Annotated in this window: 56 protein-coding genes and 1 pseudogene (1 of these 57 only partly in view); 36 read left to right on the top strand and 21 right to left on the bottom strand. The window is 71.7% G+C overall.

Annotated elements, in window-relative coordinates:
* The 3 genes from QRN23_RS00285 to QRN23_RS00275 all read left to right on the top strand — a co-directional run.
* Window positions 1-690, top strand: the 3' portion of a protein-coding gene (locus tag QRN23_RS00285; protein ID WP_285061923.1) for an MFS transporter. The gene continues 522 nt to the left of window position 1, outside the view; only the last 690 of its 1,212 coding nucleotides appear in the window; its start codon lies beyond the left edge, outside the window; it ends in the stop codon at window positions 688-690.
* 149 nt (window positions 691-839) lie between these two features.
* Window positions 840-1,604, top strand: coding sequence for a hypothetical protein (locus tag QRN23_RS00280; protein WP_157489809.1), 765 nt, complete (start codon window positions 840-842; stop codon window positions 1,602-1,604).
* A gap of 33 nt (window positions 1,605-1,637) precedes the next feature.
* On the top strand, window positions 1,638-1,859 hold the full coding sequence (locus tag QRN23_RS00275; protein WP_043594607.1) for a PLDc N-terminal domain-containing protein: 222 nt from the start codon (window positions 1,638-1,640) through the stop codon (window positions 1,857-1,859).
* Between the two features lie 191 nt (window positions 1,860-2,050).
* Here the strand turns inward: QRN23_RS00275 and QRN23_RS00270 are convergent, their stop codons facing one another.
* The 4 genes from QRN23_RS00270 to QRN23_RS00255 all read right to left on the bottom strand — a co-directional run bounded on the left by QRN23_RS00270 (window position 2,051) and on the right by QRN23_RS00255 (window position 5,051).
* Window positions 2,051-2,422 (bottom strand): DUF2255 family protein, encoded by a 372-nt coding sequence (locus QRN23_RS00270; RefSeq protein ID WP_056228190.1) that lies wholly within the window; start codon window positions 2,420-2,422, stop codon window positions 2,051-2,053.
* 107 nt (window positions 2,423-2,529) lie between these two features.
* Window positions 2,530-3,564 (bottom strand): zinc-binding dehydrogenase, encoded by a 1,035-nt coding sequence (locus tag QRN23_RS00265; protein WP_285061921.1) that lies wholly within the window; start codon window positions 3,562-3,564, stop codon window positions 2,530-2,532.
* A 144-nt stretch (window positions 3,565-3,708) separates the two neighbouring features.
* A complete protein-coding gene (locus QRN23_RS00260) occupies window positions 3,709-4,047 on the bottom strand; it encodes a MoaF-related domain-containing protein (RefSeq protein ID WP_056228196.1) in 339 nt (112 codons plus the stop codon).
* A 56-nt stretch (window positions 4,048-4,103) separates the two neighbouring features.
* The gene (locus QRN23_RS00255; RefSeq protein ID WP_285061917.1) at window positions 4,104-5,051 is read right to left on the bottom strand and encodes a quinone oxidoreductase family protein; all 948 of its coding nucleotides are present in this window, start codon (window positions 5,049-5,051) and stop codon (window positions 4,104-4,106) included.
* 89 nt (window positions 5,052-5,140) lie between these two features.
* On the opposite strand from QRN23_RS00255, the gene QRN23_RS00250 reads away from it, so the two are divergent.
* Complete coding sequence (locus QRN23_RS00250) at window positions 5,141-6,061, top strand: helix-turn-helix domain-containing protein (RefSeq protein ID WP_285061916.1); 921 nt, start codon at window positions 5,141-5,143, stop codon at window positions 6,059-6,061.
* A 276-nt stretch (window positions 6,062-6,337) separates the two neighbouring features.
* Here the strand turns inward: QRN23_RS00250 and QRN23_RS00245 are convergent, their stop codons facing one another.
* The 3 genes from QRN23_RS00245 to QRN23_RS00235 form a co-directional block, all read right to left on the bottom strand.
* Window positions 6,338-7,633 carry a HipA domain-containing protein gene (locus tag QRN23_RS00245; RefSeq protein ID WP_277959895.1) on the bottom strand — a complete coding sequence of 432 codons (1,296 nt, stop codon included), beginning with the start codon at window positions 7,631-7,633 and terminating at the stop codon, window positions 6,338-6,340.
* Window positions 7,630-8,244: a helix-turn-helix transcriptional regulator gene (locus QRN23_RS00240; protein ID WP_285061915.1), complete on the bottom strand. Its 615-nt coding sequence runs from the start codon at window positions 8,242-8,244 to the stop codon at window positions 7,630-7,632. Before QRN23_RS00240 ends, QRN23_RS00245 begins: the two co-directional genes overlap by 4 nt.
* Before the next feature lie 99 nt (window positions 8,245-8,343).
* The gene (locus QRN23_RS00235; RefSeq protein ID WP_285061913.1) at window positions 8,344-8,985 is read right to left on the bottom strand and encodes an SHOCT domain-containing protein; all 642 of its coding nucleotides are present in this window, start codon (window positions 8,983-8,985) and stop codon (window positions 8,344-8,346) included.
* 221 nt (window positions 8,986-9,206) lie between these two features.
* On the opposite strand from QRN23_RS00235, the gene QRN23_RS00230 reads away from it, so the two are divergent.
* Window positions 9,207-9,434, top strand: coding sequence for a hypothetical protein (locus tag QRN23_RS00230; RefSeq protein WP_277959898.1), 228 nt, complete (start codon window positions 9,207-9,209; stop codon window positions 9,432-9,434).
* A gap of 64 nt (window positions 9,435-9,498) precedes the next feature.
* Entirely contained in the window at window positions 9,499-10,698 is a 1,200-nt protein-coding gene (locus QRN23_RS00225) for a hypothetical protein (RefSeq protein ID WP_277959899.1), read from the top strand.
* 50 nt (window positions 10,699-10,748) lie between these two features.
* On the opposite strand, the gene QRN23_RS00220 is transcribed toward QRN23_RS00225, so the two are convergent.
* Window positions 10,749-11,093: a DUF2200 domain-containing protein gene (locus QRN23_RS00220; protein ID WP_285061911.1), complete on the bottom strand. Its 345-nt coding sequence runs from the start codon at window positions 11,091-11,093 to the stop codon at window positions 10,749-10,751.
* Window positions 11,094-11,157: 64 nt separating this feature from the next.
* Here QRN23_RS00220 and QRN23_RS00215 point away from each other — a divergent pair, with 64 nt between their 5' ends.
* Window positions 11,158-11,676, top strand: a complete 519-nt coding sequence (locus QRN23_RS00215; protein ID WP_285061909.1) for a MaoC family dehydratase — start codon at window positions 11,158-11,160, stop codon at window positions 11,674-11,676.
* 107 nt (window positions 11,677-11,783) lie between these two features.
* Here QRN23_RS00215 and QRN23_RS00210 read toward each other — a convergent pair whose 3' ends face one another.
* Window positions 11,784-12,173, bottom strand: coding sequence for a MerR family transcriptional regulator (locus QRN23_RS00210; protein WP_123571417.1), 390 nt, complete (start codon window positions 12,171-12,173; stop codon window positions 11,784-11,786).
* A gap of 47 nt (window positions 12,174-12,220) precedes the next feature.
* Here QRN23_RS00210 and QRN23_RS00205 point away from each other — a divergent pair.
* Window positions 12,221-13,003: pseudogene (locus QRN23_RS00205) on the top strand (NADPH-dependent F420 reductase); the annotation flags it as partial.
* A 64-nt stretch (window positions 13,004-13,067) separates the two neighbouring features.
* Here the strand turns inward: QRN23_RS00205 and QRN23_RS00200 are convergent.
* The gene (locus tag QRN23_RS00200) at window positions 13,068-13,778 is read right to left on the bottom strand and encodes an SDR family oxidoreductase (RefSeq protein WP_173153806.1); all 711 of its coding nucleotides are present in this window, start codon (window positions 13,776-13,778) and stop codon (window positions 13,068-13,070) included.
* 108 nt (window positions 13,779-13,886) lie between these two features.
* Here QRN23_RS00200 and QRN23_RS00195 point away from each other — a divergent pair, with 108 nt between their 5' ends.
* Complete coding sequence (locus tag QRN23_RS00195; protein ID WP_285061906.1) at window positions 13,887-14,489, top strand: TetR/AcrR family transcriptional regulator; 603 nt, start codon at window positions 13,887-13,889, stop codon at window positions 14,487-14,489.
* Window positions 14,490-14,538: 49 nt separating this feature from the next.
* On the opposite strand, the gene QRN23_RS00190 is transcribed toward QRN23_RS00195, so the two are convergent.
* Entirely contained in the window at window positions 14,539-15,534 is a 996-nt protein-coding gene (locus QRN23_RS00190; protein WP_285061905.1) for an NADP-dependent oxidoreductase, read from the bottom strand.
* Window positions 15,535-15,765: 231 nt separating this feature from the next.
* Window positions 15,766-16,281, bottom strand: a complete 516-nt coding sequence (locus tag QRN23_RS00185) for an ASCH domain-containing protein (protein ID WP_285061904.1) — start codon at window positions 16,279-16,281, stop codon at window positions 15,766-15,768.
* Window positions 16,282-16,446: 165 nt separating this feature from the next.
* Here QRN23_RS00185 and QRN23_RS00180 point away from each other — a divergent pair, with 165 nt between their 5' ends.
* The 7 genes from QRN23_RS00180 to deoC are packed head-to-tail and all read left to right on the top strand — an operon-like array spanning window position 16,447 to window position 24,509.
* On the top strand, window positions 16,447-17,436 hold the full coding sequence (locus QRN23_RS00180) for a substrate-binding domain-containing protein (RefSeq protein ID WP_192123068.1): 990 nt from the start codon (window positions 16,447-16,449) through the stop codon (window positions 17,434-17,436).
* Window positions 17,433-18,545: a galactitol-1-phosphate 5-dehydrogenase gene (locus QRN23_RS00175; protein ID WP_285061902.1), complete on the top strand. Its 1,113-nt coding sequence runs from the start codon at window positions 17,433-17,435 to the stop codon at window positions 18,543-18,545. Before QRN23_RS00180 ends, QRN23_RS00175 begins: the two co-directional genes overlap by 4 nt.
* 1 nt (window position 18,546) lies before the next feature.
* The gene (locus QRN23_RS00170) at window positions 18,547-20,148 is read left to right on the top strand and encodes an FGGY-family carbohydrate kinase (protein ID WP_285061901.1); all 1,602 of its coding nucleotides are present in this window, start codon (window positions 18,547-18,549) and stop codon (window positions 20,146-20,148) included.
* Entirely contained in the window at window positions 20,145-21,095 is a 951-nt protein-coding gene (locus tag QRN23_RS00165; RefSeq protein WP_285061899.1) for a sugar-binding transcriptional regulator, read from the top strand. The genes QRN23_RS00170 and QRN23_RS00165 overlap by 4 nt, the downstream gene beginning before the upstream one ends.
* Window position 21,096: 1 nt before the next feature.
* Window positions 21,097-22,695: a sugar ABC transporter ATP-binding protein gene (locus tag QRN23_RS00160; RefSeq protein ID WP_285061897.1), complete on the top strand. Its 1,599-nt coding sequence runs from the start codon at window positions 21,097-21,099 to the stop codon at window positions 22,693-22,695.
* Window positions 22,688-23,749 carry an ABC transporter permease gene (locus tag QRN23_RS00155; protein ID WP_192123064.1) on the top strand — a complete coding sequence of 354 codons (1,062 nt, stop codon included), beginning with the start codon at window positions 22,688-22,690 and terminating at the stop codon, window positions 23,747-23,749. Before QRN23_RS00160 ends, QRN23_RS00155 begins: the two co-directional genes overlap by 8 nt.
* Window positions 23,750-23,798: 49 nt before the next feature.
* A complete protein-coding gene (gene deoC, locus QRN23_RS00150) occupies window positions 23,799-24,509 on the top strand; it encodes a deoxyribose-phosphate aldolase (RefSeq protein WP_285061892.1) in 711 nt (236 codons plus the stop codon).
* 133 nt (window positions 24,510-24,642) lie between these two features.
* Here the strand turns inward: deoC and QRN23_RS00145 are convergent, their stop codons facing one another.
* The 4 genes from QRN23_RS00145 to QRN23_RS00130 all read right to left on the bottom strand — a co-directional run bounded on the left by QRN23_RS00145 (window position 24,643) and on the right by QRN23_RS00130 (window position 26,427).
* The gene (locus tag QRN23_RS00145; RefSeq protein ID WP_285061890.1) at window positions 24,643-25,227 is read right to left on the bottom strand and encodes a DUF1349 domain-containing protein; all 585 of its coding nucleotides are present in this window, start codon (window positions 25,225-25,227) and stop codon (window positions 24,643-24,645) included.
* A gap of 83 nt (window positions 25,228-25,310) precedes the next feature.
* A complete protein-coding gene (locus QRN23_RS00140) occupies window positions 25,311-25,532 on the bottom strand; it encodes a hypothetical protein (protein WP_285061888.1) in 222 nt (73 codons plus the stop codon).
* Between the two features lie 123 nt (window positions 25,533-25,655).
* Window positions 25,656-26,066: a (R)-mandelonitrile lyase gene (locus tag QRN23_RS00135; RefSeq protein WP_285061887.1), complete on the bottom strand. Its 411-nt coding sequence runs from the start codon at window positions 26,064-26,066 to the stop codon at window positions 25,656-25,658.
* A gap of 7 nt (window positions 26,067-26,073) precedes the next feature.
* The gene (locus QRN23_RS00130) at window positions 26,074-26,427 is read right to left on the bottom strand and encodes a carboxymuconolactone decarboxylase family protein (protein WP_285061885.1); all 354 of its coding nucleotides are present in this window, start codon (window positions 26,425-26,427) and stop codon (window positions 26,074-26,076) included.
* A 428-nt stretch (window positions 26,428-26,855) separates the two neighbouring features.
* Between QRN23_RS00130 and QRN23_RS00125 the strand changes: the two genes are divergently transcribed.
* On the top strand, window positions 26,856-27,686 hold the full coding sequence (locus QRN23_RS00125; protein ID WP_285061883.1) for an oxidoreductase: 831 nt from the start codon (window positions 26,856-26,858) through the stop codon (window positions 27,684-27,686).
* Window positions 27,687-27,971: 285 nt separating this feature from the next.
* Here the strand turns inward: QRN23_RS00125 and QRN23_RS00120 are convergent, their stop codons facing one another.
* On the bottom strand, window positions 27,972-28,511 hold the full coding sequence (locus tag QRN23_RS00120) for a PadR family transcriptional regulator (protein WP_285061881.1): 540 nt from the start codon (window positions 28,509-28,511) through the stop codon (window positions 27,972-27,974).
* Window positions 28,512-28,639: 128 nt separating this feature from the next.
* Window positions 28,640-28,996 (bottom strand): VOC family protein, encoded by a 357-nt coding sequence (locus tag QRN23_RS00115; RefSeq protein ID WP_173153774.1) that lies wholly within the window; start codon window positions 28,994-28,996, stop codon window positions 28,640-28,642.
* 328 nt (window positions 28,997-29,324) lie between these two features.
* Between QRN23_RS00115 and QRN23_RS00110 the strand changes: the two genes are divergently transcribed.
* Window positions 29,325-30,371, top strand: coding sequence for an NAD(P)-dependent alcohol dehydrogenase (locus tag QRN23_RS00110; protein ID WP_285061878.1), 1,047 nt, complete (start codon window positions 29,325-29,327; stop codon window positions 30,369-30,371).
* A gap of 306 nt (window positions 30,372-30,677) precedes the next feature.
* Here the strand turns inward: QRN23_RS00110 and QRN23_RS00105 are convergent, their stop codons facing one another.
* Window positions 30,678-31,544: an AraC family transcriptional regulator gene (locus QRN23_RS00105; protein ID WP_043594638.1), complete on the bottom strand. Its 867-nt coding sequence runs from the start codon at window positions 31,542-31,544 to the stop codon at window positions 30,678-30,680.
* Window positions 31,545-31,636: 92 nt separating this feature from the next.
* On the opposite strand from QRN23_RS00105, the gene QRN23_RS00100 reads away from it, so the two are divergent.
* From QRN23_RS00100 to QRN23_RS00070, 7 genes are all read left to right on the top strand, one after another.
* Window positions 31,637-35,059: a tetratricopeptide repeat protein gene (locus QRN23_RS00100; protein WP_285061876.1), complete on the top strand. Its 3,423-nt coding sequence runs from the start codon at window positions 31,637-31,639 to the stop codon at window positions 35,057-35,059.
* Window positions 35,060-35,075: 16 nt separating this feature from the next.
* A complete protein-coding gene (locus QRN23_RS00095; RefSeq protein ID WP_123571405.1) occupies window positions 35,076-36,083 on the top strand; it encodes a substrate-binding domain-containing protein in 1,008 nt (335 codons plus the stop codon).
* Between the two features lie 77 nt (window positions 36,084-36,160).
* Window positions 36,161-37,705, top strand: a complete 1,545-nt coding sequence (locus QRN23_RS00090) for a sugar ABC transporter ATP-binding protein (protein ID WP_285061873.1) — start codon at window positions 36,161-36,163, stop codon at window positions 37,703-37,705.
* Window positions 37,706-37,719: 14 nt separating this feature from the next.
* Window positions 37,720-38,769, top strand: coding sequence for an ABC transporter permease (locus tag QRN23_RS00085; RefSeq protein WP_043594640.1), 1,050 nt, complete (start codon window positions 37,720-37,722; stop codon window positions 38,767-38,769).
* Between the two features lie 3 nt (window positions 38,770-38,772).
* Complete coding sequence (locus QRN23_RS00080; RefSeq protein ID WP_201298890.1) at window positions 38,773-39,954, top strand: zinc-dependent alcohol dehydrogenase family protein; 1,182 nt, start codon at window positions 38,773-38,775, stop codon at window positions 39,952-39,954.
* A complete protein-coding gene (locus QRN23_RS00075) occupies window positions 39,951-40,919 on the top strand; it encodes a hypothetical protein (RefSeq protein ID WP_159824731.1) in 969 nt (322 codons plus the stop codon). Before QRN23_RS00080 ends, QRN23_RS00075 begins: the two co-directional genes overlap by 4 nt.
* A 288-nt stretch (window positions 40,920-41,207) precedes the next feature.
* Window positions 41,208-42,131: an EamA family transporter gene (locus QRN23_RS00070; RefSeq protein WP_056043961.1), complete on the top strand. Its 924-nt coding sequence runs from the start codon at window positions 41,208-41,210 to the stop codon at window positions 42,129-42,131.
* Window positions 42,132-42,166: 35 nt separating this feature from the next.
* On the opposite strand, the gene QRN23_RS00065 is transcribed toward QRN23_RS00070, so the two are convergent.
* Complete coding sequence (locus QRN23_RS00065) at window positions 42,167-42,505, bottom strand: hypothetical protein (RefSeq protein WP_200413440.1); 339 nt, start codon at window positions 42,503-42,505, stop codon at window positions 42,167-42,169.
* 226 nt (window positions 42,506-42,731) lie between these two features.
* Between QRN23_RS00065 and QRN23_RS00060 the strand changes: the two genes are divergently transcribed.
* The 6 genes from QRN23_RS00060 (at window position 42,732) to QRN23_RS00035 (ending at window position 49,577) form a co-directional block, all read left to right on the top strand.
* On the top strand, window positions 42,732-43,658 hold the full coding sequence (locus tag QRN23_RS00060; protein ID WP_285061868.1) for a phosphate/phosphite/phosphonate ABC transporter substrate-binding protein: 927 nt from the start codon (window positions 42,732-42,734) through the stop codon (window positions 43,656-43,658).
* Between the two features lie 109 nt (window positions 43,659-43,767).
* Window positions 43,768-44,592, top strand: a complete 825-nt coding sequence (gene phnC, locus QRN23_RS00055) for a phosphonate ABC transporter ATP-binding protein (RefSeq protein ID WP_285061866.1) — start codon at window positions 43,768-43,770, stop codon at window positions 44,590-44,592.
* Complete coding sequence (gene phnE, locus QRN23_RS00050; protein WP_285061865.1) at window positions 44,589-46,319, top strand: phosphonate ABC transporter, permease protein PhnE; 1,731 nt, start codon at window positions 44,589-44,591, stop codon at window positions 46,317-46,319. Before phnC ends, phnE begins: the two co-directional genes overlap by 4 nt.
* Entirely contained in the window at window positions 46,316-47,617 is a 1,302-nt protein-coding gene (locus tag QRN23_RS00045) for a TIGR03364 family FAD-dependent oxidoreductase (protein ID WP_285061864.1), read from the top strand. The genes phnE and QRN23_RS00045 overlap by 4 nt, the downstream gene beginning before the upstream one ends.
* On the top strand, window positions 47,614-48,381 hold the full coding sequence (locus QRN23_RS00040; RefSeq protein ID WP_159824743.1) for a phosphonatase-like hydrolase: 768 nt from the start codon (window positions 47,614-47,616) through the stop codon (window positions 48,379-48,381). Before QRN23_RS00045 ends, QRN23_RS00040 begins: the two co-directional genes overlap by 4 nt.
* Window positions 48,378-49,577, top strand: coding sequence for an alcohol dehydrogenase catalytic domain-containing protein (locus QRN23_RS00035; protein WP_285061861.1), 1,200 nt, complete (start codon window positions 48,378-48,380; stop codon window positions 49,575-49,577). The genes QRN23_RS00040 and QRN23_RS00035 overlap by 4 nt, the downstream gene beginning before the upstream one ends.
* Before the next feature lie 94 nt (window positions 49,578-49,671).
* Here QRN23_RS00035 and QRN23_RS00030 read toward each other — a convergent pair whose 3' ends face one another.
* A complete protein-coding gene (locus tag QRN23_RS00030; RefSeq protein WP_043594651.1) occupies window positions 49,672-50,421 on the bottom strand; it encodes a GntR family transcriptional regulator in 750 nt (249 codons plus the stop codon).
* 191 nt (window positions 50,422-50,612) lie between these two features.
* Between QRN23_RS00030 and QRN23_RS00025 the strand changes: the two genes are divergently transcribed.
* From QRN23_RS00025 to QRN23_RS00005, 5 genes are all read left to right on the top strand, one after another.
* Window positions 50,613-51,542: a helix-turn-helix transcriptional regulator gene (locus tag QRN23_RS00025; RefSeq protein ID WP_082460081.1), complete on the top strand. Its 930-nt coding sequence runs from the start codon at window positions 50,613-50,615 to the stop codon at window positions 51,540-51,542.
* A complete protein-coding gene (locus tag QRN23_RS00020) occupies window positions 51,539-51,769 on the top strand; it encodes a hypothetical protein (RefSeq protein WP_123571394.1) in 231 nt (76 codons plus the stop codon). Before QRN23_RS00025 ends, QRN23_RS00020 begins: the two co-directional genes overlap by 4 nt.
* Window positions 51,766-52,734 (top strand): aldo/keto reductase, encoded by a 969-nt coding sequence (locus tag QRN23_RS00015; protein ID WP_200413148.1) that lies wholly within the window; start codon window positions 51,766-51,768, stop codon window positions 52,732-52,734. Before QRN23_RS00020 ends, QRN23_RS00015 begins: the two co-directional genes overlap by 4 nt.
* A 119-nt stretch (window positions 52,735-52,853) precedes the next feature.
* Complete coding sequence (locus QRN23_RS00010) at window positions 52,854-53,084, top strand: helix-turn-helix domain-containing protein (RefSeq protein ID WP_056043935.1); 231 nt, start codon at window positions 52,854-52,856, stop codon at window positions 53,082-53,084.
* On the top strand, window positions 53,077-54,339 hold the full coding sequence (locus QRN23_RS00005; protein WP_285061852.1) for a HipA domain-containing protein: 1,263 nt from the start codon (window positions 53,077-53,079) through the stop codon (window positions 54,337-54,339). The genes QRN23_RS00010 and QRN23_RS00005 overlap by 8 nt, the downstream gene beginning before the upstream one ends.
* Window positions 54,340-54,420: the final 81 nt, after the last annotated feature.

The raw sequence follows: 54,420 nt of genomic DNA, 5'->3' as shown, positions 1-54,420 counted from the left end.
ACGGCCTTCGACTGGCGGTGGTCGTTCGGCGGGCTGAGCCTGCTCGGGGTCGTCGTCTTCGTGCTCGTGGCGACCATCGTCCCGGACGCGGCACCGGCACCGGCGGGGGCGCGGCTCTCGCTCGGGCGGGTGTTCCGCATCCCGGGGATCGCCGTGATCCTGGCCGTCATCGCCGCGTGGATGCTCGCCCACAACACGATCTACACCTACGTCTCGCCGTACCTGCGGGCCGGCGGGTCGGGGCTCGGCGTCGACGTCACGCTGCTGATCTACGGCATCGCCTCGATCGGCGGGATCGTCGTCACCGGCGCGCTGCTCGACCGGCACCCGCGGGCGCTGCTGCACGGCAGCGTCGCCGTGTTCGTCGTCGCCGGGGTCGTCCTGCTCGTCGGCCACGCGTCGGTGCCGGCCATGGTCGTCGCCGCGGTGCTCTGGGGCGTCACGTTCGGCGGGGCCTCGGCCCAGCTGCAGGCGGCGCTCACCACCGTCGGCGGCGACAACGCCGACGTCGCGAACGCCTTCCTGCCGGTGGCGTTCAACGTGGCGATCTTCTTCGCGGGGATCGTCGGGGCGGCCCTGCTGGCCGTGGCGGACGGGCTCGTGCTGCCGGTGCTGATGATCGGGTTCGGGGTCGTGGCGTTGGCGCTGACGGTGTACGGGCGGCGGAACGCGTTCCCTGCGGCGCTCTGACCGGCTCGGCCCTGGGCATCCTCGATGCTCACCTCCTCAACGGCAAGGGGAAGAAAGTGCAGCAGATGCAACATCTCGAGCGGGGTTGAAAAAAAAGCAGACCCTTTTGTATGTTTGGGGCTTCAACGCACAGTTCAAGGGGGAATTGCATGAAGAAGCAGATGGTAGGCCTCAGTGTTGCGGCAGCAGTTTGCGTTTTGGGGACCACGTTGATGGGAGCGCCGGCGATCGCCGCCCCGGCGGGTGTGAGCCAGGTCGAACTCGAGAAGACGAAGTCGTCTCTCGCAGCTTCCGACATCGCTCCGGCGCAGCAGGCCGAGTTGTTGCAGAAAGTCACAGACGGCGAGCTGTGGGACGCCGCGTCTGGCAAGGCTGCGGTGTCGTCGACCACGAAGCAGCAGGGCGACTACAAGGTGACGAAGGACGTCTACGCAGACGGTTCCTACACCGAGATGGGCATTGAGCAGGGGCGCCAAGCTAGTCCCGCCGAACTGCAGGCCATGATCGCTCAGGCGAAGCCGTTCTTGGACGGAACCGCCAAGAGCAATGTCGTGCTGCCACCCAAGACGGGTGGAGTCTCCACTCAAGCCCAGGGCGTCAGCAACTGTGTCTTCGGTAACAATGGAGGCGTTCGCTACGCGCAGAGCTGCCACGTCTACTACCACGGTGTCACGTGGAGTAACAGTTTCAACGCGAATTACCAGATCACCCCGACGTCGTCCAAGTCGCAGCTCATCGCGAATTCCAACAAGGTCGTCACCGTGCTGGCCGTCTCGAATGAGATCGCGTTCTCACGAAACAACGGCCGCGACATCCGTCACCAGTTCAACCTGTCTGCCGGGGGATGGGGCAACACCCCGTTCTGGCTCGACCTGCGGACGACCACCGGTGGGGCATCCGTCGCCCGCGCCTAAAATAGAACGTAAGTTAGGAAGAAGGAGAACTTCATGTTCGGACTCGCGCCACTCGACCTTTTCTGGTCCGTAGTCCTCTTGGCTGGCTTGGTTCTCCTCGTCAGTGCCATCGTCTCCATCGTTCGCGACAAGGCGATGTCGGCACAGATGATGACCATCTGGCTCATCGTGGTCGTCGTGGCCCCCGTTGTCGGGCCACTGGTGTGGTTCGCCCTTCGGGGATCGCTTCACAAGAATGCGGCGAGGACCAGCTAACCCGCAGATGCGACCGGGGAGACCGCCATCCGTGCCCGGATGGCGGTCTCTCCTGTCTGCGGCACGGCATGCGACGCGACGCCCTGCTCTGTTGAACGGGCGCGCGTCGTGCCGACGTGACCACCGACGGCGGCGAAGGGGCTCCGCAGATCGTGCGGAGCCCCTTCGTCGAACCGGTGTCGTAGCGACGCTCAGCGCGGACTGATCTTCACCGTCGCCGCGACGGTCTTCGCGGTGAGCATGGGAGGCAGGTACGGGCTGCCGTGGTACTTCGCCTCGTACGCGGCGTCGACCAGGTCGTCGGCGACACCCGCAGCGGCCTCGAAGGTGACGTCGTGTTCGTCGCCCGCGGCGCGGATGCGTCCTGCGCCCTGCTTCATCGCGGCCCGGTACCACCGGGACGAGGTCCCGTTGTAGGCGCGGACGAAGAGCGCGTCGTCGACGACCACGGACCAGATCCAGGTGGGGGTGCCGTGGGTGACGCCGTCGTCCCGCAGAGGAGAGACGTGCAAGTCGTCGGTACCGCCGATGGCGGCCAGGGTGGCTGGGTCGAAGGTGGGCATCGTGAGACTCCTTCTGAGTTCGAGGGGAGGGGGAGGGGGAGGTGCGGGACCGTTCGTCCGCGGGGAGGAGGAGGCGCCCGCTCGCTCGACAGGCGCCTCCTCGGTCGTCACGGGCGGATGAGCACCTTGAGCGCCTCGCGGGAGTCCATCAGGCGGTAGCCCTCGGCGATCTCCGACAGGGGCAGTTCGCGGTCGAACACGCGGCCCGGGTCGATGGTGCCGTCGAGCACCTGCGGGATGGCGGCCTCGAGGTAGGCGCGCACCGTGGCAGGGCCACCGGTCAGGGTCGCGTTCTTGCCGAACAGCGAGGTGAAGCCGACCGGCGCCTCCTCGTATTGGGGCACGCCGACGCGGCTGATGGTGCCGCCGGGACGGACGATGCCGTAGGCCTGCTCGTAGGCGGGCATGTGACCGACGGCCTCGAGGACGACGTGCGAGCCCTCGCCGCCGGTGATCTCCATGACCTTCGCGACACCCTCGTCACCGCGTTCGGCGACGACGTGGGTGGCGCCGAACTCGCGACCGAGGTCGGTGCGGGCGGTGTGGCGGCCCATCAGGATGATCGTCTCGGCACCGAGCTGCTTCGAGGCGAGGACAGCGGAGAGACCGACGGCGCCGTCGCCGATCACGGTGACCGTCTTGCCCGGGCCGACCTGCCCCTGCACCGCGGCGTGGTAGCCCGTGAGGTAGACGTCGGACAGGGTCAACAGGCTCGGCATGAGTGCCTCGTCCGTGCCGGCAGGGACCTTGACGGCGGTGCCGTCGGCCTCGGGGACGATGAGCTTCTCGGCCTGGGTCGCCGAGGGCGCACCGTCGAAGAAGCCGCCGTGCACGCACGAGGTGGTGATGCCGTCGCGGCAGAACGGGCAGGTGCCGTCCGACCAGGCGAACGGCACGATGACGGTGTCGCCGACGACGAGGGTGCGGACGTCGTCACCGATCTCTTCGACGACGCCGATGGCCTCGTGGCCCATGCGGCGGCCCTCGGGGGTGTCGCCGAGGTCGTGGTACGGGTGCAGGTCCGAGCCGCAGACGCAGGCGTAGGTGACGCGGATCAAGGCCTCGGTGGGCTTCTGGATGACGGGGTCGGGGACGTCTTCGACGCGGACGTCGCCGGCGCCGTACATGACTGTTGCCTTCATGGTGTTCCTTTCAGGGGTGTCGAGTCGGGGTCGACGGTAGGCGGGGCGCCACGAGGCAGGGAGGCCCGCTCAGGGCCTCCCTGCCTCGGCACGGGTGGACGGCGGAGGCATCGGAACCGGTGCCGGTGCCGGTGCCAGCCGGGGTCAGCGGACGCGGGTCCAGGTGCCGTGCAGCTGGACGAACTCGCCGCCGATGACGGAGCTCGCCATGCAGGCGCCGTTCGTGTAGTCCTCGATGTGGGTGACGTGGTCGCCCGAGTCGGGCTCGGTCCAGCGGACGACGTGCAGGCCGTCGCGGACCTTCGTGGTGGTGTACTCCATCGTCTCGTGACGGCCCTCGATGGCACCGCCCGTGACGAGGAACGAGACCTGGGTCTCGGTGTCGAAGGTGATCTCGACGGTGAAGTGGCCGAGGGGCGTGTCGGGGCCGAGGTCGGCGAGCCAGGTCTGTCCGACGCTGGGGAGGGGTGCGGCGATGTCCATGGGATGTCCTTCTCTGGTGGTGGTGCTGGTGGGTCGGGGAGTGGGGATCGGGTGGGTCAGAACTCGAGGACCAGACGGCCGCGGAGGCCGCCCTGCTCGAGCCGGGCGTGGGCGGTCGAGGCGTCGGCCGCCGGGAGGGTGCCGGCGACACGGGTCGCGATCTCACCTCGGTCGGCCAGCCCCGCGAGGACGCTGATGACGTCGTGTCGGCGGTGGGACCGCATCACGTACGACGAGAAGACCCGGACGTCGCGACCGGGGGTGCTGTCGGTGGGGAGGTAGAACGCCGCCTGTCCTCCGTCGCGGACGGCACCGAAGACGGATTCGCCGACGATCGCCGGGTCGGCGAGGGCGTCGGCGCCACGGCCTCCGGTCAGGGCCAGGACTCCGGCGGCGAAGTCCTGGCCGCGGTCGATGACGTGGGTCGCCCCGAAGCCCCGGACGAGTTCCGCTTCCGCCTCGGATGCCGAGGCGATGACGGTGATGCCTCGGCGGGCGGCGAGCTCGACGAGGTAGCCGCCCACGGCTCCGGTGGCACCGGTCACGGCGAGGGCCGCTCCGGGACCGAGCGCGAGGTGCTCGAGCGTGATCTCGGCGGTCAGGGCGTTGGAGAGGAACGACGCACCCTCGACGAACGTGAGGTCGCCGGGCAGCCGGGTGACCGACTCCGCCGGGAGGACGACGTGTTCGCTGTAGCCTCCGTGGCTGCCCTCGGGGACCACGAACCCGATGACCGCGTCACCGAGCTGCAAGCCCTCGTCGGTGGCGAGGTCGTCGCCGAGCTCGTCGACGACGCCGGTGACGTCCGTTCCGGGGACGACCGGTTCGACGACGGCGCCGTCGTTGCCGGCGAAGCCGCCGGAACGGATGATCGTGTCGACCGGGTTCACGGCCGCGGCGCGGACGCGGATGCGGACCTCTCCGGGCCCTGCGTGGGGCTCGGGGACGTCCACGGGGTGGAGGACGCTCGGTCCTCCGAATTCGGTGAGGCCGATGGCCTTCATGGTGTCCTCCTGTCGCCGCCGGAAGGGGATCTTCCGGTGTCGTGAGATCACGTTGCCACTCCGACGCGACGCTCCACAGGGGAAGGAAAATGACCCCCCAACCCGCCTCGCTCTTCTTCATCGGCGGTCGATGCGTCGCCGTGGGGGTCTGGCAGGATCGGCGCATGGCAGCGGAACCGAAGTGGCGAGAGCTCGGCGACTTCCTCCGGGCTCGGCGTGCGGAACTGCGGCCCCACGACCTCGGTCTGACGGAGGACGAGCACCCCCGACGCGTGCCCGGCCTCCGCCGCGAGGAGGTCGCCCGGGCCGCCTCCATCAGCACGGATTACTACACGCGTCTCGAGCAGGGACGACTCCCGGCGTCGGCGCCCGTGCTCGACGATCTCGCTCGGGTCCTCCGACTCAGCCCGGATGAGCGGGCTTACCTGGCCGGACTGGCCGGGAAGGTCCTGCCCGACGACGCGCCTCCTGTGTCGGTGGGAGTCGCCCCCTTCGTCCTGAGGATGATCGACGACCTCGGCGCCACGCCGGTCTTCGTCATGGGCCCCCGGACCGAGGTCGTCGCGTGGAACGCCATGGCGGCGGCCCTCATCACCGACTTCTCGGCCGTCCCCGAGGGCGAGCGGTACTTCATCCGCCTGTTGTTCACCGATCCCGCCCTCCGCACCCTGTACTCGGACTGGCTCGGGGTGGTCGACCTCGCCCTCGCGCAGTTGCGGATGGACAGTGCCCGGGACCCGGAGGACCCGCGGCTCCAGGCCCTGATCGCCGAGCTCGTCGCCCTCGGCACCGAGTTCGCGGGGCTCTGGACGGCGCACGAGGTGGCGACGCGCGGCACGGGCACCAAGGTGTTGCGGCATCCCGTCGTGGGGGAGCTGACGCTCGACTGGGGAGCCCTCGATGCCGGAGGCGGCCACACGGCCATCGTCTGGACGGCGGAACCCGGATCGCCCTCGCAGGAGGGGCTGCGGCGTCTCGCCGACCTCGGAGCCGCTGGGCGACGCTCATGATCAGCGGTGAGCTTCGCGCGAGCTGATCGACCCGTCGACGGTCGTCCGGAGGCCCGGTCGTGACGACGCGACCACCGCAGGAGGCGCGGTGCCGGTTCGAACCGCACCGCGCCTCCTCGGCGTTCAGACGCCAGGGAGTCGCCGAGACCCCTGCTCGCGAGTGCGGGGCTCGGCGACTTCCCGGGGTCTCGGTCGGCATGGTCGCGACCCAGGGTGAGGTCGTGCCCTACGAATCGGACGCGACCGCACCCGCAGCGGCCCATGACACGTCGCCGGTCATGCGAGTGCGTCGACGACTCGACGGGTTTGCGTGTACGTGGCGTGCGGGTAGAGGGCGACGGCGGGGAGCGATCTGAGGCGGTCGGGAAGTAGTTCGGTGACGCCGGCGACGGTCGGCTGGAGGACCGCGGTGATCTGGAGGGCGAACTCCCGCAGGTGTCCTTCGGCAAGCCCCGCGTCAGCTTCGAGGCATCGGACGCTGTCTGCGGTGAAGGTGCCGAGTGTGTTCGCCCCGTCGACGGCGAGGGCGAGCTCGACGGTGTCGAAGACGGCGGGGTCGTGAGCGAGGACTTGCTCTCGTTGCTTGAACGCGAGAGCGCTGTTGAGGTCGTAGAAGGGGGCCAGCACGCTACGACCGGGCACATGGGTGAGGGAGAAGTTCTTGGAGTGGCCGTCGTTGTGACCGATGATCCAGGAGAAGACGTGCAGCTTCGCGAACCGCTCCTTGGCGCTCTTGGCCTCGGCGGCGCCGAGGTTGCGGTCGAAGACGGCGAAGATGTCGCGGTAGCCAGGGCCGCCGTCGGACTCGTACTTCTGGACGTGCGAGGTCCCGGTGGCTTGCGCGAGGTCTTCTTGATGGAGTCGACCGATGGTGCCGTCGTCGTCGAAGCGGTCGAAGCGCTCCACGACGAGGACGTGCTCGCCGTCGAACTCGGCGATCACGGATGCGGCCGCGTCGATCCCGAGTAGGCGCGCGACCTGGAGGGTGATGTGTTCGGTGACATCGGACCCGGGCAGCGGTTGGATGCCCGGCTTGAAGATGTGTGTCGACGGCTGCCGCCCGGACGGCTCGAACCATTGGTCGTCGCGAAGGGCGAGCGCGAACTTCCCTTGGGCGCCGCCGAGTGAGAACCCTTCTTCGACGGCGCGGTGCTGCAGCCAGTCGGAGTCGTCGCGACGGATCTGCCGAATGCGGTCGCCGATCTCGTTCTCTCTGAGCGGCGTCAGGTTCTCCTCCTGCCTGGGTGATGTGCCCGCGGGGTAGAACTCGAGCGCGCCGGCGACATCGGCGCCGTAGACGGAGAGCAGGTCGAACGTGCTGTCGCTGGTCAGCTTCGCTCCCCGCGCCCAGCGGGAACGGACGTCGGCGCGGTCGGGCAGCAAGTTGTCGAGAAACCGCTTGGTGTGGTCGTTGCCGAAGGCGGTCGTGACGACGGGGAGCGTCACCGAGATGGGGACGGGTTCGTCAGCGCTGACGTACTCGGGCAGATAGCGCAGCTGCAGGTTCTCGCCTCGCCGGCTGATCGTGGCGACGTGAACCTCGTAGAGGTACACGTCGAGGGCGCGGATCACCTGGTGCCCCCTTCGGCATCCGGGCCGGTAGTCGTTAGGGCCTTTGTGGTGGAAGGTGCGCGGGCGTCCATTTCTCGTGGCGGACGGATGAGGACGGAGCCGGGGACGGCGAGACGCTCGGTCAGTTCGCGGGAGGCTTCGCGAACCGAGGCGAGTGTGGCGGCGTCGAGGTCGGCCCCGACCTGCCCGGGGAGGTCGGAGGCGGTGATCGTGAGCAGAAGAGAGGGGTCGATCTGGGGGAGCGGGCCGAGGAATGGCTTGCTGATGGCTTCGAGTGTGCCCGAGCCGATCAGTGTCGTGATGCGCTTGGTGAGGGCGTCGGCCGCGGCCTGGGCGGCACCCCTGGTGGCGTCTGTGGCGAGAGCAGCGGTGTCGCGGTCTGTCGCGGCGTTCAGGTGGATGCCGAGGTGATCGAGGATGAGCAGCACCGTGTCGAAAGACGTGCCGCCGTTGCCGCGTTCGAGCCGGGCGAGGGACTGACGGGTGATGCCGACCGCGTGGGCGACGTCATGTTGGGTCAGCGACTGCTGGACGCGGGCGTTCTTGATGAGGCGGGCGAGATCTGAGGGTGTCTGCAACTTCATGCCTGCAGCCCCGTCCTTGTTCCGCAAATAGCACTAGCGCTCATTGTCAAGAAATCCTAACACGGAGCCGATGTGGCATAAATCAGACATTGCGTCGATGTGCGGGGTTCAAGCACGCCGGATGTTTCAGAGCCGTGCGACCAGCTCTGACTTCTTCGCCGCGAATTCTTCATCCGTGAGGATGCCCGCATCTCTCAGGGAGGCGAGCTTGTGAAGCTGCTCTGCCACATCGGCCTGGGCCGCGGGTGCCGGGTCGACCTCGCCCAGCGACTGCGTCCTGGACGCGAACCGATCTCTCACGAGACCAGACACGAGGTCGAAAGTCTTGTCCGCGATGGTCGGTTGCGTTTGGTTGTCCACAGTCTTAGACGTGGTTTCTCGAGGTGCGTCAGGTATGCGCTGTGCGGAGAGAACGAGCTCGAGCTGAGTGAAGAGAGCATCCGGCAGCTTTACGAGCGACGTCTTGCCGTCGGCCCAGTCGATGCGAACCTGGTGATCCGGTCTCCTGTTGTCGAAAGCGGCCCCCACCGCCGCGGAGGCTGCTTTCCCGAATCGACCGGGTAGAGCGACGCCGGCCGCAGCTTTCCCCACCGCAGTCAAAGCGCTGTCTTGGGCTTCCACGGGCATCTCTTGCCACGCAGTGACGTTTTCAGTGGTCATCCGGCGCCCCTTGATTCCGGTTTGCACCACAAGGTCACTTCCGAACGTCGCGGTGGTGACCCCGGCGTCCAGAAATGCGCCGCCGATGACACGTCCGAATGAGCTCATGGCAAGACCATATTGCCGCTTGGCTAACTTCCACACCGGGTGAGCGATTTCGGAGGCTTGATGAACCTTGCCGGCAGCGTCAGCCAAGATCGGGCGAGCGTGCACCGTGGGCACACGGGCCGTCGCACCCGGCTCGATGGCGCCCATGACGTGCGGCACTCGCCGTGAGCATCCCTCGACCGACGGAGGCGCGCGCCACGATCTCGACGTAGCGTCGAGACATGGACGAGTCGACGAACCCACGCAGAGAGGCCCCCGCTGAGGCGAACTCGAACGCCGACGTCTCGCTCGGCGTTGTCTTCTTGGCCGTCGGGGTCACGCTGGTGGTCACGCTCGACACCCCATGGGCCGGACTGCCGATGCTCGGAGTCGGGCTGTTCTACTTCGTGAAGAGCCTGAGAGACCTGCGTAAGAGGCACGCCCGGCCCACCGAGACGCCCGACGCCTGAGCTATTCGGAAGAACCTTCGCCAAGGTCTTGGCGGTCGTGTCACGAGCTGTCCATAATCACGAAATGACGCAACCCCGCGACGTTTCCGCTTTCTTCGACGACAAGGGCCGCCCGACGCAGGCCTACTGGAACGATTTTTGGCTGCGGGCTGAACGCGTGTCGCTCGAGACGCTAGACGCATATCCCGACCGGTGTGCCATCGACGGTTGTGTAGGCCCGAACTTGCGCGCGGGGCACGCGTCTCCTGGCGACATCGAGTGGGGCCCGTTGAGTGTGCCGGTGTCGTTTCACTGCATCTTCCATGCCCAGCTCATGGGGCAGTATGGAGAGCCGCAGCGCCCCCGGTACTTGGACGGTCTGCCGCTCTGCTCCCACGACGAGCCATCACCCCCCTCTGACGAAGTCCTGCGATGCAGCGAGCCAGCTGTGGCCAATGGACTGTGCACGGTGCATGTTTCCGCCAACCGGTTTCCCTGGGGGTACGAAGACGTTCTCGATGCCGTGAAGGACGCTTGGCTACCCGACGAGCAGAAGCGCGGACCGGTGACCGACGACACACGACGCGTGCTCAGTGAAATCAAACGCATCGCCAAAGACGGGCCGCCACCGCCCGACTGGCCGATGTCACCGTGGGACGTCTTCGCCGGCTTCGGGGCCGCTATGTTCTTCCGTCACGCCGGACCAAGGCTCGAAGAACGCGCCAAGGCCGCATTCTGGATGTCGCCGTTCTCGATCGGCCGCACGCTCAACATTCCGGCTGATCAGGTCGAGGCACACATCGTGACACTGAAAGTCAAACGGCGGATCACGCCGGATGCGGACCTCGTTCTGCCGAAAGGTTTCGTCATGGTCGTCCAGGCCAAGGTCTTCACGGCGGACATCGTAAGGCGCATCCGCCGAGACCGACTGCGCAATCTGTTCCCCTCTAGGTACACAAAAATCGCGTACGGGCCGCCGCCACGCAAAGGAACCGAGATCTTCGAACCGATAGCGGACGGCCCGGGCTTGGTGGCCCGCGAATTCCGAGGAACGGCCTGGGAGCTCACATCCCGGGGTGAGGTTGATGTCCAGGCTTGGCACGAGACCTTGGCGCGTGAAGCTCGTCGGGTCAAAGAGGACAAGGTCGGACGCCGCGTCGGAGTCGCCGCGTTGCTCATAGGCTTCGCCTCGCTCGTCTCTGTCACATCCGACGCGCCAGCGGCCGTGAAGAACATCGGACGTGCGCTGGGACACATCGCCGCCTTGGTTCAGCAATCGCTCTGACATCGTTTCGCTCGTGGTCTGGGCCCAGGCTCGGCTGAGCTCGCCGCTCCTCACTGCTCCCGCAGCACCTTCGCCATCGGGCGGCCGCGCGCGACCTCGTCCACGAGCTTGTCGAGGCGGCGGATGTTCGCCGTCAGCTCGTCGTCGAGGGCCTCGATGCGGACGCCGCAGATGACACCCGTCACGAGCGAGGCCCGGGGGTTCAGGTCGGCGGCCGCGAAGAAGTCGCGGAACGTGGTGCCGTCGGCGACGTGCTGGTCGATCTCTCCCTGGCCGTAACCGGTCAGCCAGGTCACGACCTGGTCGACCTCGGCCTTCGTGTGGCCCTTGCGCTCGACCTTGGCCACGTACAGGGGATAGACCCTGGCGAACGGCATGTCGTCCAAGCGGCTCATGCCGGAATCGTACGCGGACCGGTCGACCGACACTGCGCCTCCTCGGCCGACCTAGGGTGAAGGCGTGCCCTACGAACCGGACGGGACCGCAGCGGCGGCCGACGACACCTCGCCCTTCGCGCATCGGCTCGCCGATCGCTTCCTCGACGACTACGTGCCCGGCCTCACGCTGGAGCACGGCTCGTACCGCGTCACGGCGGACGAGATCGTCGACTTCGGCCGCCGGTTCGATCCGCACGACATGCACGTCGACGCCGAACGGGCCGAGGCGACTCCCCTCGGCGGACTCGTGGCCAGCGGCTGGCACACCACCGCCATGATGATGCGCCTGATGGTGGAGTCCTACCTCAACCAGGGCGCCAGCGTCGCGTCACCCGGCGTCGACGAGTTGCGCTGGTCGGCTCCCGTCCACCCCGGGGACGTGCTCCGCGCCCGGTTCACCGTCGTCGACGCCCGCCCCTCGGCGTCGCGTCCCGACCGGGGAGTGGTCCGCACCCGCATCGAACTCCTCGACCAGCACGACCGGGCCGTGATGACGCAGGTCATGACGAACCTGATCCTGGCCCGCCCCCCCGCCGGCTGACCCGGCCTGCGACCAGCTGACCCCGCCCTGCCACCGGCCGACCCCGGCCTGCGACCAGCTGACCCCGGCACGGCCCGCGTCGAGCAGCCCGGTTCACCCGGCCCGGATCACCCGGCCCGGGTCTCCGGACGCTCGACGCCGGCGTCCTCGAGGGCGCCGAGGTAGCTCGTGAGCGCGTCGCGGTTGTGGGTGAGGAACTCGATCTTCTCGGTCATCCGGTCGCGCTCGGTCTCGAGCAGCTCGACGAGCCCCGGTTCGGCGTTCTCGACGACGATCGTCTGCGGCTGGCCGAGGCAGGGCAGGATGTCCGTCACGATGCGCGTGGGGATGCCCGCGTCGATCAGGCCGCGGATCTTGCCCACCCGGTCGACGAGGCGCTCGTCGTAGTCGCGGTAGCCGTTCGCCAGCCGGGTCGGGGTGATGAGGCCTTGCTCTTCGTAGTAGCGGAGCATCCGCGACGGGACGCCCGTCCTGGTCGACAGTTCACCGATGCGCACGAGTCCTCCTCCGACTTGACCTTCACACTAATGGCAACGTTCATGCTGGAGGCATGTCTGACGTACGAGAAGAAGAACGAGCACACCTGAGGATCGGGATCATCGGGGCCGGCTCCATCGGTTCCACCATCGCCCGCCGCCTCGCCCGCCACGGGCACGACGTCGCCATCGCCAACTCGCGCGGCCCCGAGACGATCGACGAGGCGGCCCTCCGCACCGGCGCCCGCGCCGTGGACGCCGCCGAGGTCGCCCGGGGCGTCGACGTCCTCATCGTCTCGGTGCCGATGAACCGCAACGCCGACATCGCCGAGTACGTCCGCTCGGCCCCCGAGGGCGCGGTCGTCGTCGACACGTCGAACTACTACCCGATGCGTGACGGCTCGATGCACGACTTCGAGCAGGGCGTCCCCGAGAGCGTCTGGCTGTCCGAGCTGTTCGGACGCCCGATCGCCAAGGCGTGGAACGCGATCATCTCGCAGTCGTTCGACGCGAAGGCCACCGAGCCCGGCGACCCCTCCCGCGTCGCCATCCCCGTGGCCGCCGACCGCGACGCCGACCGCGCCGTGGCCATGCAGCTCGTCGAGCAGACCGGGTTCGACGCCGTCGACGCCGGCGTCCTGGCCGAGTCCTGGCGCCAGCAGCCCGGCTCGCCCGTCTACTGCACCGACCGCACGCGCGCCGAGATGCCCGGGTGGCTCGCCGCCGCCGAGAAGGAGCGCGTCCCGCAGCGCCGCGACGTCGCGATGGAGGTCATCCGCGGCTACGTCGAGGCCGGCGGCACCGTCGACGGGCCGTTCCTCGTGGCGATCAACCGCGCCTGCTACAGCTGACGCGACCGAGCGCAGGAGGCGCGGTGCCGGTCGGGCCGGCACCGCGCCTCCTCGACGTCACCGGTCAGCGCGCGGCGAGCTGCGGGTAGAGCGCCTCGAGCGGCGCCGACAGGCCGGCCTTCACCTGGCGCGAGGTCTCGTCGGCGAGGACCTCGTGCTCGCCGGCCTCGAGGGCGTCGAGCACGTCGGCGACCAGGGTCGCCGGGTCGGTCTTCGCGTCCGTGACGCCCGCGGCCATCGCGGTGTCGACGTAGCCCACGTGCACGCCGACGACCTGCACGCCCGCGGGCTGCAGCTCGAGGCGCAGCGAGTTCGTGGCCGACCACAGCGCGGCCTTCGTCGCCGAGTAGATGCCCGCGACGGCGAACCACGACAGCGCCGAGTGGATGTCGACGATGGCCGTGCCGCCGCCGTGCGCCGAGAGGAGCGGCGCGTAGGCCCGGGCGAGGAACAGCGGCCCGAGGAAGTTGGTCTCGACGTTCGCGCGGATCTCGTCGTCGGTGTGGCTGAGGATGCCGGGCGTGGGGGTGCTCGCGCCGGCGTTGTTGACCAGCACGGTGACGTCGGGCGCGGCCTCGACGACGGCGGCGATCGAGGCCGGGTCGGTCACGTCGAGGGTGAGGGGCACGACGCGCTCGTCGTCCCAGGTGCGCGGGGTGCGGGCCGTGGCGTAGACCTTCGCGGCGCCGCGGGCGAGGGCGGCCTCGACGAAACGGGTGCCGATGCCCCCGTTCGCTCCGGTGACGAGGACGACGGAGCCGGTGATGTCGGTCATGGGTGTTCCTTCCGGGGTGGTGCGAGGATGAGGCGGCTCGAGACCGAGTCGCCATAGGTGACTCATGTCATAATTGAGTTCAGTCAGTTTCTATTCCGGGAGATCCGAATGACGTCGTCAGCCCTGCCGCTCGGCCGGCGCGAGCGCAACAAGCAGGAGAAGCTCGAGCGCATCACGCGGGCCGCGTCCGACCTGTTCAGCCGACACGGGGTCGACGAGGTGACGACGCAGCAGATCGCCGAGGCGGCCGACGTCGGCGCCGGCACGCTGTTCCTCTACGCCCGCACGAAGGGCGAGCTGCTGCTGCTCGCGCAGAACGCGGCCTACGCGCGCTCCCTCGACGAGGGGATCCGCGCCTCCTCGTCCGCCACGACCGCGCTCGACGCGGTCGTCGCCGTCCTCGAGCCGATCGTGCACTGCAACCGGGCCCAGGTCGAGAACGGCCGCACCTACTTGCGCGAGATGGCGTTCGGCGACGCGACGGAGCCGCACCACGCCGAGGCGCTCGCGATCGTGGCCCGGACCGAGGAGGCGGTGGCCGGGATCGTCGCACGCCTCACCTCGGCGACGCCCTCCGACGCGGCCGCGTTCGCGCACGTCGTGTCGGCGGTGATGATGCTCGCGATGTCGTCGGCGGTCGACGAGTCCGTGCCGGACGACGAGATCGTCGCGGGGGTGCGACGTCAGCTCGAGGTGATCCTGCCGCGCTGACGCGCCACGTCGGCCGTGATGCCCCGCCACGTCGGCCGTGTGCCGACCGTCACGGGAGGGTGACGATCGCCTTGCCGCGGATGCGGACCTTCCCGAGGCCGTCGAGCGCGGTCGCCGTCTCGGCGAACGGGTGCGTCGCGCCGACGACCGGTCGGATCGCGCCCGCGTCGACGAGGGCGGCGATCTCGGCCAACTGGCCGCCGTCGGCGCGCATGAAGAGGAACTCGTACGAGACACCGAGCTTCTTCGCCTGGGCACGCACCTTGCGGCTGAGGCCGGCGATCGCGAGGCGCACGACGGGGTTCAGCCCCGCGGCCTTGGCGAAGGCGGGAGTGGGCGGGCCCTGGATGCCGATGGCGATGCCGCCGGGGCGGAGCACCCGGAACGACTTCGCCAGGTTCTCGGCGCCCAGGCTGTCGAGGACGAGGTCGTAGCCGGACAGCTCCTGCTCGAAGTCCTGCGTGCGGTGGTCGACCACGACGTCGGCACCGAGCTCGCGCACGAAGTCGGCGTTCGACGAGGAGGCGGTGGTCGCGACGTGCGCGCCGAGGTGCTTCGCGAGCTGGATCGCGATCGAACCGACCCCACCGGCACCCGCGTGGACGAGGACCTTCTGACCGGGCTGCACGTCGCCGCGTTCGACGAGGGCCTGCCAGGCGGTCAGGGCGACGAGGGGGAGCGACGCGGCCTCGACGGTGCTGATCGAGGTCGGGGCGAGGGCGACGTCGGCCTCGTCGACGGCGATGCGCTCGGCGAAGGTGCCGATCCTGTGGTCGCGGGGGCGGGCGAAGACCTCGTCGCCGGGCTTCAGGCTGCGGACCGAGCCGCCGACCTCGATGACCGTCCCGGCGACGTCGTGGCCGAGGACGAGGGGCGTCCGGTACGGGAGGATCAGCGTGAACTCGCCCTCGCGGATCTTCGCGTCGAGGTGGTTCAGACCGGCGGCCTCGACCTTGACGAGGACGTCGTGGACGCCGACGGTGGGCTCGGGGACGTCGACTTCGTGCAGGGGCTGCTTGTAGGCGTCGAAGGCGAAGGCTCGCATGGGGGTGCTCCTGGGGGCTGTGGGTGTGGCTGGGGTGGTGGGATCGCTCGCGCGGCCCGCGACGTCCTCAGCGCGAGGGGTCTCGACTCAAGCATCCGAGTGTGCTCAATGCTGAGCGCACTCAACAATATTGTCAAGGGCGGACCTCGACTGTGGCCGACCCGTCACCGACCGTCGCCGCGCCTTCTCGGTCTGACCTTCGGCCCTCGGCACCCACGGCCCCGGCGGTGTTCAGTCCGCGTGCTCCGGCGGCCACACGATCGCGAAGTGCTCGAAGACGATCTCGTCCTGCTCGGACCACGTCACGCCACGAGCTCGACACGTGCGCTCCCAGTAGCGCCGATGCTCGTGCTGCCAGCTGTTCAGCGTGCGGTCGTCCTCACCCTCGGCGAAGGCGAAGGCAGCGTCGGCGGTGGAGAACCCGCCGATGCGCAACTGCAGGCTCCGGATGACGATCCGAGGAGCCCCCGTGCTGTCGCATGCGATCCAGTGCGACCCGACCCGCGGCAACGGATCGCCCCGATGCGCGAACTCCGACACCAGTTCGGCGGTCGCCCGCTTCCGACCGGACAGCACCGCCTCGAGCAGCTCGTCGGCGAGCCGCGCCGTGTCGCCGAAGTGCTCCACCGTGTAGTCGTCGTCGACCGCGTCCGTCGCCCGTCGGGACGCGCAGTAGGCAGTCCACATCGCGGTCGCCGCATAGCGGTCCGGCGGCGCGACGGAACGGGTGGCGGGTGCATCGCTCATGGGGACGATCGTGCCAGAGGGCCGGTGCCTTGGAGGCGCGGATGAGTTCCGAAGACGTGCCGACTTTGCTCACATGAGCAAAGTCGTGCGCGGATGTTGACCCTGTCCCACCGACCGACCTACCTTGTGGCAGGCCCAACGAGGGGCCGCACTCCAGGAGGAACGATGAAGTTCTCACGCATGATCCCCGTCGCCGCCGCTCTCGCCGCGACGACGCTGGCGCTCGCCGGTTGCTCCGTCCCGGGCGAGACCGGCGCGGCCGCCAAGACAGCGTCTGCCGACGAGGCGCTGACCATCGGTTTCAGCCAGGCGACGCAGCAGAGCCCGTTCTACGTGTCACTCAGCGATGCCGCCACGGCCCGCGCCGAGGAGAACGGCGACGAGCTGCTCCTCGTCGACGCGAACGGCGACGTCACCAAGCAGAACAACGACGTGCAGGACCTCATCACGCGCGGCGTCGACGTCCTGATCATCAACCCCGTCGACCCGAAGGGCGTCGCCCCGGCACTCGCCGCCGCCGACGCGGCAGGCATCCAGGTCGTCACCGTCGACCGCCCGGTCGAGAGCGGCGCCGTGTCGTTCGTCGGGCGCGACAACGAGGCCATGGGCAAGCTCGTCGGCGACGAGCTCGTGAAGACCCTCGGCGACTCGGGCGGCACCGTCGTCGAGATCCAGGGCGACGCCGGAGGCGCGGTGGCGGCGGCCAGGAGCGCCGGCTTCCACGACGCGGTCGACGCGGTGCCGAGCATCTCGGTCGTCGAGGGGCCCTACGCCAACTACGTCCGCAGCGAAGCCGTCACCGCCATGCAGGACCTGCTGCAGGCGAACTCCGACGTGAAGGCCGTCTACGCCCACAACGACGACATGGCCCTGGGTGCCCTACAGGTGCTCGACGAGAACGGACGCACCGACGTCAAGGTCTTCGGCGTCGACGGCCTGATGGAGGCGGTCGAGGCGATCGCCAACGGCGATCAGTACGTCGCGACGGCCGTGAACGATCCCGGGTCGCAGGGCGCGTCCGCCGTGGACACGGCCAGCGCCGTGGCCCGCGGGGAAAAGGTCGACGCGTTCGTCGACGCCGGCACCGGACTCATCAGCAAGGACAACGCGTCGACGTTCGTCGGCACCACCACATTCGCGGAGGCAAGCAAGTGACCACGAGCACCAGCACCGGCACCGGCACCGGCACCACCGATCGTCCGGGCGTCGACGGGGGCGAGATCCCCGAGACGATGACGGCCGCCGTCATGTACGCCCCCGGCGACATCCGCGTCGAGGAAGCCGCCGTCCAGCGCCCCGGCCCGGGCGAGGTCCTCCTCAAAGTGGCGGCCTGCGGCGTCTGCGGGTCGGACATCCCGCGCATGCTCCGCAACGGCGGTTACGTCATGCCCATCATCTGCGGTCACGAGTTCAGCGGCCACGTCGCCGAGCTCGGCGACGGCGTCACCGGTTTCGACCTCGGCGACCTCGTCTCGGTGCCGCCGCTCATCCCCTGCCGGCACTGCGACTTCTGCGTCCGCGGCGACTTCGGGCTCTGCGAGGACTACGACTACTTCGGCAGCCGCAGCAACGGCGCCTACGCCCAGTACGTCGTGTCACCCGTCGGCAACCTCCTCAAGATGCCGGCCGGCATCGACTCCCGAGCGGCGGCCATGCTCGACCCCGCGGCCATCGCGCTCCACGCACTCTGGAAGACCGGCCTCCGCACGGGACAGCGCGTCCTCGTGGTCGGCGCCGGGCCGATCGGCCTGTTCGGGGTGCAGTGGGCCAAGCTCGCCGGCGCCGGCGAGATCGTCACGATCGACCTCAGTGCCGAGAAGTCGGCGATGGCAATCGAGGCAGGCGCCACCCACGCGGTCAAGACCCACGACGAGGCCAAGGCCCTGGCCGGGCGGGGCTTCGACGTCGTCCTCGAGTCGGCCGGCGTCCCCGTGACCGTCGACATGGCCGCCGGGCTGGTCGGGCCGAAGGGCCACGCCGTCTTCATCGGCATCCCGCACGCCGAGGTCACCCTCTCGAAGGAGACCTTCAACACCTTCCTGCGCCAGGAGGTCACGCTCCACGGTTCGTGGAACAGCTTCTCGGCACCGTTCCCCGGTGACGAGTGGCGCACGGCCGCCGACAAGCTGGCGAGCGGCGAGCTCAAGTGGGAGTTCATGATCACCCACCAGCTGCCGCTGTCGGAGCTGCCCGACATGATGCAGGTGCTCGGTGCCCGCTCGGAGCACAGCTCCAAGGTGATCTTCATGCCGAACGGGGACTGACGTGGGCGTCCTCCTCAGCATCGACCTCGGCACCGAGGGCGCGCGGGTCGGCGCCTTCACCGACGACGGCACGTCGCTCGGCTCGGTCCACCGTCCGTACCGGACGTCGTTCCCCCGTCCCGGGTGGGCCGAGCAGGACCCGGAGGAGTGGTGGTCCGCCTTCGTCGACGCCGCCCGCACCCTGCTGGCGACGGACGCGTGCCGCGCCGCCGGTCCCGTCGTCGCCCTCGCGTCCGCGACCACCGCCTCCACGGTGGCCGTCGTCGACGAGGCCGGCACGCCCCTCCGTCCTGCGATCCTCTGGATGGACTCACGCGCCTCCGCCCAGTCCCGCCGCACCGCCGACTTCGCCACCGACCACGCCGTGCTGGCCTGGTCGGGCGGATCGGACGCCGCCGAGTGGCTCGTGCCGAAGGCGATGTGGCTGCACGAGAACGAGCCCGACACGTACGACCGTTCGTCGCGCATCGTCGAGGCGATCGACTACCTCACCTTCCGGCTCACGGGTCGCTGGGTCGGCTCGCAGATGAACGCCGTCTGCAAGTACAACTACGACCCGATCGCGCGACGCTTCCCGGTCGAGCTCTACGCCGCCCTCGGCATCGAGGGCCTCGCCGACAAGCTGCCGGACGAGGTCGTGCCGGTGGGCGCGGTCGCGGGCGAGCTGACTCGACGTGCGGCCGACGAGCTCGGCCTGGAGCCCGGCGCTCCGGTCGCCGTGGGCGGCATCGACGCCCACGTGTCGCTGCTCGCCTGCGGCGGCGACTGCGACGGCCTGGTGTCGCTCGTCTCGGGCACGTCGTCGGCGATCATCGCCGAGGTCGACGCCCCCGTCGACACGACCGAGGTGTGGGGCCCGTACCCCCAGGCCCTCCGCACGTCCAAGTGGCTCGTCGAGGGCGGACAGGTCACCAGCGGATCGGTGCTGAAGTGGGTCGGGGAGGGGATCATGGGCATCGCCCGCGACGACCTCCCCGGGCTCATCGCGGGTGCCACCGCCGTCGATCCCGAGGTACACGGACTGCGAGCCCTCGACTTCTTCATGGGCAACCGGACCCCTTACCGTGACGCCCGTCTGCGCGGCGCCGTCGTCGGCCTGACGCTCGGCACGACGCGGGAAGAGCTCTATCGCGCCGCCGTCGAAGCCGTCGCCTGCGGAACGCGAGGCGTCGTCGACTCGTTCGAGCGCGCCGGAGTCTCGTGCGAGCGCCTCGTCTTCTCCGGCGGCATCGAGAAGAACGCCCTGTGGCAGCAGGTCACCGTCGACGTGCTGGGCCGTGAGGCCGAGATCGTCGACGGCGACAACCTCACGCTCCGGGCGTGCGCCGTCATCGGCGCGGTCGGTGCCGGGCTGGTCGGCGACCTCGACGAAGGGGCCACCCTCTTCGCGCCCCGCACCCGGGTGCTGACGCCCGACGCGGCGCACCACGAGGTCTACCGCGAGACCTACGACGACTACATCGAACTCGTGGGCGCCCTCACCCCCGTCATGCACGCGACGGCGGCCCGTCAGGAGGCGCGTCGTACCGCCGCTGCGTCGCTTCCGTCGGACGCCCGCTCGCTCCTCGTGCCCGAGGCGGGCTCCGGCGCGGTGCTCCGATGAGCGCCGCCCTCGAGGCCGACCGGTCGGACCTGTTGCTCTCGGTCGCGCAGGCCTACTACGAGCGGGGCCGCACGCAGGAGGAGATCGGACGCGACCTGCACCTCACCCGGTGGAAGGTGGGGCGCCTGCTCGAGGAGGCGCGTGCCGAGGGCATCGTGCAGATCCGGGTCGTGCACCCGCAGGCCCGCAAGAGCGACCTGGAGCAGGAGCTCCGTACGCGGTTCGGGCTCGGGGCCTGCGTGGTCGTGCCGACCCCTGACGACGACGAGCACGGGCACGCGCACGTCGCGGTCGCCGCGGCCGGGTGGCTGCGGTCGCACGGCGACCGGCTCCGCACCCTCGGCGTGTCGTGGGGCAACACGATGGAGGGCGTCGCGGCGGTGCTGCCGCACGGTTGGACCCAGGGCATCGAGGTCATCCAGGTCAACGGCGGCATCAGCCGGTCCGTCCGACCCACGACGGCCGCCAACGTCGCCCAGAGCATCGCCCACAGCGGGGACGGTCGCGCGACACTGCTGCCCGTGCCCGCCATCGTCGAGCACGTCGCCACGCGGGACGCCCTGTACGGCGAGGCCTTCGTGGTCGAGGTGCTCGAAAGCGCCCGTGGAGCGGACGCCCTGCTGTTCTCGCTGGGAGCCCTCGGACCGCGCAGCGTGCTCGCGCAGAGCGGGGCCGTGACCGCCCAGGAACTGCTGCGCCTCCGCGGCGCCGGTGCTGTCGGCGACGTCCTCGGGCACTACGTGACGACTGACGGCGGCATCGCCGACGCCGACGTCGAGAGCCGCACCGTCGGGCTGACGCTCGACGACCTGCGCGCCCACCCCCAGAGCGTCGCGGTCGCCGCCGGCGCCGCCAAGTCCCGCATCATCGACGCCGCCCTCGTCAGCGGCCTCTGCTCCGTGCTCGTCACGGACGAGGCAGCCGCGCGGGCTGTACTGGAGCACTGACATGAACATCGCGAGACCGGTGGCCGAGGCCACCACGCACGCGCACGGCCTCGGGGCCGGCGATTCGGGCCCGACCCGCGCCTCCTCGTCCTCCGGGGACGACGGCGCGGCCGTGCCCGCGCTCGTCATGACCGGCATCGTCAAGTCGTTTCCCGGCACCCGGGCCTGCGACGGGGCGACCCTCGAGGTCGCCCCGGGAGAGGTGCACTGCCTGCTCGGCGAGAACGGCGCGGGGAAGAGCACGATGATGAAGATCTTGTCGGGTTCGTACCTGCCGGACGAGGGCACGATCACCGTGGCCGGCGAGGTCGTCTCGTTCTCGAACCCGCTCGACGGGGTGCGCGCCGGCATCGCGACCATCTACCAGGAACTCGACCTCGTCCCCGACCTGACGGTCGCGCAGAACCTGTTCCTCGGCCACGCGCCGACCCGCGGTCCGCTCGTCGATCACCGTCGACGCACCGAGCTCGCGGCCGAGGCGATCCGTCGTGTCGGGGGCACGTTCTCGCCGTCGGCCCTCGTCCGGTCGCTCTCGGTCTCGGAGCAGCAGCTGGCCGCCATCGCTCGCGCACTGACGAGCGACGCGCGGATCATCGTCATGGACGAGCCCTCCGCCACGCTCACCGAGCACGATCTCGAGGCCGTGTTCGACGTGATCCGCGAGCTCGTCGCCGAGGGGAGGTCCATCGTCTACATCTCGCATCGCCTCGACGAGGTCAAGGCGATCGGCGATCGCGCGACGGTGATGCGCGACGGCCGCACCGTGGCCACCTACGCCGTCGACGCCGTCAGCAAGCGCGACCTCGTCGACGCCATGATCGGCCGGGAGCTCGCCGAGTCGGAGAGCACGACGCGACCGCCGTTCACGGGCACCGGGCAACTGCTCGACATCGAGAGCGCGGTCATCCCCGGGGTGCTCGACGTGCGGGGCGTACGGGTGCGACCCGGCGAGATCGTCGGTCTCGCGGGGCTCGGCGGTGCCGGTCGAACGACCCTGCTCGCCTCGGTCTTCGGCGACTCGTCCGCGGCACTCGACATGACCTTCCGAGGTCGGCGGCACACGAAGATGTCGTCGCAGAGGGCAGTCGCCCTCGGCATCGGCCTGGTGCCCGAAGATCGCAAACGCCAGGGCTTGCTGCTCGAGCTGTCGATCCTGCGCAACGCCGGGCTTGCCGCGCTGAGGCCGTTCGGGCTCAACCCCGCCGCAGCCGCTCGCCGCGTCGCCGCCGGCCCCCTCGCGGGGCTCGGCGTGAAGTACGCGGACGTCGACCAAGCCGTCGGACAGCTCTCGGGCGGCAACCAGCAGAAGGTCGTGCTCGCCAAGTGGATGGCTCGCGGCATCGACCTCCTGCTGCTCGACGAACCGACCCGAGGACTCGACGTCGGGGCCAAGGCGGATCTCTTCGCCCAGGTGCGAGAACTCGCCGCGACCGGTGTCGGCGTCCTGATGGCCAGCAGCGAACTGTCCGAACTCACCGAGAACTGCGACCGCGTCTGGGTCCTCCACGAGGGCCGCAACGTCGCCGAATACGAACCCCACCAGACGCCTGCGGCCGAGATCGCCCGCGCCGTCGTGACAGGAAGCATCGACCATGACTGACAACGCCGTCATCACCAACACTCCTCGCGCCTCGGGACGCGGCGGCGGGGGAGCGTCGGGCCCCACCGGGCCTCGCAAACCACTCGTGCCGGGGAAGGCGACCGGTCGCCAGCAGCGACAGGCGCTCCTCGTGCGGTTCAACCTGTTGATCATCTTCGTCGCGCTCTTCGTGGTCGCGTCGTTGGTCGCACCCGAGTTCCTGTCCCAGCAGAACCTCTCGAACCTCCTGCAGCAGTCGAGCCTCGTCGGCATCGTCGCGATCGGCATGACCCTGGTCATCCTCACCGCCGGGATCGACCTCTCCGTCGGCAGCGTCGCGGCCCTCGCCGGCATGCTCGTGGCGATCTTCATCGGCGTGGGCGTCCCGTGGCCGATCGCCGTGCTGCTCGCCATCGGAGCGGGCGTCGTCAGCGGAGGTGTCGTCGGCAGCCTCAGTGCCTACCTCAAGCTGCCCGCCTTCATGGTGACCCTGGCGGCGCTGCAGAGCGTCCGGGGCGTCACCTACCTGACGACGAACGGCACCCCCACGACCTCGGAGATCCCGACCGGCCTGCGCTTCCTCGGAGCGGGCACCATCGCCGGGGTGCCCGTCGTCGGCGTCCTGTTCATCCTGGTCACGCTCGTCGTCGCCTTCGTGCTGAAGCGCACCACCTACGGCGAGTACGTCTACGCCGTCGGCAGCAACAAGGACGCCGCACGTCTCTCGGGGCTGCCCGTGAACCGCATCGTCACGAGCGTCTACGTCATCTCGGGCGGCCTCGCGGCCTTCGCGGGCGTGCTCCTCACCGGGCGTCTCACCATCGGTCAGCCGACCGCCAACCAGGGGCTCGAGCTGGACGCCATCGCGGCCGTCGTGCTCGGCGGCACGAGCCTCTTCGGTGGCAAGGGTGGCGTCGCAGGCACCTTCATCGCCGTGCTGTTGCTCTCCGTGCTGCGCAACCTCTTCAACCTGATGGGGTTGAGCTCGTTCTTCCAGATGGTGGTGACGGGGCTCATCCTCGTCGCGGCGCTCATCATGAACCACGTCCTCGACCAGCGCGGCAAGCGCGCCTGATCGCCCCTTCCTTCGTTCCGAGCCGTACACCCCGAGAGAGAAGCCACACATGACCGACGCCACCTCGACCGACGCCGCGCCCACGACCACCGAGGTCGCACGGCTGATCGACCACACCCTGCTCAAACCCGGGGCCACCCGTGGCGATGTCGACGCGCTGATCGCCGAAGCCATCGAGCTCGGCACGTACTCGGTGTGCGTCTCGCCGTCGATGCTGCCCCTCGTGCTGCCCGAGGGTGCCGACCTGAAGGTCGCCGTCGTCACCGGGTTCCCCAGCGGGAAGCACACGTCGGCCGTCAAAGCCGCCGAGGCATCGGAGGCGGTGCGAGCGGGCGCCGACGAGGTGGACATGGTCATCGACATCGGCGCCGCCAAGGCAGGCGACTTCGCTTCGGTGGAGGAGGACGTCGCCGCGGTCCGCGCAGCCGTCCCCACCCCGACCGTGCTCAAGGTCATCATCGAGTCGGCGGCGCTCACCGACGACGAGATCGTCGCGGTCTGCCGAGCGGCCGAGTCGGCCGGGGCGGACTTCGTCAAGACCTCGACCGGCTTCCACCCCGCTGGCGGAGCCACCGTTCATGCGGTGGAGCTCATGTCGAGCACCGTCGGTGGCCGGCTCGGTGTCAAGGCATCGGGCGGCGTCCGCACTCTCGCCGATGCCCGGGCGTTCGTCGCCGCGGGGGCCACGCGGCTCGGCGTGTCCGGCAGTCGCGCCCTGCTCGCCGACGCCGCTGCCGGCGGCACCGTCGCCGGGTACTGATCCGCCCAGGTCGTGAGCTGAGCGCGACCACGAGGCTCCGCGTCTCACCCACACCGCGCCTCCTGAGCTCTGCCGGGAGCGGCCCGTGGGGTCAGGCGCATGCTCAGCCTGCGGGCTGCCCCGGCCGGGGTGCTCAGTCCTCGGGGTGCAGGCTCTCGTCGGCGGCGGACGTCGTCCACGAGGTGAAGTGCACGGTGAGGTCGGCGCGCGAGGGGGCGCAGCAGAAGGGGCCGGCGCTCGCCGCGGCGTCCGGGGCGAGCGGGGCGACGCGGACCAGGCGCCAGGGCTCGGCGTCGACCCGGGCCCGGATGGTGAGCGCGTCTCCGGAGCGGCTCGCTCGGATCGTCACAGTGCGGCCGGTCCACTCGACCGGGGAGAGCGACCAGTCGGACTCGCCCCGCGTCACGACGGCGCCGAGGCTCTGCTCGCCGTCGCTGAGCTCGACCCCGGCCTTGACCCAGGTCTCGGGGTCGACCGAGACGAAGATCCCGGCCTGGTCGAACTGCGCCGAGAAGTCGAGGACGAACGACACCTCCATGGCGGTGCCCTGCTCGAACGGGGCGACCAGGGCGTGCTCGGTGTCGTGGACGAACCCGTACGACGTGAGGCGCCAGGCGTCGCTGCCCTCGGCTGCCGTGACGCGCAGGCCGTCGTCGGCGACGTCGACCGCGGTCGGCTCGGTGGTCCAGGTGCCGGTGGTCCAGGGGATGTCGGTCATGGGGGCCTCGTGCTCGGTGGTGGTCGGGGGGAGTGGCGGCGTTGACATCGGTGGTGCCGTCGGCGGGGGCGTCAGCGCTGGCGTCAGCGCTCGTGCGTCGGCGGGTCGCCGGCCTCGAGGGCGGCGTGCTGCCTCTCGACGCGCCGGGTCACGGCCATGGCCCGCAGCCCGACCACGATCGAGGCCGACCCGCTGAGGATCATCAGCACGCCCACGAGGTCACTGCCACCCCTCGTCAGCAGCGCGCCGCACACGACCACTCCGGCGGAGAGGAGGAGCTGCAGGGTCGTCCACGTCGTCGTCATCCCTCGACCCTACGAGCGTTCGGCCGCGAACGGCTCGGCCGCGCGACGGAGCGACCCGAGGAGGCGCGGTGCCGGATCGAATCGCACCGCGCCTCCTCGGCGACTTCCCGGGGTCTCGGCGCCTCAGTCGGCGTCCCGGCCGGCGTAGTCCTCGTCGGTGATGCGCTCGAGCCAGGTCGTGGTGGTCGCCGGGTCGTCGGCCGCCTCGAGGATGGCGACGTGCTCCATGAAGCTGCCCTCGGCGGCGGCGTGGAAGTGCTCCTCGCCGGGCGCGAGGTAGATCGTCTGGCCGGGGTGGACGTCGACGACCTTCCCGTCGCGGGTGCCGAACCGGGCGACGCCCTCGGTGACGTACAGGAACTGGCCCCGCGCGTGGTGGTGCCAGGCGGTCCGCGCGCCGGGCGCGAAGCGGACCGTCGCGACGGTGGTGCGCTGGTCGTCGGTCTGCGGGGTGACGATCGGGTCGAGCCACACCTGACCCGGGAACTGCTCGTCGGGGTTCAGGGTCGTGGGCTGCGGGGGCAGGATCTTCACGGGTTCCTCACTTCTCGTCGGTGTCGTCGTCTGCGTCGTCGGTGAAGAGCTCCTTGGCGACGCCCATGGCGGCCATCCCGCGGGGCCAGCCCGCGTAGAGCGTCACGTGGGTGATCGCCTCGACGAGCTCGTCCCGGGTGACGCCGTTCTCGACGGCGCGGCCGAGGTGGAACCGCAGCTGCTCGGTGTTGCCGCCGGCGGTGAGCACCGCGACGGTGACGAGGCTGCGGTCGCGCGCGGACAGTTCGGGGCGGTTCCAGACGTCGGCGAAGAGGACGTCGTCGGTGAGTTCGGCGAGCTTGGGGGCGAAGTCGCCGAAGAGGGTGCGCCCTCCGCCGACCTGGACGGGCTGATCTGACATAGGTGCGCTCCTGGGGGTGGGTGTCGAGGTCGGGCCGGGACGTCCGGTGCCGGACGCCGACTCCGGGCGGCGGCGGGATGCATGCCGGGCCGGGCCGGGTCGCTCTCGACGCTAGGCCGGCGCGGGCGGGGCAGGGAGGCCCCGCCAGGGTCCCTCAGCCCGACACGCCCCGCCCCGGCGGGAGCCGGGCGCCGACGTCGCACCGCCGACTGGACGTCGCACCGCGCACGTGGGCGGTGCGACGTTCAGTGGGCGGTGCGACGCGGGGCAGCGACGCGGGGCAGCGACGCGGGGCAGCGACGCGGGGCAGCGACGCGAGGGGGTACTGCTGGGACAGGGGGCGGCGGGACCCGACGGGCACCGCGCCTCCTTGGTTGTCTGGAGTGCGGCGCGTCAGCGACCGCGACGCACGAGAGAGAAGAGAACACATGTCGACCTGGTTGATCACCGGCTGCTCCACGGGGTTGGGGCGAGCCTTCGCCGAGGAGGCGCTGGCCCGCGGACACGACGTCGTCGTCACCGCGCGCGACGCCTCGGCCGTGCAGGACATCGCCGACGCCCACCCCGACCACGCCGTCGCCACCGCCCTGGACGTCACCGACCCCGACCAGGTGACCGCGGCCGTCCACCTCGCCACCGAGCGGTTCGGCGGCGTCGACGTCCTCGTCAACAACGCCGGCTACGGCTACCGCTCCGCCGTCGAGGAGGGCGACGACGCCGACGTGGCGCGCCTGTTCGACACGCACTTCCACGGCAGCGTCCGCACCGTCAAGGCCGTCCTGCCCGGCATGCGCGCCCGCCGCAGCGGCACGATCGTCAACCTGTCGTCGATCGGCGCCCGCCGCACGGGCCCCGGCTCGGGCTACTACGGCGCCGTCAAGGCCGCGATCGAGCAGATGACCATGGCCCTGCGCACCGAACTCGCCCCGCTCGGCATCACGGCGACGGTCGTCGAACCGGGCTCGTTCCGCACCGATTTCTCGGGGCGCTCGCTCACGCAGTCCGCCACGCCCATCGCCGACTACGCCGAGACCGCCGGTCGTCGCCGCATCGAGGCCGACACCTCGGACGGCACCCAGCCCGGCGACCCCGCCGCCGGTGCCCGCCTGCTCGTCGACGCGGTCGACTCGGGCGCGGCCCCGTACCTGCTGCTGCTCGGCTCGGACGCCGTCGAGATCGTCACGGGCGCACTCGACGACCTCCGCCGCGACGTCGACGCGTGGGCGGAGCGCAGTCGCGCCACCGACTTCGACGCCTGAGCCGGACGCCTCACCTGCAGGAGGTGCGGTGTCGGTTCAGACGACCCCGCTCCTCCTGCAGGCCGTCACCTCCGGAGTGCCCGCGACCCCCCGCGGTCACCCCGGCCCGACCGGTGACGCCCCTGCCACGACGACCCGACGGCGCCTCGTCGCCCGGGCCGGCCCACGCCGGTGACGTCGGCTGCCGGCGACGAGGTGACGCGATCGGCTGACGCGTGGCTTCGAGGTCACGCTAGTCCAGTTGGTACTAGTCATCAATGGACGGGACGAAAAAGGTGCCCCGCTCTACGGGGCCCTGAGGGCACCGATCTCGCCGTCGCGCGAGTAGTCCTCGACCCAGGCCCGCTCGCTGCGCAGCTGGTCGAGCAGGTGCCGGAACATGGCCACCGACTGGACGGGGAAGCGCGTCGCGTCGTCGTCGCTGGCGTCGAGGTAGGCCTGGGCCGTCGCCATGCGCTCGTCGAGGGCCTGGAGGCGCGTGGCGAAGATCGTCGCCCGCGTCGCCTCGTCGACCAGGTCCAGCAGCGCGAACCGGACGTAGAACTCCTCGTCGTCGCCGGCGCGGGAGACGGGGAAGTCGGCGACCCGCCCGATCAGCAGGTCGCGGCCCGCGTCGGTGAGCGAGAACACCTGGCGGTTAGGGCGACCCGTGGTCTCCACGGTGCGACGGTCGAGCGCGCCCCGGTCGTGCAGGCGCTTCAGCGTCGTGTAGACGGCGTTGTTGTTGACCACGCCGAGGCCCGGGCGCCGCACGTTCCGCTTGATGTCGTACCCGTGCTGCGGGCCGGCGAGCAGGTTGCTCAGGATGAGGATCTCGGTGACCATCCCCACATCATGGGGGGTCGCGGCCGGGTCGACGCGACCGCGGCGCGACCGGCCCTGCCGCGGCGCCACCACACGCGGGAGGCGCGGTGCCGGTCGGACCGGCACCGCGCCTCCTGGGGGCCCCGACGTCAGTCGGTCGGCGGCGTGTAGAACTGCAGGTCGTTGCCCTCGGAGTCCTTGAAGGGCAGGATGCGGCCCCACGGGTGCTCGCTGATCGTGCCCGTCACGTCGGCGCCGCGCGCCTGCAGGTCGGCCAGGGCGTCCTCGAGGCTGCCGTCGGGCTGGAACGTGATGACCGCCCCGCCCTCGCTCGACGCCGCGGCCTCTTCTCGACCGTTGAGGCCGATCATCAGGCCGTTGGCGTCGATCTCGGTCCAGTCGTCGCTCTCGTCCTTCACCGTGAGGCCGAGCGCGTCACGGTAGAACGCCGTCGCCCGCCCCATGTCCGTCACGGGCACCCATACCGTTGCCACTCCGCTTGCCATGTCGACTCCTTCGTCCGGCACCGGACCACCCGGTGCTGCGTCTGGCTCCTTGCTACGCCGCGCACCGTGCGAGCCGAGCCGCGAGTCAGGGCACTTTCCCACCCGGAAGCGTGTCTCACGGTGCCCGGTGCCCGAGCGGACCACCCGCAGGAGGCGCGGTGCCGGACGGACGCGCACCCCGCCTCCTGCGGGCCGTCGCGTCGGGGGCCCTGCCAGGGCCTCCCACGATCGGCGCGGGGGCGTAGCGTCGAGGACGAGGAGCCCGTCGTCGAGCACCGCGTTCCGACCCGCCCCTCGTCCCCGTACCGAATCCACCCCCAGGAGACCCATGCGCACCGTCAACGCCTACGCGGCACCGTCCGCCACCGAGCCCCTCGTCAAGACGACCATCGAGCGCCGCGACGTCGGCCCGAAGGACGTCATGATCGACATCGCCTACGCCGGCATCTGCCACAGCGACATCCACACCGTCCGCGGCGAGTGGGGCGAGATCCAGTACCCGCAGGTCGTGGGCCACGAGATCGTCGGCACCGTCTCGGAGGTCGGCTCCGAGGTCACCAAGCACAAGGTCGGCGACCGCGTCGGCGTCGGCTGCATGGTCAACTCGTGCGGCGAGTGCGAGTACTGCAAGCGCGGCGACGAGCAGTACTGCGCCAAGGGCAACGTCGGCACCTACACGGGCGTCGACCCGGCCGACGGCAGCATCACCCAGGGCGGCTACTCGCAGGCCGTCGTCGTCACCGAGGACTTCGTGCTGCGCGTGCCCGAGTCGCTCGACTACGACAAGGTCGCGCCGCTGCTCTGCGCCGGCATCACGCTGTACTCGCCGCTGCACCACTGGGGCGTCACCGAGGGCACCAAGGTCGCCATCGTCGGCATGGGCGGCCTCGGCCACATGGGCGTCAAGATCGCCGCCGCACTCGGCGCCGACGTCACCGTGCTGTCGCAGACCACCTCGAAGAAGGAGGACTCGCTGCGTTTCGGCGCCAAGGCGCACTACGCGACCAGCGACGAGCAGACCTTCACCGACCTGGCGAACTCGTTCGACCTGATCATCAACACCGTGTCGGCGAAGGTCGACATGGGCGCCTACCTCGGCCTGCTCGCCGTCGACGGCACGCTCGTCAACGTCGGCGCCCCGTCCGAGCCGCTCGAGGTGCCCGCGTTCGCGCTCATCCCCGCGCGTCGCAGCTGGGCCGGTTCGGCCATCGGCGGCATCCGCGAGACCCAGGAGATGCTCGACTTCTGCGCCGAGCACGGCATCGTGCCCGAGACCGAGCTGATCGACGCCGACCAGATCAACGAGGCCTACGAGCGCGTCCTGAAGTCCGACGTGCGCTACCGCTTCGTGATCGACGCGGCGACCTTCGCCTGATCCGAGCCGTTCCGCCGGACGCCCCCGCACCGAGTGTGCGGGGGCGTTCGTCGTCCCCGGGGTGGGCCGTGGGCGCACCGCACCGCACCGCACCGCACCGCGTTTCGTGCACTGCACCCCGACTAGACGCGGTGCAGTGCACGAAACGCGGTGCAGTGCGTGAGCCGGGTTGCGGTTCGCCGGACCGCATCGCTCGACGCGCCATGCGTGAGTTCCTGCGCCGATGAACCCGGTCCCGAACGATGCACCCGGAAGCTTCTGGGTGCATCGTTCGGAACCGGGTGTCTCGAGGCAGGCGTCGGCGGCTCAGCCCTTCCGCTGCGCCCGGTACGCCGTCGGTGAGACCCCGTGGACGGCCTTGAACTGGCGGGCGAAGTAGAAGGGGTCGACGTAGCCGACGCGCTCGGACACGAGGCCGACCGGCGAGTCGGTCGTGTCCAGCAGCTCGCGGGCCCGCGCCATGCGCAACTGGGTCTGGTACCGCAGCGGCGTCACGCCGGTCTCGCGGCGGAAGCGGGTGGCGAAGTGCGAGGGGCTCAGCCGGGCCATCGCGGCGAGCTCGTCGACCGAGACGCGCTCGGTGACGTGCTGACGCAGGTACTCCTGGGCCTGACCTACCGCGGACACCCGTGGTGCCCCGGCCGTCCGCTCGGACGACACGAGCGCCATGAGGTGCCACGCGGCTCCCGAGGCGGCCAGGGCGCTGGCGAAGGTCTGGTCGCGCTCCATGGCCTGGACGACCTCCTCGACCAGGGCCACGATGCGATAGACGTCCGACAGCTCGCGCACCGGGGCGCCGGCCCGCACCCCCGCGACCCGGAGGAACTCGGCGAGGTCGTGCCCGGCCACGTGCAGCCACCAAAGGGTCCAGGGGGTGGCGTCGTCGGCACCGTAGGCGTGCGCGACGCCCGGAGGCACGATCACGACCTGCCCCGACCGCACGGGGTGCCGCACCCCGGCGACCTCGCACCAGCCCGAGCCCCGGGTGCAGACCAGCACCACGCACTGGTCGACGCCGTCGGGCCGGGTCATGCCGTGCGCCCGGGCCCGGGGGAAGTAGCCCGCGTCGGTGACGACGAGGTGGGACGTGCCCGGCCGCGAGAGGGCGGCCCGCACCCGGGGTCGGGGCATGACGAGCAGGCGTTGACCGGGGAAGCCGTCCTCGAGGAGCATGTGGACGAGTCTGGTCCGCCGCAGTGGTTTCGTCCAGGCAGTCGGCAGGATCGGTCGTTCCGACGGGCTCGGGGCCTCCGTACGCTCGGACCATGCTCACCGCCGAGTCGAAGATGGCTCTTCCCCCCGTGCCCACTGATCAGGCCGACGCCGGAGTCGCCGTCTGGTCGGAACCCCTCGTCCTCGACACCTACCTGCCGGGCGAGCCCGACCGGTACCCCGCCTTCCTCGACGCCCGCGTCTACCAGGGATCGTCCGGGCGGGTCTTCCCGCTGCCGTTCCACGAGCGCATCTCCGCCGAGAAGCGGCCGCACGAGTGGCAGGCCGTCCACCTCGAGAACCGCTGGCTGCGCCTGGTGATCCTGCCCCAGCTCGGAGGACGGCTGCACGTCGCGTACGACAAGACCGCCGACTACGACGTCTTCTACCGCAACAACGTCATCAAGCCGGCCCTGGTCGGCCTGGCCGGTCCGTGGATCTCGGGCGGCGTCGAGTTCAACTGGCCCCAGCACCACCGCCCCGCGACCTTCCTGCCGACCGACGTGTCGATCGAGCGAGAGGCCGACGGGTCGGTGACGGTGTGGTGCTCCGACCACGACCCCTTCGCCCGGATGAAGGGCATGCACGGCATCCGGCTGCGCCCCGACTCGTCGCTCATCGAGGCCAGGGTGCGCCTCTTCAACCGCAGCGACGAGACGCAGACCTTCCTCTGGTGGGCCAACGTCGCCGCCGCCGTGGGCGACGACTACCAGTCGTTCTTCCCGACCGACGTGCGGCACGTGGCCGACCACGCCAAACGGGCCGTCGTGACCTTCCCCCGGGTCGAGGGCGACTACTACGGCGTCGACTACCCGGCCCGCGTCGACGACGAGCACCCCGACGCCGACCGCCTCGACTGGTACCGCAACATCCCCGTGCCGACCTCGTACATGGTGACCCACACCGACGACGACTTCTTCGGCGGCTACGACCACGGGCGGCGCGCGGGCTTCGTGCACTGGGCCGACCGGGCCATCTCGCCCGGCAAGAAGCAGTGGACCTGGGGTGACGCCCCCTTCGGCCACGCCTGGGACGCGAACCTCACCGACTCCGACGGCCCCTACGTCGAGCTCATGGCCGGCGTCTACACCGACAACCAGCCCGACTTCTCGTTCCTCACCCCGGGCGAGACGAAGACCTTCAGCCAGTTCTGGTACCCGATCACCGAGATCGGCCCCGCCCACCAGGCGACCCGTGACGCGGCCCTGCGCGTCGAGCAGCTCGACGCCCCCGCCGGGGCCGGGAGCGTCCTGCGCATCGGTCTCGCCGTCACGGCCGTCCACCCGCGGGCCGAGGTCGTCGTCCGCACCGTCGACGGCACCGTCCTCGACTCGGTCACGGTCGACGTCGAACCCGGCCTGCCGTCGGTGCTCGACCGGTCCCTGCCGGCGGGCGTCCTCCTCTCCGACGTCGTCGTGGAGGCGCGCTCCGCCGGACGCACGCTCGTCACGGTGCTCGGCGCCACGGTCCGGGCGAGCCTCGACGCGGTGGCCGCCGCCGGCACCCCGGAGCCCGGCGCCCCCGAGATCGCCGCCCCCGAGGCCGCCGTCGCCCCGCCCGCCCCCGCCGACGTCGAGACCGTCGAGGAGCTCTTCCTCATCGGCCAGTACCTGCGGCAGTACCGTCACGCGACCCGCTCGCCCGAGCCCTACTGGCGTGAGGCGCTCCGCCGCGACCCGGGCGACGTGCGGAGCAACGTCGCCCTGGCGACCCTCCTCCACGCCGCGGCCCGCTACGACGAAGCCCTCGCGCTCCTCCGTGTCGCGGTGGGCCGTCAGTCGGCCTGGGCGCCGAACCCGGCCGACGGCGAGGCCCTCTATCGTCTCGGCCTCACGCTCCTGCGCCTCGGGCGCACCCCCGAGGCGAAGGAGGCGCTGGAGAAGTCCGCCTGGAACGCCGCCTGGGTGGCTCCCGCGTCGCTGGCCCTGGCCCGGCTCGCCGGTCCGGCCGACCCCGTCCGGGCCGAGGCCCTGCTGCGCACGGCCCTGTCGCACGGCACCGACAACCTGCAGGTGCGCGACCTGCTCGCGCTGACCCTGCGCGGCCTCGGCCGACACGACGAGGCGGACCGGCTGCTCGCCGAGACCCTCGAGCTCGACCCGCTCGACCAGTGGGCGCGACACCTCGCGGGCCGACGCCTCACGGACGACGCCCCGACGCTGCTCGACGTCGCGCTCGAGTACGGCTCGTCCGGGCACGTCGACGAGGCGCTCCGCGTCCTCGACCTCGCCCAGGGGGCCGTCGCCTCCACCGCGCTCGGGCAGGTGGCCGTCGGTCCGCTGCTCGCCTACCACCGCGCCTCCTCGTTGGCGAGGACCGGCCGCGTCGACGAGGCGCGCCGGGCACTCGCCACGGTCCACGCCCTCGACGCGACCAACTGCCTGCCCTCGCGCCTCGACGACGTCGCCGCCCTGCTCGACGCGGTCGCCCTCGAGCCGGCCGACGGCCTCGCCTGGTCGCTGCTGGGCAGCTGGTGGTACGACCGGGGCCGCGGGCAGGACGCCGTCGACGCGTGGCGACGGGCCGCCGCGACCGACCTGGACGACGCGCAGGCCGCCGTCGTGCAGCGGAACCTCGGCGTGGCCGCCTACAACGTGCTGGCCGACCCCGACCTCGCGGCACGTCACTACGACGACGCGCTGCGCGTCCGTCCCGACGACTCCCGGCTGCTCTTCGAGTCCGACGAGTTGGCCGGGCGGCTGGGGGCGTCCGCCGACGACCGGCTGGCCCAGCTCGAGTCACGGATCGACCTCGTCGCCGAGCGGGACGACCTCTGCGTGGTGCGCGCCCGACTGCTCACCGAGGTGGGACGCCCGGACGACGCGCTCGCCGTGCTCACCTCGCGCAGCTTCCAGCCCTGGGAGGGCGGCGAGGGCCAGGTGCTCGGCGCCTGGGACGACGCGTGCCTCGCCGTGTCCCGTCGGGCGCTGGCCGAGGGCGACGCCGACCGGGCGCGATCCGCCGTCGAGGCCGCCCTCACGCCACCCGCCACTCTCGGCGAGGCACGGCACCCGCTCGCCACCACGGCCGAGCTGCACCTGGCCCTCGGCGACGCGTTCGCCGCGGCGGGAGACGTCGACGCCGCCCGGGCCGCCTGGTCCGCGGCCTCCCGGTCGACCGGCGACTTCGCGGGCATGGCCACGCAGGCCTTCACCGAGCGCAGCGCGGCCACCGTCCGTGCCCTCTCCCGTCTGGGCGAGGTCGAGCGGGCGGCCGACCTCCTGGGGGACTTCGACTCGTACGTGGACGAGCTCTCGCGCACACCGGGCGAGGTCGACTACTTCGCCACCTCGCTACCGTCGATGCTGCTCTTCCACGACGACCCGCAGGACGTGCGCGACGCCGAGGTGGCGACCCTGCGCCGCGTCGTCGCCGCCCTCTCGGCCGAGCTCGGGGTCACGACCGACCCGACCCGCGCCTCCTCCGACCCGACCGCACCCGTGGTCACGCCCGGCGACGACGCCGTGCGCCCCTAGAAAGGAACCCCGACCCATGTCACCCATCACCAGGACCCGACGGCGCGTCCTCGCCGTGGCCGCCGCGCTCGCCGCGTCGGTCGCGCTCGCGGGCTGCTCCATCCCCAGCGCCGACGGAGGCGACGGCGGCACCGAGCGCATCGGCGCCCTCTACCTCGACTCCCAGGGCTTCTACGGCGGCGTCAAGAAGGGCGTCCAGGACGCCGCGGACGCCGACTCGAAGAACGTCGACTTCCTCGAGTCCACCTCGGCGGGCGACGTGTCGAAGGAGAGCTCGTTCATGAACACGCTCACCTCGTCCGCCGTCAGCGCCATCATCCTGTCCGCGGTCTCGACCGACGGCAGCGTCCCCGCGGTCCGGCAGGCCAGCGAGGCCGGCATCCCGGTCATCTGCTACAACACCTGCGTCAGCGACGACGCCGTCGACCAGTACGTCACGGCGTGGGTGCTCGGCGACCCGCTGAAGTTCGGCGGCGACCTCGGGAAGCAGGCCGCGGCCTACTTCACCGAGGCCGGCATCACGGCGCCCAGGATGGGCGTCATCAACTGCGAGCAGTACGAGGTCTGCCAGCAGCGCTACAAGGGCTTCTCCGAGGCACTGACCGCGGCCCTGCCCGGCACCGTGTTCGTCGCCAACCAGGAGGGCGCCGAGGTCGACACCGCCGTCTCGACCGCCGAGCAGATGCTCAGCGCGAACCCCGACCTCGACGGTCTCTACGGTGAGGCGGGCGGCGCGACCGTCGGCGCCTACAAGGCCGTGCAGACCCGAGGGCTCGTCGGTCAGGTCGCCGTCTTCGGTTCGGACATGACGAGCGACATCGCCGCCGAGCTCGCCGACGGTTCGGTGCTCAAGGCCGTCGTCGACATCAGCGGCATCGAGGCGGGCAAGCTCGCCTTCGCCGCGGCCCAGGACGCCATCGACGGCAAGACGCCCGACGAGAAGGTCGTGGCCGCACCGATCGACCTGTACCTGCCGGCCGACGCCGCCGGGTGGACCGAGACCCACCCCGACGGCCTCCCCTGATCGGCGCCGGGGGCCCCGGCACGACGCCGGGCCCCCGCCGCCCCTCACCCCGTCCCCTCGATCCCAGGAGGATCCCCTTGTCAGAGTCGACAGCTCCCACCCCGGACGCGCCGCTCGATCCCGCCCGTGACCGCGGCGCCCCCATCGCCGAGGCCCGCGGCGTCAGCCAGGTCTACCCCGGCGTCACCGCGCTCGACGGCGTCGACTTCGCCGTGCACGCCGGCGAGGTGCGGGCGCTGCTCGGCCAGAACGGTGCCGGCAAGTCCACGCTGATCCGGCTGCTGAGCGGGGTCGAGACCCCCACGACCGGCGAGGTCCTGCTCGGTGGCGTGCCGCTCGGCGCCGGCGGCGTGACCGCGGCCGCCGCCGCAGGCGTCGCCACGTGCTATCAGGAGCTCAGCCTCGTGCCCGGCGTGACCGTGGCCGAGAACCTGGCCATGGGCCGGTGGCCGCGCGGCCGCTTCGGCATCGACACCCGGGCCATGGTCGAGCGGGCCCGGGCCACCTTCGAGCGCCTCGGCGCCGACATCGACGTTCACGCCGAGGTCGCCGGGCTGACCCTCGCGCAACAGCAGATCGTCGAGATCGGCCGGGCGTTGCAGGACGACCCGCGCCTCCTCATCCTCGACGAGCCCACCAGCGCGCTCGCCGCCGCCGAGGTCGACCTCGTGCTCGACACGGTCAAGCGCCTCGCGGCGCAGGGCGTCGCCGTGCTCTACGTCAGCCACCGCATGGACGAGATCCGGCAGATCGCCGACACGGCCACGGTGATGCGCAACGGGAAGGTCGTCGAGACGGTGTCGATCGCCGGCAGCGACACCGCCCACATCATCGAGCTGATGATCGGCGCCGACCCCGGGGAGCGCGCCGTCGCGACGCGCCCCGTCACGAGCGGCGAGGTGCTGCTCGCCGTCACCGACCTCGCGGTCTCCCCGAAGCTCTCGGGTGTCACCTTCGAGGGTCGGGCCGGCGAGGTGCTGGGCATCGCCGGCCTGCTGGGCTCGGGACGCACCGAGCTGCTCCAGGCGATCGCGGGGTTCCGTCCGGCGACCGGGGGCACGATCGCGATCGCGGGCTCCGTCGTCGACCGGCCCAGCGCCTCCCGCATGCTCGCGCTCGGGGTCGGCATGACGCCCGAGGACCGCAAGGGCCGCGGCGTGATCCCCGGCCTCGGCATCGACGAGAACATCGTCATGAGCGACTTCGGCCGGGTGACCCGAGGAGGCGCGCTGTCGTCGGGTGCGATCGCGACGGCCACGAAGGCGCTCGCCGAGCGCCTGAACATCAAGGCGCACGACCTGGGCCGGCCGATCGGCACGCTCAGCGGCGGCAACCAGCAGAAGGCGGTCATCGCGCGGTGGCTGCACGCCGACAGCCGCGTGCTGCTGCTCGACGAGCCGACGCGAGGCGTCGACGTCGAGGCGAAGGCGCAGATCTACGAGATCATGCGCGCCGTCGCCGACACCGGCAAGCTCGTCGTCTTCGTCTCGAGCGAGATCGAAGAGCTGCCCCTCGCCTGCGACCGCGTGCTCGTGCTGCGCGACGGCGGCCTCCGCGAGGAGTTCCGCGCCCCCGACATCTCCCTGCCCGTGCTGCTCCAGGCCTCCATGGTCTCGAGCTGAAGAAGGACGACCCGATGACCACCACACTCGACCCCACGACCACCCCGACCGGCGGACCAGGAGGCGCGCCTCGTGACTCCGCGCTCGGTCGCGTCCGCGACGCCTTCCGTCGCAACACCACGCTCGTCAACATCGTCGGCCTGCTGGTCGCGATCGTGCTGCTGTACCTCTACCTGATGTTCAACGCGGTCGGCTTCTTCACCGTGGCGAACCAGAGCGGCCTGCTGCGCGACGCCGCGCTGATCGGCATCGCCGCCACCGGCATGACCCTGGTGATCATCGCCGGCGAGATCGACGTGAGCACCGGCCCCGCCGTCGCGCTCTCGTCGGTGATCGTCGCCGTCGCCATGACCCAGTGGGGGCTGCCCGCCCTGCTGGCGATCCTCATCACGCTCGTGGTCGGAGCCGGTTGGGGTGCCCTCGCCGGCGTGCTGCGGGCGAGGTTCCTCGTGCCGTCGTTCATCGCCACCCTCGGGCTCTGGAGCGTGCTGCGGGGCCTCGGCCAGTTCGGCACCGACGCCCTGCCCGTGCCGCTGCCGCTCGACGACCCGGTCATGCCGTTCCTCACCGGCACGGTGTTCGGCGTCCCGACGCCCGCCGTCGTGATGATCCTGGCCTTCCTCGTCTTCGCCTTCGTCGCCCGCAAGACCGCGTTCGGCCGCTCGGTCTTCGCGATCGGCGGCAACGCGGCGGCCGCCCGGCTGGCCGGCATCAAGGTGGCCCGGGTGCGCATCGTGCTGTTCGCGATCATGGGCATGCTCGGCGCCCTCAGCGGCGTGCTGCTCGCGGCCCGCCTCGGCTCGGGCAACGCCGGCGCCGCCAACGGCCTCGAGTTCGACGTCATCGCCGCGGTCGTCATCGGCGGCACCGCGATGTCGGGCGGCCGGGGCAGCCTGATCGGCACCTTCCTCGGCGTGATCTTCATCACCCTCATCGGCAACGGGCTCGTGCTGCTCGGCGTCGACTCCTTCCTGCAGAGCGTCGTCCGCGGTGTCATCATCGTGCTCGCCGTGCTGCTCAACGTCACCCTGTCCCGCAAGCGCGGGTCGATCGAAGAGAGCTAGACCATGACCACCACCGCACCCTCAGCCACCGCGTCCTCCGCCGGGGACGCGACCCGCGCCTCCTCGTCCCCCTCCGGCACCATGCAGGGCGTGTTCCTGCCCGGCGACGGCACCGCCGAGCTGCGGACGCACGACGTGCCGACGCCCGGCCCCGGGCAGGTGCTCGTGCAGGTCGGCGCGAGCGGCATCTGCGGCAGCGACATCGGCTTCATCTACCACGGCTACAAGACCCACAAGGGCCTCGACGGCGCCCCCGCCTACCAGGGCGTCGTCGCCGGCCACGAGCCGAGCGGCCGCATCGTCTCGGCGGGCCCCGGGGTCACGCGCTTCGGCGTCGGGGACGACGTCATCGTCTACCACATCCAGGGCTGCGGACGCTGCCGCAACTGCCGCTCGGGCTACTTCATCAGCTGCACCGACCAGCCGAACAAGGCGTCGTACGGCTGGCAGCGCGACGGCGGCCACGCCGAGTACGTCCTGGTCGACGAGTCGACCTGCGTGCCGTTGCCCGACGGGCTGTCGTTCGTCGACGGCGCCCTGATCGCCTGCGGATTCGGCACCGCCTACGAGGGCCTGCGCCGCACCGGCGTGCACGGCGGGGAGGACCTGCTCGTCGTCGGCCTCGGGCCGGTCGGCCTCGCCGCGGCGATGCTCGGCCGCATGCTCGGTGCCCGCCGGGTGATCGGCGTCGAGCGGTCGCCCGAGCGCATCGAGTTCGTCCGGGCGACCGGCCTGGTCGACGACGTCGTCCTCGCCGACGGCGACGCGGTCGCGAACGTGCTGGCCCTGACCGTTGGCGTCGGCTGCCAGGTCACGGTCGACTGCTCGGGCAGCACGCCCGGCCGCCTGACCGCGGTCGAGGCCGCGGCCGAGTGGGGTCGCGTCGGCCTGCTCGGCGAGGGCGGGCGTCTCGAGACCGAGGTCTCGGACACCCTGCTGCACAAGCAGCTCACCCTCACGGCGTCGTGGGTCACCTCGGTGCAGGGCATGGAGGACGTCGCGCGCATGATCGCCGCGGACGGCCTCAGCCCCGAGATCGTCGTCTCGCACCGGCTCCCGCTGACCGACGCCGACGAGGCGTACCGGATCGCCGCGGCCGGGGCCACGGGCAAGGTCGTGCTGATCCCGGCGGGTGCGCCCGTGCGCGAGGAGGCCGGCGCGCGCGAACCGGCTCCGCGCGCGTGACGTCCCGACCGGCCGTCGTCGAGGCGGGCACGCCCGAGCTGCCGCTGCTGCGGGTGACGACGCCCGACCTCGAGCTCGTCTTCGCACCCACCCGGGGCGGTCGGTTGCTGTCGCTGGTCGCCCACGGCCGCGAGCGGCTCTGGCGCGACCCGGATCTGGTCGACGCCGACCTCGCACCGGTCGTCCCCGTGGCCGCGTGGCCGGCGGGCGACGGCGACATGTCGACCTGGGCCAACGTGGGCGGCTCGAAGACCTGGCCGGCGCCGCAGGGCTGGTCGGGCCCCGACGAGTGGGCCGGCCCGCCCGACCCCGTGCTCGACTCGGGGCCGTGGGCGGTCGGGTGGCAGCTCGACGACGGGGCCGCGACCGTGGTGCTGACCAGCGCCGACGACGCCCGATCGGGTCTCCGCGTCGAGCGCCGCTTCACGGTGCCCGCCGTCGGCGCCGGGTTCCGCCAGACGGCGACCTTCACCAACGTCTCGGCCGTCCCGCGCACCTGGTCGATCTGGGAGGTCTGCCAGGTCGACACCCGAGGAGGCGCGGGTCGCCCCCTCGAGGACGCCGCGGTCGTCGTCGCCCACGCCGCGCCTCCCGTCGAGCTCGACCTCGGCGGCTGGGAGGGCGACGTCACGTCGTCGCGCCACGAGGACGACGTGCTGCTGCCGGTCGGGACCGGCGTGGCCAAGCGCGGCTACCCCGAGGCGTCGGGCTCCGCGGCCTACCGCGACCCCGACGGCACCACGCTCACGCTCGCCACCGAGCCAGCGGCCGGGGGCACCTGGCCCGACGGCGGCTCGAAGGTCGAGATCTGGCTGCAGCGCCCCACGGCGTCGCCGATCGGCGAGCTGGGCGACCTGCACCCCTCGGCGCACCTCGTCGAGCTCGAGGTGCTGGGGCCGCTCGTCACCCTCGCGCCGGGCGAGGCCACGAGCCTCGACGTCGCGTGGTCGGTGCAGCAAGGCTGAGCCGCTCCCGATCCCGTTCCGGCCATCGCCCTCGCACCCAGTTCCGAACCATGCACCCCGAAGCTTCCGGGTGCATCGTTCGAAACCGGGTGCAGCGCGGCACGGTTCACCTCCCGGACACCCGCCGCCCCTACGCTGACCGCGACAGCGCCTAGGGTTCCGGGGTCCCACGATCCGACTGGTCCGAGCGGCGCCACGGTCGGGCGCCATCGCCGGGCCGTCATCTGAACGGACAAAAGCCTGGAGGACCCGTTCGGCGCGCCCCGCGCCGAGCCGATGGGTCCTCGCATGTCCACCACCGCCCTCCTGCTCGTCCTCGCCGCCGCCGTCTGCCACGCCGGCTGGAACGTCGTCGCCCATGGGGTGAGCCGCCTCGGCACCCCCTTCCTCTGGTGGGGAGCCGTCGCCAGCACCGTGCTCTGGCTGCCGGTCGTCCCCTTCACGGGCGGCCTCGGGGCGAGCGTCGGCGGCCTCGCCGTGGGGGCAGGCGTCTCGGCCGTGCTGCACGTCGTCTACATGACGGTGCTGCAGCGCGGCTACGCCGTCGGCACCCTGTCGACCGTCTACGCGACGGCACGCGGCAGCGGCCCGGCGGTCAGCGCCGGCCTCGCCGTCCTGCTGCTCGGCGAGCAGCTCTCGGCGACGGCCGTGGTGGGCATCGCCGTGGTGGTCGCGGGCGTGGTGGCGACCGGGCTGATCGACCGGCGGCCGACCGGCTCTCCGGCGCCGCGCCTCCTGCACGGGCCGTCGACCGCGTCGACGCCGGCCGCCCCCGGCCCGGCGCGCCGTCGCCTCGACCCGGGCATCGCCTGGGGCCTGCTCACCGGCCTCGCCATCGCGAGCTACACGATCTGGGACGCCCACGCCCTGCGCACCTGGGGCCTCTCGCCCGTGTCGTTCATGGTCGGCGTGACGCTCGCCGAGGTCGTCTTCTACAGCGCGTCGCTCGGCCGGCGTCGGGGCGAGCTCGTCGCGGTCGCCCGCGCCCACTGGCCGCGGGTGCTGGCCTTCGGCGTGCTGTCGCCGCTGTCGTACATCCTCGTGCTGACGGCGATCCGGACGGCTCCGGTCGCCCTCGTCGCCCCGGCCCGCGAGACGAGCGTGGTGATGGTGGCCGTGTTCGGGGCGCTCGTCCTGCGTGAGGGCTCGCTCGTGAAGCGGCTCGCGGCCTCGGGCGTCGTGCTCGGCGGCATCGCCCTGCTCGCCCTCTGACGGGCGTCGCACGAGCCCAGGAGGCGCGGGTCGGCCTAGAGGAACCCGGTCACCGCGACGGCGACCGCGGCCAGCAGTGCGACGGCGGCGAGCACCTTCGACGACCCCATCACGAGTCGGCGCCTCGGCCCGCCGTCGTACGGCTCGTCGTCGGCGTCGCGCAGTTCGGGCGGGAGCTCGGCCTCACGGCGACGGCGCTCCTGCTCGAGGCGGGCGGCCCGTTCGACCCGCGCGACGCGCTCGGCCTCGTGTTGCCGAGCCTGCTCGGCCTCGCGGTCACGGGCGACGAGCAGCTCGAGTTCGCGGTGGGCCTCGTCCGACCAGGTCGCGAGGTCGTCGCCGGGGGAGTCGGGGGTGCCGTCGTCGTGTCGCATGCGGAGGCCTTCGTCGCGGGAGCAGGGCGGGGTGGTGGTCCGAGGGTAGACCGCCGCACCTGGACCCGCCATGGCCGGGACGGCACCCCGTCCCGTCCCGCGGGCGGCTCGCCCAGGTTAGGCAGACAAGAGGTGAACTCTCGTTGAACGGGCCTAAAGATAGGTTCCTATGTCGGTCGGGCGCGTGCCACCATCGTCACGTCCTGCTCCCACCCGAAAGGCCGTCATGACCCTCCGCCGTCCCCGCGCCGCGACCGCCCTCGTCGGCGCCGCCCTGCTCGCCGTCACGCTGTCCGCCTGCTCGACCCCCGCCTCCTCGGCCACCGGCTCGTCCGACGCGGAGGGCGGCTACGCGGTCGACGACAGCACCCTCGTCTTCGGCGTCGTGCCCGACTCGGTCGACACCGAGACGAACTACCAGCCGCTGATGGACTACATCGCGAAGGAGACCGGCAAGACGGTCGAGTACCACGAGTCGACGGACTACGCGGCCCTGATCGAGGCGAGCATCGCCGGCCAGATCGACGTCGCCTCGTTCTCGGGCTTCACCTACGTCACCGCCACGAACAACGGCGCCGAGCTCACCCCGATCTCGTCGATCACCACGGCCGAGGGCCAGGAGCCCGGCTACTACTCGCAGGCCATCGTGCCGAAGGGCAGCGACATCACGTCGATCGCCGACATGAAGGGCAAGAAGATCTGCTTCGTCGACCCGTCGTCGACCTCGGGCTACCTCTTCCCGAGCTACGCGCTGCTCGAGGCCGGCATCGACCCCGAGAAGGACATCACCCCGGTCTTCGCGGGCAAGCACGACGTCAGCGTGCAGAAGGTCGGCGAGGGCACCGAGTGCGACGCCGGCTTCGCCGAGGACAGCGAGGTCGCCAAGAGCGATGCCGTCGAGATGATCGACGAGCAGATGGTGCCCGGCGCGCCCATCGTCGAGTCGGACTCGCTGCCCGACGACGTCAAGGCCCAGCTGAAGGACATCCTCTCGAACGTCACCGCCGACGACATGGTCGCCGCGGGCATCGAGGGTGCCGACAGCGAGGGCTTCCGTGCCGTGTTCTTCCAGACCACCCCGGTCGACGACGCGTACTACGACCAGATCCGCGACATCTGCGAGAAGACGAACGCGTCGCAGTGCAAGGCCTGACCCGCACGACGTAGCACCTCCCCACCCCGGGAACCCGCCGGGACCCTCGCGCACGCGTGGGGGTCCCGGCGACGTCCCGGGGCCCGAGCACGACGAACCGGAGACGAACATGACCCCGCACACCGCCCCCGCCGAGACCGTCGTCCGGCTCGAGGGCATCACCAAGCGCTTCGGTGAGACCCTCGCGCTCGACGACGCCTCGATCAGCGTCCGACGCGGCGAGGTCGTCGTGCTGCTGGGCCTCTCCGGCTCGGGCAAGTCCACCCTGCTGCGTCACGTCGACGGCCTCGAACGGCCGACCGACGGCCGCGTCACGGTGCTCGGCCGCGAGGTCACCGAGCTCACCGGGCGGGCCCTGCGGCGGCTGCGCAGCGAGGTGGGGTTCATCTTCCAGCAGTTCGAACTCGTGCCGTCGCTGACCGTGCTCGAGAACGTCCTGACCGGCTCGCTCGCCACCGTGCGCGGGCCCCGGCTCGGGCTCTGGTCGTACGGCCGGGCCGCGAAGGCCGAGGCGCTCGCCCGGCTCGAGCGCGTCGGCCTGCTCGACCGGGCCTACCAGCGCGCCGACACCCTCTCGGGCGGCCAGCAGCAGCGCGTCGCCATCGCCCGGGCCCTCATGCAGCGCCCCCAGGTGCTGCTCGCGGACGAGCCCGTCGCCTCGCTCGACCCCGAGTCGAGCGACCAGGTGATGGCGCTGATCCGCGAGATCGCGGCCGACGAGGGCCTCACCGTCATCTGCAGCCTGCACCAGGTCGACCTCGCCCTCTCGTGGGCCGACCGCATCGTCGGGCTGCGCCACGGTCGGGTCGTGCTCGACACCGGGACCGAGGGCCTGTCGAAGGCCCAGGTGATGGAGATCTACGGCCGCGTCGCCACGAGCACCGACCAGATGGCAGCCATCGAGCTCGAACTCGCCGGGGACGCCGTCCGATGACCGCCGTCACCGAGCGCCCGCGCACGACCGGGGCGGCCCCCGCTCCCGTCACCGCGCCTCCTCGTCGCCGGGTCTCGCCCGAGCGCGTCGCGGCGGGCCTCACCCTCGTCGCCCTGCTGGTCGCGAGCCTCGTCGCCCTGCGCAGCGTCGACATCGACCCCGCGCGGATGCTGCAGAGCTGGGCCAACGCCGAGCGGTTCTTCGGCCGCGTCGGGGCGATCGAGTTCCCCCCGCTCGGCGAGCTGCTGCAGCTCACCGCCCTCACGCTCGGCCTCGTGATCTGCGGCACCCTGCTCGCCGCCGTCCTGTCGGTGCCGGTCGCCGTGCTCGCGGCCTCGAACACCACCCCCGGCCCCGCGTGGCGTGCGGCCGCCCGCTTCGTGACGGTGCTCGCCCGGGCCGTGCCCGACGTCGTGCTCGCCATGGTGTTCGTGCTGCTCTTCTCGCTCGGCACGCTGCCCGGCATCCTGGCCATCGGCCTGCACTCGGTCGGCATGATCTCGAAGCTCTTCGCCGACGCGATCGAGCAGATCGACGAGGGTCCGCGCACCGCCGTCCGTGCCGCCGGGGGCAGCCGCCTCCAGCAGTTCACCGCCGGCGTGCTGCCCCAGGTGCTGCCGTCGTGGGTGGCGACCGTGCTGCACCGCAACGACATCAACCTCCGCGGCAGCGTGATCCTCGGCTACGTCGGGGTCGTCGGCCTCGGCATGGAGATGTCGTTCGCCTTCAAGTCGCTCGACTACGGCCTCGGCCTCGGCTACGCCCTCGTCATCTTCGTTCTCTGCGTCGTGATGGAGATCGTCTCGAGCAGCGTCCGCGCCACCATGCTCGGCATCGCGCCGACCGGCCGCGGTCTCGGCGACCGCGTCGTCCGACGGGCCACCAGGAGGCGCGGTGCCGGTCACCCCGTCCCGTCGCGTCCCGTGCCCGCCACCGTCGAGTCCGCGCTCCGCCGACCGTGGGACCGCGCCCGTCGACGCACCGTCGCGTGGGGGTGGCTCGCGGTCGCCGTGGTCGTCGCGAGCATCGCCGTCTGCGACATCGCCTGGTCCGACCTCGTCACCGTCTGGGCGAAGGTGCCCGCCGTCGCGACGCAGTTCTGGCCGCCGTCGTTCGGCAGCTACGAGGCGTCGACGATGGTCGCCGCCATGGGCGAGACGATCGCCATCGCGCTGGCCGCGACCGTGCTGACCCTCGTCGCCTCGATCGTGGTCGGGTCGCTCGCGGCCCGCAACGTCGCCCCGAGCCGAGGGGCGCGCAGCGGCATGCGCCTGCTGCTCGTCGGCATCCGCGGGGTGCCCGAGGTGATCCTCGCCATCGTGCTGATCGTCGTCACCGGGCTCGGCACGCAGGCCGGCACCCTCGCCCTGGCGCTCGGCGGCGTCGGGCTGCTCGGCAAGCTGCTCGCCGACTCGTTCGAGGAGGTCTCGCCCGGCCCCGAGCGCGCCCTCTCGGCCACCGGGGCGAGTCGCGTGCAGGTCTACGCCGGGGCGACCCTGCCGCAGGGCACCCGGGCCCTGATCGGGCACACCTTCTACATGCTCGACACCAACCTGCGGGCCGCGACGCTGCTCGGCATCGTCGGTGCCGGGGGAGTCGGCTACTACCTGCTCAACGCCAGCCAGGGCTCGAACTACGGGACGGTCACGGCGATCGTGCTGATGATCCTCGTCACGGTCCTGGCCGTCGAGGGGCTCGCCATCTGGATGCGGAGGGTCTTCCGATGACCGCGACACACGACACGGCCCACGGCACGGCCCGTCACTCCGCGGCCCCGACCGCGGCGGCAGGGCACGCGGCGGCACCTAACGACGTGGTCGTCGTCGGCTCGGGCGTCGTCGGCCTCGGTGCCGCCCTCGCCGCCGTCGACCGGGGGCACTCGGTGCTGGTCGTCGACCGCTCCCCGGTGATCGGCGGCTCGACCGTGCGGAACTTCGGCCACCTCTGCCTCACCCCGCAGAGCGGCGAGGCCCGCCGCCACGCCCTCGCCGCCCGCGAGCTCTGGCTGCGGCTGGCCCGCGACGCCGGCTTCTGGCTGTCCCGGCGCGGCACGCTCGTCGCCGCCCGACACGTCGACGAGCTCGACCTGCTCGACGAGCTGGCCCTCGCCCGCACCGACCGCGTGCTGGGCGACCGGCCCGAGATCGAGCGGCTCGACGCGGCCGAGCTGTCGTCCCTGGCCCCGGTGGCTCCCGGTGCGGTCGTCGGCGGCGCCCTGCTCCCGTACGACCTGCAGGTCGACCCGAGGGAGGCGGCCGACGCGATCCGCCGGCACCTCGAGACGCGAGGGGTGCGCTTCCTGACCCGCACCTCCGTGGGGTCGGTCTCGTCGGGACGGGTCGAGACGAGCCGCGGTCCGATCGACGCCGGGACGGTCGTCGTCGCGACCAACCACGACCTCGACCAGCTGCTGCCCGACCTCGCCGACCGACACGCCCTCGAGCGCTGCGGCCTCGACATGCTGCGGGTCCGGGCCGACCTCGTCCGTCCGCTCGTCGCCCCGTTGCTGACCGGCTGGTCGCTGATCCGCTACAGCGCGTTCGCCGGCACCGGAGCGGCCGACGCGGTGCGGTCCCGACTGCACGCCGAGCGCCCGGACCTGGCCGCGATGGACCTCAACCAGATGTACACGCAGCTGCCCGACGGGTCGGTGATCGTCGGCGACAGCCACCGGAAGGGCGCCGCGATCGCGCCGTTCCAGGACGAAGGCATCGCCGACGCCTTCCTCGACGAGTTCCGCGTGCTGTTCGGCGCCGAGCCGGTGGTCACCGAGCGGTGGCAGGGCGTCTACGCCTCGGGCCGCGACGAGTTCGTCGTCGACGAGGTCGCCCCGGGCGTGCTCGTCACGGTCGTCTCGACCGGCATCGGCATGACCACCGGGCTCGGTCTCGCCGAGCACGTCGTCGGGGCACACCTCGACGGCGGGCGCGACCGGGCGCTCGACCGCCCCGCCCCGACCTCGACCGTCCCCTCGCCCGTCACCTCGGCCGTCCCCTCGCCCCTCACAGAGAGCCCCACCGCATGAGCACCACGACCGCCACCACCCCCGCCTCGTCCGGCACCCCCGCCGCCGAGGCCGCGACCCCGATCGAGCTCGTCGTGCTCGACATGGCCGGCACGACCGTCGTCGACGACGGCGTGGTCGAGCAGGCCTTCGCCCGCGTCGCCGACCGGGTCGACCTCGGCCCGACGCTGAGTCGCGACGAGGCCCTGCAGTACGTCCGCGACACGATGGGCCGCTCCAAGATCGAGGTCTTCCGGCACCTCACCGGGGGCGACGAGGCGCTCGCGCAGCGCGCGAACGACGAGTTCGAGGTGGCCTACGGCGAGCTCGTCGACGAGTCGGGAGTCGAGCCGATCGAGGGCGCGGGCGACCTCGTCGACGCACTCCGCGCCTCCGGGGTCTCGGTCGTCCTGACCACGGGCTTCTCGCCCGTCACGCGCGACCGCCTGCTCGACGCGCTCGGCTGGACGGTCGACGCCGCCCTCTCGCCCGTCGACGCCGGCCGCGGCCGACCCGCACCCGACCTCGTGCTGACCGCGCTGCTGCGCACCCGTGCCTCGTCGGTCGCCGCCGTCGCGGTCGTCGGCGACACCGTCAGCGACGTCCTCTCGGGGCGCTCCGCCGGTGCGGGCCTCGTCGTCGGCGTGACGACCGGCGCGCACACCCGCGAGCAGCTGCTCGCCGCGGGGGCCGACGTCGTGCTCGAGAGCGTCCGCGACCTCGTCGGGCTGCCGGCCTTCGCCGGGGTCGCGGCCGCCGGCGCGTCGACGACCGCGGTCGCGTGACCACCGCCCTGCCGCGGACGGGGGTGCCGCCGCGGACGACGGACCAGGAGGCGCGGGTCGCGTCCGTGACGGACCCCACCTCCCCGGCCGCGCTGCCCCTCGACCCGGCCCCGACCGCCATGGTGTGGCTCGAACCCGGCCGTCCGCACGAGGCCGTCGCGGTGCCCTCGGTCGTCCTCGAGCCCGGTGACGCCCTCGTCGAGGTCGAGCTGGCGACGATCTGCGGCTCGGACGTGCACACCACCCGGGGCGACCGGAGCGCGCCCGCCCCGCTCGTCCTCGGGCACGAGCAGGTCGGTCGCGTGGTCGCCCTCGGGCCGGGGGCGGTCGCCGTGGACGGGGCGCCGCTCGCCGCCGGGCAACGCGTCGTCTGGTCGCTGACCGTCTCGTGCGGTCGATGCGCCACCTGCCGACGCGACCTGCCGCAGAAGTGCGAGTCGGTGCGGAAGTACGGTCACGAGCGGCTCGTCACGGGCTGGGAACTGAGCGGCGGCTTCGCGACGCACGTGCACGTGCGGTCGGGCACGGCGATCGTCCCGGTCGAGGCCGACCTGCCCGCCGAGCTGCTGGCCCCGGTGTCGTGCGGCACGGCGACGGCCGTGGCGGCCCTCGACGCCGCCTCGGCGATCGTGCCCCTGGACGGTGCCGTGGTGCTCGTCACGGGGGCCGGGCTGATCGGCCTCACGGCGACCGCGCTGGCCACCGACGCCGGGGCCCGGGTGGTCGTCGTCGACCCCGATCCCGCCCGCCGTCGGCTCGCCGTCCGCTTCGGAGCGGTCGCGACGGTCGACCCTACGGCTGCCCCCGACTCCGACGACGGCCTCAGCGCCGCGTTCTCCGTCGCGGGCGGTGCCCCGCTCGTCGCCGTGGAGGCCTCGGGGTCGCCGCACGCCGTGGCCTCGGCGCTCGCCGCGCTGGGCGTCGGCGGCGTGGCCGTGCTCGTCGGCAGCGTCTTCCCCGCCCCGGCGGTGCCGCTCGACGCCGAGAGCGTCGTCCGACGTCTCGTGACCCTCCGTGGCGTGCACAACTACGCCCCGCGGCACCTCGTCGAGGCCGCCCGCTTCGTCGAACGGAGGCACGCGGCCTGGCCGCTCGACGCCCTCGTGGGCGAGGTCGTCGCCCTGCGCGACCTCGACGCCGGCATCGCGGCGGCCGCCGCCGGCGGGTCGGTGCGGGTGGGCGTCCGGCCGGAGTGACCGGGGGCGGTGGCGGCCTGCGGGGGCTGCCCCGCGCCTCCTGCGTCCTGCCTCCTGCGTCCGCGGACGCGGGAGGGGTGCGGGTCGGCGCCGCTCAGGGGCCGATCGCGCGGATGAAGTGGTCGCCCTCGCGGGCCCGGCCCGACGCCGAGACGGTGAAGCGGACGATGTCGCTGCGGTACCGGTCGTCCGAGGCCTCGAAGGTGCGGCCGTCGGGGCCGCGCGTGATGCGGTGCAGCCGCAGGATCGGCGTGCCGGGCTCGACCCCGAGCAGTTCGGCGTCGAGCTCGTCGGCGGCGACCGCGTCGATCTCGTGGTCGATGTCGGCGTAGCCGAAGCCCCGCGAGTCGAGGTACTCGGTGATCGACACCGTGTCGAGGTCGACGTCGAACAGCACGCGGCCGACCTCCTCGATGAAGGTCAGGCGCTCGAGCATGGTCGGGCGGCCGTCGACGAGTCGCAGCCGGACGACGTCGACCACGAGGGCGCCCGGCTCGATGCCGAGCGACCGGGCCTTGTCGTCGTCGGCGCGGCGCAGCGACACCTCCTGCGTGCGGGCGCCGGGCTCGCCGCCGACGTCGCGCACCCACTTGGTGAAGGGGATCGACACGTCGACCGGGTGGTGCGCCTTGCGTGCGACGACCCGCGCCGGGCGGCCGCGCCGGGTCTCGACCAGGCCCTCGGAGCGCAGGGCGGCGAGGGCGTTGCGGATCGGCCCGCGGGAGGTGCGCCACTGCTCGGCCAGCTCGCCCTCGCTCGGCACGTCGTCGCCGACCGCGAGGTCGCCGCTCAGGATGCGCCGCCGCAGGTCGTCGGCGATCTGCTCGTAGAGGGTCGAAGGCACGTGCGGATCTTACCGAGCGGTGCGGTCGGGCTCGTCATGGGCCCCGGTCGCGACGACGAACCCCGTTCGCGAAGACGAACCCCGTTTCATCGGGGTTCTCCTTCGCGAACGGGGTTCATCCCGTCGTCGCGCCGAGGGGGTCACCACCAGGGCTTCCCACCGCGACCCGCCCCTGTCGTAGCGTCGAGGGCATGGACACCGAGAGCGAGATCCGCGACTTCCTGACCAGCCGACGGGCGCGGGTGCGGCCCGAGCAGGTCGAGCTGCCGGGCGGCCCCGGACGCCGCGTGCCCGGACTGCGGCGGAGCGAGGTGGCGCTGCTCGCGGGCGTCAGCGTCGAGTACTACACGCGGCTCGAACGCGGGCGCCTCGGCGGGGTGTCCGAGGTCGTGCTCGACTCGCTCGCGACCGCCCTGCTGCTCGACGACGCCGAACGCGAGCACCTGGCCGACCTCGCCCGTGCCGCGAACGAGTCGCCCGTGCGCGCCCGGCGACGACGCCGTCCGCCCGAGACCGTCTCGCGCAGCATGCAGCTCGTGCTCGACGCCGTCACGGCCGGGCCCGCGTTCGTCCGCAACGGGCGCATGGACGTCCTCGCCGAGAACGCACTCTTCCGCGCGCTCTACTCCGACCTCTACGCCCTCGACGAGCGGCCGGTCAACCTCGCCCGCTTCGTCTTCCTGCACCGCGAGCAGGCCGAGGCCTTCTACCCGTCGTGGTCGGTGGCCGCCGACATCAACGTCGCGATCCTGCGCACCGAGGCCGGCCGCGACCCCCACGACCGCGCCCTGCACGACCTGATCGGCGAACTGTCCACCCGCAGCGACGAGTTCCGCGTGCGCTGGGGCGCCCACGAGGTGCGCCACCACACGTCCGGCCAGAAGCGCTTCCACCACCCGGTCGTCGGTCAGCTCGACATGGTCTACGAGGCCATGGAGCCGATGGGCCGCCCGGGCCTGAACTTCCTCGTCTACAGCGCCGAGCCCGGCTCGCCGACCGAGGAGCGCCTCCGCCTCCTCGCCAGCTGGGCGGCGCCGCAGGCCGACCCGGCGGTCGTCCGCGCCGACGCCCCGGACCGACCCGACGTCGCGAGCGGACCGCGCGAGGCGGCCGGATCGTGAGCCGCCTCGCGATGTGGTGGCGCGCCTCCTGCGAGATCTCCGACCTCACGCGCGACCGAGAGCAGGAGGCGCGGGTGCTGGACGAGATGGCGGTGCGTCTCCAGCCGGGCCCCTGGGCGATCGCCGCGCTCTTCCACCGCCGCGCGCCCGGCGCGACCGACGCCGCAGAGGCCTCCGCCACCATGGAGAACCAACCACCCCCGAACGCCGAGGAGGCACGACCGTGAAGTACACCCGTCTGGGCAGCACAGGGCTGAAGGTCAGCCGCATCGGCCTCGGCTGCATGAGCTACGGCGACCCCACCCGGGGCCTGCACTCGTGGACGCTCGACGAGGCGGCCTCGGCACCGTTCTTCCGCCAGGCCGTCGAGCTCGGGGTCACCTTCTGGGACACCGCGAACGTCTACCAGCAGGGCACCGGCGAGGAGTTCGTCGGCCGCGCGATGCGCGAGTACTCCCGCCGCGAGGACGTCGTGCTGGCGACGAAGGTCAGCGGTCGCATGCACGACGGTCCGGGGGGAGCAGGTCTGTCACGCGGGGCGATCCTCGAGCAGGTCGACGCGTCGCTCACGCGACTCGGCACCGACCACGTCGACCTGTACCAGATCCACCGCTTCGACCCCGAGACCCCGGTGGAGGAGACGATGGAGGCGCTCCACGACCTGGTCCGGGCAGGCAAGGTCCGGTACACGGGCGCCTCGAGCATGTTCGCCTGGCAGTTCGCGAAGATGCAGACCGCCGCCGTGGTCAACGGCTGGACGCCGTTCTCGACCATGCAGGACCAGTACAACCTGCTGAAGCGCGAGGAGGAACGCGAGATGATCCCGCTCTGCGCCGACCTCGGCGTCGGGCTCGTGCCCTACTCGCCGCAGGGCAAGGGGCGGCTGACGCGACCGCGTGGCGCGACCACCGAGCGGTCCGCCGTCGACGAGGTCGCGAAGGCCTTCGACGCCGACGAGGACGGCCCGATCATCGACGCCGTCGAGCAGGTCGCCGCCGAGCACGGGGTGTCGATGGCCCAGGTCGCCGTGGCGTGGGTGCTGCGGAACCCCGTCGTCTCGGCGCCGATCGTCGGCGCGACGAAGCCGCACCACCTCGCCGACGCCGTCGCCGCCCTGGACGTCGAGCTGACCGACGACGACGTCCGCCGCCTCGAGGAGCCCTACCGGCCGCAGTCACCGTTCTGGTGGTGACCGGACGGCCACATCTCGATCGTGTGATCGATCGGTCACGGGATGGTCTGGTAATCGATCGGTTACGTCGCTAACCTGTAGCCGATCGGCTACAGGAGTCGGCGACCTCGGAGGGCCACATGCGAATCGACACCGTCTTCGCCGTGGGCGACCTCGTGCACGAGCGGCGAATCGCGCTCGGATGGTCGCAAGATCGCCTGGCGACGACGATGGGTGTCAGCCGTGCGTGGGTGAACAGGTTCGAGGCCGGCAAGGGGACGGCGCAGCTCCGCCTGGTGCTCGACGCGCTGCAGGCACTGGGAATCGTCCTCGAGGCCTCCGAGCGTGAGCCGGGGCAGGCCGATGGCTGACCTGCTCGCCTATCTCGACGGGACTCTCGCGGGAACCTTCGCGATGAACGCGTCCGGTCGGGTGACCTTCGCGTACGACGGCGACTACCGCTCACAGGCGACCCCGACCCCGATGTCGCTCTCCATGCGGCCGACCCGCGCCGAGTGGCCTTCCCGGGCGGCCGGTCCGTTCCTCGCGGGCCTGCTGCCCGACAGCCCCGAACGACTCGCCGAACTCGCCAGTCGGTACCGGACGAGCCAACACCCGTTCCGCCTGCTCGAGAGCGTCGGGCGCGACGCTGCCGGTGCCGTGCAGCTGCTTCCTCCCGACGAGGCGTCGAGCGATGCCGCATCGCGGACGGGAGACGTCGAGCGGCTCACCGATGACGACGTCGCCGTCCTCCTCGCCAGTGCGTCCCGTGATCCGGGAGCCTGGGGGAGGGACGACCACGGCGGTCGCTGGTCGCTGGCCGGGGCGCAGAGCAAGGTGGCGCTGTTCCGGTTCCCGGACGGCTCCTGGGGGGTTCCCCGGGATTCCACCCCGACGACGCACATCCTCAAGCCGACGGCCGCCGCTCTGCCCGACCATGACGTGAACGAGTTCGTGTCGATGGCTGCTGCCCGGGCGTTGGGACTCGAGGTGGCCGACCACGAGCTGATGAGGACGGCTGCGGGCACTCACGTCTTCGTGACCCGGCGTTTCGATCGCGTCGAGCGGGACGGAGTGTGGCACCGGCTGCACCAGGAGGACTTCTGCCAGGCCATGAGCGTCGACCCGTCACACAAGTACCAAGATCAGGGCGGGCCGTCCGTTCGGCAGATCGCCCGGGTCGTCGCCGAGAACATACCCGACCACGGCGTCCGTTCCGTCACGCAGCGAGCACTCTTCGAGGCTCTCGTGTTCACCGTGGCCTCCCAGAACACCGACGCACACGCGAAGAACTACTCGCTCACGTTGAGCGGCTCCGACGTTCGACTCGCGCCGCTCTACGACCTCGGCTCACATTCGCCCTATCCGACCCGAGGCGGTGCCCCCCTGCGCTCGGCGATGTCGATCGGCGACGAGTACGCGCTCGACTCGATCGGCGAACCGGAGTTCCGTGACGCCGCGAGGTCGTTCGCGATCCCCGCGGACGAGGCGGTGCATCGGTACCGGCGCATCGTCGGCGGCGTCGCCGAGGCCTTCGAGGTGGCCGCCGCGCAGATCGACGAGCCGTTCGCCGCCACGCTTTCCGAGTCCGTCGCGGCCAACGCGTCGCGTCGGGGCTGGAGCTAGGTCGCAGGCGGTGGGCGGCGGACGGTCCCCCCCCCCCCCCCCCCCCCCCCCCCCCCCCCCCCCCCCCCCCCCCCCCCCCCC

Origin of the sequence: Frigoribacterium sp. ME-P-080 (assembly GCF_030209595.1) — a bacterium.
Classification (GTDB): Bacteria; Actinomycetota; Actinomycetes; order Actinomycetales; family Microbacteriaceae; genus Frigoribacterium.
This window is presented reverse-complemented; position numbering and strand designations above follow the sequence as displayed.

Bases quoted from the DNA above. Each gene is read 5' to 3' on its own strand.
- QRN23_RS00040 (WP_159824743.1), top strand. From the start codon at position 47,614: ATGAGCACCACGACCGCCACCACCCCCGCCTCGTCCGGCACCCCCGCC.
- phnE (WP_285061865.1), top strand. From the start codon at position 44,589: ATGACCGCCGTCACCGAGCGCCCGCGCACGACCGGGGCGGCCCCCGCT.
- QRN23_RS00125 (WP_285061883.1), top strand. From the start codon at position 26,856: ATGTCGACCTGGTTGATCACCGGCTGCTCCACGGGGTTGGGGCGAGCC.
- QRN23_RS00185 (WP_285061904.1), bottom strand. From the start codon at position 16,281: ATGAGCGATGCACCCGCCACCCGTTCCGTCGCGCCGCCGGACCGCTAT.
- QRN23_RS00120 (WP_285061881.1), bottom strand. From the start codon at position 28,511: ATGGTCACCGAGATCCTCATCCTGAGCAACCTGCTCGCCGGCCCGCAG.
- QRN23_RS00260 (WP_056228196.1), bottom strand. From the start codon at position 4,047: ATGGACATCGCCGCACCCCTCCCCAGCGTCGGACAGACCTGGCTCGCC.
- QRN23_RS00235 (WP_285061913.1), bottom strand. From the start codon at position 8,985: ATGAGCTCATTCGGACGTGTCATCGGCGGCGCATTTCTGGACGCCGGG.
- QRN23_RS00010 (WP_056043935.1), top strand. From the start codon at position 52,854: ATGCGAATCGACACCGTCTTCGCCGTGGGCGACCTCGTGCACGAGCGG.
- QRN23_RS00160 (WP_285061897.1), top strand. From the start codon at position 21,097: ATGAACATCGCGAGACCGGTGGCCGAGGCCACCACGCACGCGCACGGC.
- QRN23_RS00005 (WP_285061852.1), top strand. From the start codon at position 53,077: ATGGCTGACCTGCTCGCCTATCTCGACGGGACTCTCGCGGGAACCTTC.
- QRN23_RS00085 (WP_043594640.1), top strand. From the start codon at position 37,720: ATGACCACCACACTCGACCCCACGACCACCCCGACCGGCGGACCAGGA.
- QRN23_RS00275 (WP_043594607.1), top strand. From the start codon at position 1,638: ATGTTCGGACTCGCGCCACTCGACCTTTTCTGGTCCGTAGTCCTCTTG.
- QRN23_RS00180 (WP_192123068.1), top strand. From the start codon at position 16,447: ATGAAGTTCTCACGCATGATCCCCGTCGCCGCCGCTCTCGCCGCGACG.
- QRN23_RS00195 (WP_285061906.1), top strand. From the start codon at position 13,887: ATGACGTCGTCAGCCCTGCCGCTCGGCCGGCGCGAGCGCAACAAGCAG.
- QRN23_RS00220 (WP_285061911.1), bottom strand. From the start codon at position 11,093: ATGAGCCGCTTGGACGACATGCCGTTCGCCAGGGTCTATCCCCTGTAC.
- QRN23_RS00110 (WP_285061878.1), top strand. From the start codon at position 29,325: ATGCGCACCGTCAACGCCTACGCGGCACCGTCCGCCACCGAGCCCCTC.
- QRN23_RS00165 (WP_285061899.1), top strand. From the start codon at position 20,145: ATGAGCGCCGCCCTCGAGGCCGACCGGTCGGACCTGTTGCTCTCGGTC.
- QRN23_RS00270 (WP_056228190.1), bottom strand. From the start codon at position 2,422: ATGCCCACCTTCGACCCAGCCACCCTGGCCGCCATCGGCGGTACCGAC.
- QRN23_RS00105 (WP_043594638.1), bottom strand. From the start codon at position 31,544: ATGCTCCTCGAGGACGGCTTCCCCGGTCAACGCCTGCTCGTCATGCCC.
- QRN23_RS00250 (WP_285061916.1), top strand. From the start codon at position 5,141: ATGACCCCCCAACCCGCCTCGCTCTTCTTCATCGGCGGTCGATGCGTC.
- QRN23_RS00145 (WP_285061890.1), bottom strand. From the start codon at position 25,227: ATGACCGACATCCCCTGGACCACCGGCACCTGGACCACCGAGCCGACC.
- QRN23_RS00095 (WP_123571405.1), top strand. From the start codon at position 35,076: ATGTCACCCATCACCAGGACCCGACGGCGCGTCCTCGCCGTGGCCGCC.
- phnC (WP_285061866.1), top strand. From the start codon at position 43,768: ATGACCCCGCACACCGCCCCCGCCGAGACCGTCGTCCGGCTCGAGGGC.
- deoC (WP_285061892.1), top strand. From the start codon at position 23,799: ATGACCGACGCCACCTCGACCGACGCCGCGCCCACGACCACCGAGGTC.
- QRN23_RS00080 (WP_201298890.1), top strand. From the start codon at position 38,773: ATGACCACCACCGCACCCTCAGCCACCGCGTCCTCCGCCGGGGACGCG.
- QRN23_RS00060 (WP_285061868.1), top strand. From the start codon at position 42,732: ATGACCCTCCGCCGTCCCCGCGCCGCGACCGCCCTCGTCGGCGCCGCC.
- QRN23_RS00065 (WP_200413440.1), bottom strand. From the start codon at position 42,505: ATGCGACACGACGACGGCACCCCCGACTCCCCCGGCGACGACCTCGCG.
- QRN23_RS00045 (WP_285061864.1), top strand. From the start codon at position 46,316: ATGACCGCGACACACGACACGGCCCACGGCACGGCCCGTCACTCCGCG.
- QRN23_RS00230 (WP_277959898.1), top strand. From the start codon at position 9,207: ATGGACGAGTCGACGAACCCACGCAGAGAGGCCCCCGCTGAGGCGAAC.
- QRN23_RS00190 (WP_285061905.1), bottom strand. From the start codon at position 15,534: ATGCGAGCCTTCGCCTTCGACGCCTACAAGCAGCCCCTGCACGAAGTC.
- QRN23_RS00155 (WP_192123064.1), top strand. From the start codon at position 22,688: ATGACTGACAACGCCGTCATCACCAACACTCCTCGCGCCTCGGGACGC.
- QRN23_RS00280 (WP_157489809.1), top strand. From the start codon at position 840: ATGAAGAAGCAGATGGTAGGCCTCAGTGTTGCGGCAGCAGTTTGCGTT.
- QRN23_RS00100 (WP_285061876.1), top strand. From the start codon at position 31,637: ATGCTCACCGCCGAGTCGAAGATGGCTCTTCCCCCCGTGCCCACTGAT.
- QRN23_RS00115 (WP_173153774.1), bottom strand. From the start codon at position 28,996: ATGGCAAGCGGAGTGGCAACGGTATGGGTGCCCGTGACGGACATGGGG.
- QRN23_RS00025 (WP_082460081.1), top strand. From the start codon at position 50,613: ATGGACACCGAGAGCGAGATCCGCGACTTCCTGACCAGCCGACGGGCG.
- QRN23_RS00265 (WP_285061921.1), bottom strand. From the start codon at position 3,564: ATGAAGGCAACAGTCATGTACGGCGCCGGCGACGTCCGCGTCGAAGAC.
- QRN23_RS00140 (WP_285061888.1), bottom strand. From the start codon at position 25,532: ATGACGACGACGTGGACGACCCTGCAGCTCCTCCTCTCCGCCGGAGTG.
- QRN23_RS00225 (WP_277959899.1), top strand. From the start codon at position 9,499: ATGACGCAACCCCGCGACGTTTCCGCTTTCTTCGACGACAAGGGCCGC.
- QRN23_RS00255 (WP_285061917.1), bottom strand. From the start codon at position 5,051: ATGAAGGCCATCGGCCTCACCGAATTCGGAGGACCGAGCGTCCTCCAC.
- QRN23_RS00130 (WP_285061885.1), bottom strand. From the start codon at position 26,427: ATGTCAGATCAGCCCGTCCAGGTCGGCGGAGGGCGCACCCTCTTCGGC.
- QRN23_RS00070 (WP_056043961.1), top strand. From the start codon at position 41,208: ATGTCCACCACCGCCCTCCTGCTCGTCCTCGCCGCCGCCGTCTGCCAC.
- QRN23_RS00200 (WP_173153806.1), bottom strand. From the start codon at position 13,778: ATGACCGACATCACCGGCTCCGTCGTCCTCGTCACCGGAGCGAACGGG.